Raw genomic sequence first — 53,847 nt, 5'->3', positions numbered from 1 at the left:
ATGAAGGACGCCGGTTCGTGCTGCCGCTGGGACGGACCGAGCTGGCCTTTCGCCACCTCCCAGACCCTGACCGGCCTCGCGAACCTGCTGGACGACCACCCGGGCCGGCTCCCGGTGTCCAAAGAGGACTACGCCGCCGCTTTGGCCACGTACGCCCGGACCCAGACCAGGAACGGCAAGCCCTACGTCGCCGAGGCGCACGACCCGGACCGGGACGCGTGGATCTACGACGGGCAGAACCACAGCGAGGACTACAACCACTCCACCTACACCGACCTGGTCCTGTCCGGGCTGCTCGGCCTGCGCCCGCAGTCCGGCGACACCCTCGAGGTCAAGCCGCTCACCCCGGCCGGCTGGGACCACTTCGCCGCCGAAAACGTGCCCTACCACGGGCACAACGTCACTGTCCTGTGGGACCGCGACGGCAAGCACTACGGCCAGGGCGCCGGGATGCGCCTCTACGTCGACGGAAAGCTCGTCCAGCGCTTCGCGACGCTGCGCGACACCACGATCGACGTCGGGCGCACGGTGGTGCCCCAGCGGGACGACCTCGTCGACGACGCCGCCAACCCGCTGCGCACCGGCTACCCGCGGCCGATCACCTCCTACACCTGGCCGAACGACAACGCGTGGAACGCGCTCGACGGCAAGGTCTTCTACAGCGAGGTGCCCGAGAACACGCGGTGGACCAACTACGGTTCGCCGAACCCGAGCGACTTCTACGGCGTCGACTTCGGTGCACCCACGCCGGTCGGCGACATCCGCTGGAGCGGGTACGACGACGGCGGCGGGGTCAGACCGGCCGCGGCCTACAACCTGCAGTACTGGACCGGCGCGGCCTGGCAGGACGTGCCCGGCCAGGTCCGCGCGCCGGCGAGCCCGGTGGGCAACGGCGTCACCCGCGTCACCTTCCCCACGCTCACCACGAGCAAGGTCCGGCTGGTGTTCACCAACCCGCCGGGCGCGTTCGTCGGCGTCACGGAGCTGGAGTCCTGGACGCCGTCGAGCCCGGACGCGCGGATCGCCGTCGGGCCGGCCAACGCCAACGGCGTCGTCCTCGTCGGCCGGAGCACCCCGCTGACCGTCACGGTGCGCAACACGACGTCGAGCCCGCTGGTCTCGCCGCGGGTGAGCGTCGCCGTGCCGGCCGGCTGGTCGGTCACGCCGGCCGGGCGGCCCGTCGCCGCGATCCCGCCCGGGCAGTCCCGGACCTCGACGTTCACCCTGACGGCACCGCCGGACGCCGAACCGGGCAGTGCGGCGACGCTGACCGCGACCGCGTCCTACCGCGGGCCCGGCGGCCGGACGGAAACCACGCACCAGCGCCAGCACCTGCAGATCCCGCACCCGGCCGGACAGCACGACCCGGTCGGCGCGTGGAGCCTCGACGAGGGCAGCGGCACCGTCGCCCACGACAGCGCCGGCGGCCACGACGCCGCCCTGACCGGCGTGCCCGGGTGGGTCCCCGGCGTGACCGGCACCGCCCTGCGGCTGGACGGCTCGAGCCAGTACGGGCAGACGAGCGGGCCGGTGCTGGACACCACCGGGAACTACTCGGTCAGCGCGTGGGTCCGGCTGGACCGCACGGGTTCGTGGGCCACCGCCGTCAGCCAGGACGGCGACCCGAGCAGCGGTTTCTACCTCCAGTACTCCGCGGCCGACGACCGGCTGGCCTTCTCGACCAGCGCGGGCCGGGCCTTGGCGGACGTCGCCCCGCAGCCGGGCCGCTGGTACCGGCTGGTCGGCGTGCACGACGCCGACGCGGGCACCTACGTGCTCTACGTCGACGGCGTGGCGCAGGCCAAGACCTGGAGCCAGGCGACCGGGGACGCGTCGCCCGGCCCGCTGGCCATCGGCCGCGCCGTCTCCGGCGGGCAGCACAGCGACCTGTGGCCGGGCAGCGTCGACGACGTCGAGGTGTGGAACCGGGTCCTGACCGCGGCCGACGTCACCGGCGGGGCGAGCCTCAGGCGTCCGGCTCCAGCGGGGCCGTGAGTTCGAGCTGGATGCCGTCGGGGTCGGTGATCGACAGCACCGCGATGCCGAACGGCGCCAGCTCGGCGAGTTCGCCGTGCTCGTGCCCGCCGGCGGCGCAGCGGTCGCGGATCTCGGCCAGTTCGGCACGGCCGCCGACCGAGAAGCTGACGTGGTCGAGGCCGACGCGCAGCGGGTCGAACCGGTCGCCGGCCCGGCGGCGCGGGTCGTCGCAGGGCCGGAGCCCGAGCTGCAGCTGCCCGTTGGTCAGCACGATCCCGCCCTGCAGGTTGTGGACCATCAGCCAGTGGTCCGGATCGTCCGGGGGCGGCACGGTGTCCACGGCCACCGAGAAGCCCAGCACGCGGGTGTAGAACTCCCGCGCGCGGGCGACGTCGGTGACGGTCAGCCGGATGTGGTGGACCGCGCCGGCCGCCGCCGTCACGCGGGGCCCCGGCCCAGGAACGCCAGCAGCGCGTCGTTGAACTCCTGGGCGTGGGAGGCGTTGATCGCGTGCGGGCCGCCCTTGATCACGACCAGTTCGCTGTCCGCGAGGGACTCCGCCGAGCGCTTGCCGCTGACCTCGAAGGGCACGATCGCGTCCGTGTCACCGTGGATCACCAGGGTGGGCACGCCGATCTTGGCGATGTCGGCGCGGAAGTCCGTGCGGCCGAACGCCGCGATGCAGTCGAGGGTGCCCTTCGGCGACGCGAACGCCGCGATCTCCTGGGCGTACGCGCGCTGGTCCTCGCTCACCAGCAGCTTGCCACCGGCACTGAAGAAGTCCGTCGTGAACTGCTTCAGGAACGCCAGGCGGTCACCGCGGACGCCGGCTTCGAACTGGCCGATCGTCGCGTCGTCGAGACCGCCGTCCGGGTTGTCGTCGCTCTTGTGGAGGTACGGCGGGACGGCCGCCGCGAGCACGGCCTTGGCGACCCGGCCGGCCCCGTGCGTGGCGAGGTGGCGGACGACCTCGCCGCCGCCCATCGAGAAGCCGACCAGCGTGACCTCACGCAGGTCCAGGTGGGTGAGCAGGGTTTCGAGGTCGGCGGCGAAGGTGTCGTAGTCGTAGCCGCCCCACGGCTGTGAGGACCGGCCGAAACCGCGCCGGTCGTAGGTGATGACGCGATAGCCCGCGTCGACGAGCACCGGCACCTGCGCCTCCCAGGAGCGGCCGCTGAGCGGCCAGCCGTGGATCAGCACGACCGGTTTCCCGGTGCCGTGGTCCTCGTAGTACAGGTTGATCGGCGCGGAGTTCTCGTGGCCGACGGTCACGCTGGGCATCTGTCCTCCCGACGGTAGAAATTACCTCGTCCACAATTCGAGTGCCCGCAATTCATCTGCCGCAAACATCGCGAGCACCGCTGGTCGTTCGGGGCGGGACGCGCACCGGATTGGCGTCAGCAGTCGCTCTTCGCCGTGTCGCGGACGACGAGCAGGCTGGTGAGACCGGTGCCGTGCACCTCGGAGGGCAGGTTGCCCGGCGTGCCTTCCAGCCGGTTCGCCTCGCCGGCGCTCACCTGGTAGGCCTCCAGGTAGAACGGGCCGGTGTCCTCCGGCAGCCCGATGACGAGGTTCAGCGCCGACCACCGGCCGGAGCCGTCGAAGACCACGACCCGCTCGAAGTACCGGTTCTTCGGGTCCTGCGCCTGCCGCACCAGGAGCACGACCTTGTCCGCGCCCGGCGGTGTCCCGTCACCGAAGTAGTTGTGGCAGTGCGGCACGGTCTTCACGGCGTCGAACCCGAACGCGACCGGCGCCTGGGTGGACGGCGTGGGCGGCAGGACCTTCGTGCTCGTGGGCGTGGGTGACGCCGTGGTGCTCGTGGACGTCATGGTCGCGACCCCGTTCGGGGTGCTGGTGCTCACCGCCGGGACGGCCGCCGACGGAGACGGCGTCGACGTCGGTGCCGTGGACGTCGTCGTCGCGGGTGGTGCCGCCACGTCCGATCCGCCGATGCCGAGCAGGGCCGCCGTGGCGACCCCGGCGCCCGCGGCGCAGACCATCAGGACCACCGCCAGCACCAGCGAGATCGCCCGGGCGGGCTTGCGCTGCCGCCACCGTTTCAGCAGCCGCGGCGCCAGGAACCACGCCGCGCCCGCCAGCACCAGGACGGCCAAGGTGAACACCCAGGTCGCCGGGCCCTGCCCGGTGAACGGCTGGAACTGGTCCTGCACGGCGGAGACGAACCCGACCCCGGGGCCGAGCACGGTCACCATGGCACCGAAGACGGTCCGTTCGAGAACGGTGCGCTTGTGGTCCTCGCCGAGCTCCCCCGGCGGCTGCTCGTCGGTCACGCGACCCCACTTCCGACGTCGAAATGATGCCTTCGAGATCGTGGGAACCCGTTGTGCCGTAACCGGATCCGTCGTCGAACACCCGAACGGACGCTGTTGGCCAATCCCCTACCGGGACGCTCGTCCGCCGATCACGAAGACGTCGGACACCGCGGTGAACGGCTCGACGCGGCCGGCCGGGTCCTTGGTGTCGCCGTGGTAACGGATGCGGTGCGGGCCGGTCGTGCCGGGTGGGATGTCCCAGGTGATCCGCACGACCGGGCCGGTGTTTTTGTCACGTGACCAGTGGAACTTCGTGACCCAGTCGCCGTCGTCGGCGATCGTGCGCCACTCTCCGTCCACTTCGGACTCGACCGTCAGGTACGTGCGGCCGCGGCGGAGGTCGTTGTTCGGGTGCGCGGCCACGAAGCTGACGCCGGCCCGCTCGCCGGGGCGGTAGCTCGGCGCGGGCTGGGTCAGGACCCGGCCGGGCGACGGGCCGTCCGCGGTCTCGTCCTCGGCGGGCCGGATCCGGCCGGAGTGGTCGGGTTCCGGCGTGCCCCGGTCCACCGGCGTCCCGTCGCGCAGGGCGACGGCCAGCCGCGCCGCGGTCTGCCGCAGGGCGTCGAGCTGCCAGCGCCCGAACAGCGTGCTGCCACCCTCGTACCGCTGGGCCGCGTACTCCTCCGGCGTGGTCACGTAGTGGAAGTAGCCGTTGCTGTAGCCGGCGACCAGCACGTTCTCGAGCTCGGCGCCCACGAGCTCGGCGACCGTGCGGCGCAACCGCAGGCCGGCCACGATCGTGACCTCGCCGGGAATCCCGATCAGGTACAGCGGGCCGACGCGCAGCAGCTGCACCGGGAACCGGGTGGCGATGAACGGGCGCAGCCGGTTGAGCAGGCGGCCCGGCAGCGTCATTCCCTTGGGCGCCTGGGCATCCCGCAGTCCGGGAGCGAGCCGGTACAGCACCGCGGACAGCGCGTCCCAGAAGGGGTTGCGCTGCTGGCGGAACCCGGCGAAGCCCTTGCCTTCGTCGGTGCCGGCCAGCGCCGCGGCGCCGCCGATCGGGCCGCGGGTCCGGTGGGCGCGCCCGTCGCCGCAGAACTCCGCCGAGACGGCCGTCGCGGACAGGTCGACGTGGGTCAGCCGGTGGTCCACCCCGCCGCGCACCGGGACACCCGGTTCCTCGAGCAGCTTGGCCGCGGCCGCGTACTGGCGCAGGCCGATGATCCGGGTGTTCTCGAACTCGTCGGCGGTCGGGCCGCTGCCGGGCCGGCCGCCGACGTTGGGCGACATGTCCCCGGCGTTGGTCTGCGCGAACGCGGCGACGAAACCCGGCGGCTCCGGCGCGAGGTAGTCGCCGCCCTCGACCTCGCGTTCCCAGTGCAGCGCCGCGTACCCCTTGTTGTCCGAGCTGATCAGCAGGTTCCGGTTGGTCATGCTGGTGCCGTGCGTGGCGAACCAGTTGATCACCCCGACGACCCGGCCGGCCCGCTCGACGCGCAGCACCGTCGTCTGCGGGTCGACGCCGTCGGGGAAGAACTCCCGGTCCGCCCGCGGGTTGCGGTCGAACGCCACCCGCGACCGGTTGGTGCTGGCGTCGCGCAGTTCCCCGTGCGCCAGCGTCAGCTCGGCGGGCGCGAGGTCGGCGTGCGCCCGCTCGACCGCCTCGGTGATGCCGTCGACGATCGCGGCGAACGTCTTGGGGTGGAACCCGTTGGACAGGTTGTAGAGGTGGTGGTGCCCGTAGCCGCCGGGGCCGCAGTGCGTGTGGGTCACGGTGATCATGACGTTGGACTCGGTGTACCGGCCGTCCAGGCGGGCCAGCACCGCGCGGTGCACGCTGGGGAACATCAGCGGCAGGTCGCAGACGATCAGCAGCACCCGGCGCGCGCCGTCGTCGATGACGAAGGCCCGCGCGCGCAGTCGCGTGTGGAGGCCCGCGCTGCGCTGCCAGGACTTGCCGTAGCCCATCAGTTCGCAGCCGGCGGCCTCGCCGGTGATGTCGGCGATCCCGCGGCCGACCAGGAACTCCCTGTCCGTCAACGACTGTCCCCTCCCGGTGGCGGCGCGGTCGCCCGCCTCGCTCCGGACGGTACTGTGCGCTGGTGACCGAGCCAGGACCGGACCGCGCCCTCAAGGGGCTGCGCAAGGAACCCCAGCAGGCCCGCAGCCGCGCGCGGGTGCGGGCGATCGTCGCCGCGGCCGACCGGATCCTGGCCGGCGAAGGCGTCGAGGCACTGACCATCCGCCGGATCGCCGACGGCGCCGGTGTGCCGACCGGCACGGTCTACCAGTTCTTCGAGGACAAGGCCGCGGTGTTGTCGGCGCTGGCGCAGCACTACATGGACAGCTTCGGCGAGACCATGGCCGAGGCGGTCGAAGCGGCGTCCCGCGCGCCGCTGGCGGACCTGGTCGACATCGTCTTCGACCGGTTCGTCGAGCGGTACCGGCAGAACCCGGGTTACGTCGCGATCTGGACGGGCCGCCACCTCAGCCCCGAGCTGCTGCGCGCCGACGACGCGAACAACGACCTGCTGGCCGAGAGCATCCGGCGGATCCTGCTCGCGCGCTCCGACGTCGTCGACGGACCGCCGCTCGCGCTCGCCTGCCGGGCGGCCGTCCGGGTGGCGGACGCCTTGCTGCAGCTGGCGTTCCGGATCGACCCCCACGGCGATCAGGACACTTTGGACGAGGCCAAGCGCCTCGATCGGCTCTACGTCGACGAGATCGTCACCAGCCCCCGCTTCCGCTAGCACTCCGGTCACCGCTCGGGTCCGGCGGCCAGCGCCTGGTGGATCAGGCCGGCCTCGGCCTGCATCCCGGCCAGGACCGGGTGGTAGGCGACGGCTTTGACCAGGTTCGTGTACTGGCCGTTGACCCAGGCGGCGCTGCCCGCGCACGCGTCGTGGCCCAGCGACGGGCCGTAGGTGTCGACGTAGGTCGCGCCGGTCTTCTTCGCGGCCTTGGCCAGGGCGGCGTTGAGGGTGCGCTCGACGCTGTCGAACCAGCGGTAGTCGCCGTCGGCGAAGGGGATCCGGTCCGGGCAGTAGCCGCTCGGCGGGACCAGCCGCGGGTAGCCGACCAGGACGATCTTGGCGCCGGGCGAGAGCGCGCGGGCCCCCTTGACGACCTTCTCCAGGTTCCGTTCGGTACCGGTGATCGCGGCGGTGAGGGTCTCGACGCCGTTGACGGTGAAGTGCTCCCGGCACGGCGAGCCGGTCGGGTCGGCGGCACGCAGGCCGGGGCAGGTGTAGATCATCGACCCGAACACGCTCGCGTCGTTGCCGCCGATCCCGATGGTCACCAGGTCGGTGTCCGGGGTCAGGGCGTCGAACTGCGGGTGTTCGTAGGTGATCGGCGCGTCCTCGCTGGGCACGGTCTGCTGCCTGGTCATGTTCGTGGTGTCCGCCGAGGAGCAGCTCACGTCGGTGAACGCGCCCGGGGTGGTGTAGATGCCGAGCCGGGTGGCCAGCCACGACGGGTAGTTGTTGTTCGACCGGAAGCACCAGCTCGCCGACTGCCACGGGATCAGCGGCCCGGCGGTGTAGGAGTCGCCCAGCGCGACGTAGTGGCGGAACGCCGGAGCCGGCGCGGCGCTCGCCACCCCCGCACCGGCCGTGGTGGCCACCGCCAGCGCGGCGGCGAGGACGATCCGGGACACCTTCACGGGCACCTCGTTACCTCGGAGTCGGAACGAAGGTAACTGTGAATCACGTTCATGTTTTCGTCAAGCCGGTCTGCCCCCGGAATCCCCCGGCGGGATCGACGGTGCCCGGGGAAGATTTCTCCGGGGCCGTGTCGATTCCCGGGTCGCCCGTTCGACCAGGGGGCGTGAGGCCGGCAGGCGGCCTGACCGGAACGAGGAGCACACGATGTCGAAGTACATGCTGATCATGCGGGGCACCGACGAGTCCAACGCGGCCATGATGGCCGACATCGACCGGGAGATGGCCGCGACCCGGGCGTACATCGAAGACCTGCTCAAGGCCGGGGTGCTGCTCGCGGCCGAAGGGCTCGACGACCCGGCCCGCGGTGTCGTGGTCGCCTTCGGCGGCGAGAAGCCCGTGGTCACCGACGGGCCCTACGGGGAGACCAGGGAACTGTTCGGCGGCTACTTCCTGCTCGACGTCTCCTCCCAGGAGGAAGCCGTCGAGTGGGCCACCCGGATGCCGGCCGTGGCCGGGTCGAAGATCGAGGTCCGCCGGGTCGCCGGCGACGACGAGGTCCCGGGTCAGGCCGGGGACGAGAACACCGGCCGCGGCTGATGGGACCGGCCGATGTCGAGGCCGTGTGGCGGATCGAGTCGGCGCGGATCGTGGCCGCGCTGACCCGGTTCACCGGCGACTTCGGGCTCGCCGAGGACGCCGCCCAGGAGGCGGTGGCCGAGGCGCTGGTGTCGTGGCCGCAGGCCGCGCCGGCCAGCCCGGTCGGCTGGCTGATGGCCACGGCCCGGCGGCGGGCCATCGACACGATCCGCCGCCGGGCCGCCCTGCGGGACCGCTACGCCCTGCTCGCGACCGAGGACGAGGTGGCCGAGGTTTCCGAGCACGACCCCGACCCCGACCGGATCGACGACGACGTCCTGAAGCTGATGTTCATCAGCTGCCACCCGGTGCTCTCCCCCGAGGCCCGGGTGGCGCTGACCCTGCGCGTGGTCGGCGGCCTGTCCAGCGAGGAGATCGCCCGCGCGTTCCTGGTGTCCGTGCCGACCGTGCAGGCCCGCATCACCCGCGGCAAGAAGACGATCGCGGCGGCCGGGGTGCCGTTCGAGCTGCCGCCGGCCGGCGAACGCAAGCAGCGGCTGGGCGGCGTGCTCAGCGTCCTCTACGTGATCTTCTCCGAGGGGTCGACGGCCACCTCGGGTGACCGGCTGGTGCGCCCCGACGTCGCGTACGAGGCGATCCGGCTGGCCCGCACACTGGCCGCGCTGCAGCCGGCCGAGCCGGAGGTGCACGGCCTGCTCGCGTTGTTCGAGCTGACGGCCGCGCGCTTCCCGGCCCGGACCGCCCCGGACGGCGCGCCGATCCTGCTCGAGGACCAGGACCGGCGGCGGTGGGACTTCTCGGCGATCCGCCGCGGGCTGGCCGCGCTGGCGCAGGCGTCACCGCGCGGGCTCGGCCCCTACGGCCTGCAGGCCGCGATCGCCGCCGTCCACGCGTCGGCGCCGTCGGTGGCGACGACGGACTGGGACCGGATCGTGCTGCTCTACGAGGCGCTGGGCCGGGTCGCGCCCTCGCCGGTGGTCGAGCTCAACCGGGCCGTCGCCGTGGCCATGGCGTCGGGTCCGGCGGCGGGCCTGGCCATCGTGGACGAGCTGGTCGTCACCGACCGGCTCCCGGGTTCGCACCTGGTCCCGACCGTGCGCGGTGAGCTGCTGACCCGGCTCGGCCGGCGCCCGGAGGCGCGCGCCGAGCTGGAGCTGGCGGCCCGGCTGTGCACCAACGAGCGGGAACGCTCGGTGCTGCTGGGCAAGGCGGCCGCGCTGGGCTGACCCGGGCGAGAAGTTGCGATTCCTCGTGACCGGGCCGCCCCGGCCGGGCCGTGAGCGGCGGATTCACAGAGTTCTCCCAGAAGCACTCAGGAACTCGCCGGACCGGCCGGGCACGCTCGCCGCATGACCACGATCGACGTACGGGGCCTGACCAAGCGGTACGGGCCCGACACCGTGGTGGACGACCTCTCGTTCACCGTCGAACCCGGGCAGGTGACGGGTTTCCTCGGCCCCAACGGCGCCGGCAAGTCCACGACCATGAAGATGATCCTGGGCCTGGCGGCGCCGACCCGGGGCTCGGCCACCATCGGCGGCCGCCGCTACGCCGGCCTCCCCGCGCCGCTCACCGAGGTGGGCGCGCTGCTCGACGCCGGTGCCGTCCACGGCGGCCGGACGGCCCACGACCACCTGCTGGCCCTCGCCGTCAGCAACGGTCTCCCCCGCCGCCGGGTCGGCGAGGTGCTCGCGCGGACCGGGCTGGCGGACGTCGCCGGCAAGCGGGCCGGCGGGTTCTCCCTCGGCATGCGGCAGCGGCTCGGCATCGCCGCGGCCCTGCTCGGCGACCCGCGGGTGCTGATCTTCGACGAGCCGGTGAACGGCCTCGACCCGGAAGGGATCCGCTGGATCCGGGACTTCATGCGGTCGCTGGCCCGCGACGGCCGGGCGGTGCTGGTGTCCAGCCACCTGATGAGCGAGATGGCGCAGACCGCCGACCACCTGGTCGTCATCGGCCGCGGCCGGCTCATCGCCGACACGGGGGTCGGCGAGCTGATGCGCGCGGGCGGCGCGGGGACCGTCCTCGTCCGCACGCCCGATCCGGGTTTCGCGCACCGGCTCACCGCCGCCGGGGCCACCGTGCGGGACGGGCTCGAGTCCTCGCTCGTCGTCTCCGGCCTGACCAGCGCGGAGATCGGCAAGCTCGCCGCCTACCACGGCGCCGCGCTCAGCGAGCTCACCCCGCAGCGCGCCTCGCTGGAGGACGCCTTCATGGAGCTGACCAAGGACAGCGTCGAGTACCAGGGAGTCACCGCATGAGCGCGCTCGCCCACGCCCTCCACAGCGAGTGGGTCAAGCTCCGCAGCCTGCGCTCCACCTGGTTCACGCTGGCGACCCTGTTCGTGGTCGGGCTCGGCATCACCGCCCTCACCGCGAACGCCGCCGGGAAGGAGTACGCGAGCGCGACGCTCGCGGACCAGCAGGCGTGGGACCCGGCCGGGCGCAGCCTGATGTCGTACGTCGTCGCCCAGCTGGTCCTCGGGGTGCTCGGCATCCTGATCGTCACCGCGGAGTTCGCGACCGGGCTGATGCAGACGTCCCTCATCGCCACGCCGCGGCGGCACCGGACGCTGGCGGCCAAGGTCGTGGTGGCCGCGGCCGTCGCCGTGGTGGCCGGGCAGGCGCTGATGTTCGCCGCTTTCTTCGTCGGACAGGCGGTTTTCGCCCTGCAGGACGCGCCGCACGCGAGCCTCGGCGATCCCGGTGTGCTCTCCGCCGTGACGGGCGGCGGCGTCTACCTGACGGCGATCGCGCTGCTCGCGGTCGGTCTCGGCGTGCTCGCGCGGGCCACAGCGGGCGCGTTCGCCACACTGGTGGGCATCGTCTTCCTGATCCCCGGGATCGCCGGGGCGTTCCCCGGCTGGCTCCAAGGTCTCTTCCGCTACTGGCCGACGCTGGGCGCGGCCGAGGTCCTCAAGACGGTGCCCGATCCCGGGTTCCCGCACCCGTGGCTGAACCTGGGCGGCCTGTGCCTCGGCGTCGCCGCCGTGCTGGCCGTCGCGTTCGCGGTCTTCCGGCGCCGGGACGTCTGATGCGCGACGTCCGCCGGGGCCTGGGCGCGGCGGCCGCCGCCCTGCTCGTGATGGCCGGAGTCGCACTGGCCGCGCTGCTGCTGCTCGGCGCCGGCCGGTTCGGCGACCTCACGGCGCTGACGGCGACGGTCGTCGCCCTGGCCGTCGGCGGCTCGGCGGACGTCGTCGCGACCCCGGCCGGCGCGCTGCCGATCGCCGTGCACGGCGCCGTCGACGTCATGCCGCTGGGCATCTCCCTGGCGGGCGCGGTGGTGCTGGGCGCGCTGGTGCTGCGGCACGGCCGGGACGGGCTGGCCGTCCGCGTCACGGCGGCGGCCGTCGCCGTGGTGGCGGGACTGACCGCGATCTCGTTGCTGGCACAGGGAAATCTGGCGCTGCGGCTGCCCGGCGGCTCGGGTGGCGGATCGGCCTGCGGGCCCGGCACGGGAGCCGTCTCGCGGTTGGGCGGCGCGGTCGACGCCGGGTTCTCCGCGGCCTTCCTGCCGACGCTGGCGGCCGCGGCGGTCTGGGCGCTCGTGGTCGCCGGGGCGTGCGCGCTCACCGTGCGGTTCCCGGCCGTCGTGCCGGGATTGCGTTGGGCCGCAACGATCTTCGGGGCGCTCACCGCCTGTGGCGTGCTCGTCGCGGGGGTGTTCGGCGGCGCGGCGGCGGCCGGGGCCGTGCTGCTCATCCTGCCGCAGGTGGTGTCCGGCGCGCTGCTGCTCGGGCTCGGCGTGCCGTGGACCCTGACGTCCGACGGCGTGCTTTCCTGCGCTCTCAGCGGGATCGAGCCCGGTGGCGCGTGGACCTGGGTGCCGGTGGTGGTGCTGACGGTCTGCGCCGTCGCCGTCGCCGCGCGAACCGGCCCTCGTGGCTCGCTACGCCGCGCCGGGGTGTTCGCCGTGGTGACGGGTGGCGTGCCGGCGGTCGTGACGCTGCTGTCCCGGGTGTCCGTCGACCTCGACGTCACGGCGTTCGGGCTGTCGATCCCGGTCCTCGACGCGCGGCTGTCGGCCGATCCCCTGCTCGCCTTGGCGGCCGGCGCGGCGGCGGGGTTCGCGAGCGGCCTGCTCGCCGGCGCGATCTCCGTATCCTCGCGGGCATGGAAGCGATGACGCCCGGGCGGCTGCTCGTGGTCGACGACGAAGCCACCGTCCGCGAGCTGCTCTCCGCCGCGCTGCGGTTCGCCGGTTTCGAGGTGACCTCCGCGGCGACGGCGGGCGAGGCCGTCGCCGCGGCCACCGCGCAGCCGCCGGACCTGGTGCTGCTCGACGTCATGCTGCCGGACATGGACGGCTTCGAGGTCGTCCGGCGGCTGCGCGAGCGGCACGCCCCGGTGCCCGTCCTGTTCCTCACCGCGCGCGACCGCCAGGCCGACAAGGTCACCGGCCTGTCCCTCGGCGCCGACGACTACGTGACGAAACCGTTCGACCTGGCGGAGCTGATCGCGCGGATCCGCGCGATCCTCCGCCGGACCACCGGCCAGCAGGCCGGTGTGCTGACCGTGGGCGCCCTCGCGCTCGACGCCGAAGGGCACCAGCTGACGCGCGACGGGCGGCCTGTCCGCGTCTCCGCCACCGAGTTCCGGCTGCTGCGCTACCTGATGGAGAACGCCGGGCGCGTGGTGTCGAAGGCGCAGATCCTCGACCGGGTGTGGCGCTACGACTTCGGCGGCGACGCCAGCATCGTCGACACCTACATCTCCTACCTGCGAAGGAAAGTCGACACCGAGGAGCCCAAGCTGATCCACACCGTGCACGGCGTGGGCTACGTGCTGCGGGAGCCCCGGCGGTGAAGCGGCTTTCGTTGCGGGCCAGGCTGTTGCTGCTCACCGCGGGCCTGCTGCTGGCCGGGCTCGCGCTGATCGGCGCGGTCGTCTCCGACCACGTCGAGCGCTACCAGCTCGACCGCCTCGACGGCCAGCTGCGGTCGCTGACCGAGCTGATCTCCCGGGTGCCGGCCGCCGGGCCGCCCGCGCTGCAGAACACGAGCGCCCGTCCCGAACTCCTCGATCCGGCGCTCGACCTGTTCGGCACGCCGTACCTGGTCTACCTGAACGCCGACGGCTCGGTGGCGGGCGGCCTCCACTCCTCCCGCCTCGACGCCGCCGCGCTGCCCGCCCCCGGCGCGCTGCGCACCATCCCGGCCGACGGGTCCGCGATGGACCTGCCGGCCGCCGACGGCTCGGGCCGCTGGCGCGCCGTCGCCCGGCCGACGGTCGGCTGGGCCGGGACGGTGCTCGCGGCCGCGCCGCGCACCGAGGCCGACGCCACGATCGCCCAGCTCCGGTCGAGCAGCCTGATCGGCGGGGCCGTGCTGCTCGTCCTGCTGACCGCCGTCGGCTGGTTCGCCCTCGGCCGGGGCCTGCGGCCGCTGCGCCGGATCGAGCACACGGCAGCCGCGATCGCCGAGGGCGACCTCACCCGGCGCGTGCCCGTGCTCGCGTCGCCCGGCACGGAGATCGGGCACCTCGCGGCGTCGCTCAACACCATGCTCGGCCAGCTCGAACGGGCCTTCGCCGACCGGTCGGCGTCCGAGGCCCGGATGCGCGACTTCGTCTCCGACGTCAGCCACGAGCTGCGGACGCCGTTGTTCGGCATCAAGGGATCCACCGAGCTGTACCGGATGGGCGCGCTGCCCGAGCGGGCCGACGTCGACGAGGTGATGCGCCGCATCGACCGCGACGCCACCCGGCTCACCGCCCTCACCGAGGACCTGCTGCTGCTCGCCCAGCTCGACGAGGCGCCCGAAGGGCAGCTCGACCGGGCGCCGATGGACCTGCGCACCCTCGCCGGCGACGCCCGGCACGACCTGCGCACCCTCGACCCGTCCCGGCCGGTCGAGCTCACCGGGCCGGCCGGCGCGGGCTTACCCGGCCCCGCGCCGGTGCACGCCGACGAAGCTCGGCTGCGGCAGGTCGTCACCAACCTCGTCGGCAACGCCGCCGCCCACACCCCGCCGGGCACGCCGGTCCGCATCGGCGTCGGCACGGTCGACGGCCGGGCCGTGCTCGAAGTGGCGGACCGGGGCCCGGGCCTGAGCACCACCCAGGCGGGCCGCGTCTTCGACCGCTTCTACCGCGCCCGGACCCGCTCGGGCGGCGCCGACGCCGGGCTCGGCCTGGCCATCGCGCGCTCCCTGGCCCGGGCCCACGGCGGCGACGTCGAGCTGGAGACCGCGCTGGGCGACGGGGCGTGCTTCCGGCTCACGCTGTCACGGTCCGAGTGACTGCGGCTTCTCCGCCGGCGGCGTGGCCAGGCTCTGGAAGCACGGCCGCAGCAGGTCGACGATCTGCTCGGGTGACGCGTCCGCGAGGTGCGTGAGGCGCAGCAGGTACCGCTCGGCGACCACGCCGTGGACGATCGCGCTGAGCAGGCTCGCGCGCAGGTCGGCGTCCGGCGTCGGGATCGCCTCGGTGAGCTGGTTGAGCTGCGGCTCCCCGGCGGCCCGGTAGCGATCGGCGGCGTCGGCGTTCGTGAGCATCGAGCGCAGGACCGCCAGGGACGCCGTCGGCTCGTCGGTCAGGCGCCGGCCCAGCGACGTGAGCAGCGCTTCGGCCACCTCGTCCGCCGTGCCGCCGGGCAGCTCGTCCGCGGGGATCTCGGAGGCGCGGGCGAAGAGCAGGTCCTTGCTGCCGAAGTAGTGCATGACCAGCCCGCCGTCGACCCCGGCGGCCGCCGCGACGGCCCGGATCGTGGTCCGGTCGTAGCCCAGCTCGGCGAAGATCCTGCGGGCCGCGGCGAGGATCCGCTCCTCGCTCTGGCGGCGTTGCTCCGCCCGGGACGGGCGGGCGCTCGGTTCGGTCACGCGGTCATTCTACGGTCGTTGACCCGGCGGGCCACTTCGTTCTACAGTCGTTCAATCAACGAGCGTTCAACGAAATGGAGCAGTCATGACTGCCACCGCACGCGAAGTCGTCGAGCAGGTCCTGCGCGCGGGCCTCGCGATGGACACCGACACGTTCGTCGGCCTGATCGCCCCGGACGGCCGCATCGAATGGCCGTACCACCCGGCCGGCGTCCCCGACCACCTGGAAGGACGCGAACAGATCCGCGAGTTCCTGACCGCCCAGGCCCGCGGCCTCGTCAGGTTCGAGGAGTACCGCAACACGGTGATCCACGAGACCAAGGACCCGGAGGTGGTGATCGTCGAGTACGACGTCCACGGCACCGTCGTCCCGACCGGCGCACCCCTGCACCAGACCATCATCGCGGTGATCCGGGTCCGGGACGGCCTGGTCGTCTCCTACCGCGACTACCTCAACCCGTTGGTGCTGGCCGAAACCCTGGCGAGCGTGGGCGGCGTCTAGACCTGGTCCGTGGGCCGGATGACGATCTCGGCCACCGCCCGGCGGCGCGGGCCGGTGACGACGTAGGCGACCGCCTCGGCGATGTCGTCCGCGTGCAGCTGTTCGACGTCGGCGAACCGGGCCGTCATGCCCTCGCGGACGGCCGCCTGCTGGTGGCTCTGCAGCTCGGTCTCCACGAGGCCCGGCTCGACGACGGCGAAGCGGACGTTGCGCCGCGCGAACTCCTGCCGCCACGCCTCGGTGGCGGCGGTGACGCCGAACTTCGTCGCGTTGTAGACGGCGGCGTTGGGGATGACGAAGCGGCCGGCGATCGAGCTGATGTTGACGACGTCGGCAACCTGCCGCGGGCTGGTGGCGGCGGCGTCGACGAGGTGCGGCAGCGCGGCCTTCGTGACGTACAGCAGGCCGTTGACGTTGATGTCGACCATCCGCTGCCACTCGTCCAGCGGGGCCCGGAGCGAGTCGCCGGTGAGCATCACGCCCGCCGCGTTGACCAGGGTGTCCAGCCGGCCGAGCCGCTCGACGGCGGTGGCGACGACGCCGGTGGCGGCCTCGGCGTCGGTCAGGTCGGCGGCCAGCGCGACAGCCCGGCCGCCGTCTTCGGCGATCTCCTTGGCCAGGACGTCGATCCGGTCCTGCCGACGCGCGACCAGCACGACGGTGGCGCCCTGGGCCGCGAGCCGGCGGGCGGTGGCCTGGCCGATGCCGCTGCTGGCCCCCGTGACCAGGGCGACCGTCGACATCAAGGGGGTGGACATGGCGATGACCTCCGGAGTGGTGCTGGATGACTGAACTCCACTCTGCGCCCGGCGTCATCCGGGTGCCAGAGTGTGCTTATGGGGGTATCCGCACCACCTGGCACCCGGATTCGCGCGGTGGCAGAGTGGCCCCATGACGACGTCCGTGCCGGCCGACGACCAGGTCCGGCGCCAAGAGCTGACGGCCTTCCTGCGCAGCCGGCGGGAACGCCTCTCCCCGGAGCAGGCCGGCCTGCCGCCCACGGGCCGCCGGCGCACCCCGGGGCTGCGCCGCGAGGAGGTCGCGTACCTCGCGGGCATGGGCGTGACCTGGTACACGTGGCTGGAGCAGGGGCGGGACATCACCGTCTCGGACCAGGTGCTGGCCGCGATCGCGACCACGCTGCGGCTCGACCCGTACGAGCGCGTCCACCTCTACGAGCTGGCCGGTCACCCCGCGCCGCCGATGAGCCGCGACGGCAAGGCCATCCCGGACGCCGTGCTGGTGATGGTGCGGCACCTGGAGCCGATCCCGGCCGCCGTGATCAACGCCCGGTTCGATCTGCTCGCCTACAACCACGCGTACGAGCACTTGGTCGGCGGGCTCGACGACGTGCCGTTCGAAGACCGCAACCTGCTGCTGCTCATGTTCACGTCGCCGCGGTGGCGGGCCCGGGTCCTCGACTGGGAGGACGCCGCGACGCGCCTGGCCGGCCGGTTCCGCGCGGGCATGGCGTCGCACGCCGCCGACTCCAGCCGGAAGACCCTGGTGAAACGGCTGCGGCAGGGCTCCCCGGACTTCGTGCGCCTGTGGGAGCAGCACGACGTACGGGCGCCGGAGAACTTCACGAAGCGCTACCTGCACCCCGAAGTCGGCCTGCTCACGCTGGACTACACGCAGCTGTGGCTCGGCGAGCGATCGGAGCTCAAGCTCACCACCTACACCCCGGCCGACGACGAGACCTGGGCGAAAGTCCGGCTGCTGCGGGAAAGCGGGTCCTGAGCCCGGCATATCGCCGGCGTATCGATTCCCGCATACGTGCCGGCAACAGCGCCGTGCGTTGACTGGCCGCATGACCTACAGCGAACCGGCGCGCACCGCCGGCCGCCGCACCCGGCCGGGGGCGCCGTGGTCGTTCGCCGCCGTGCCGGGCCCGGGGATCACGGTCTACGGGTGCGAGCCCGACGAAGCCGTCCTGTTCCGGGAGCTGGCGGCACGTTTCGGCGTCACCCTGACCGTCACCGAGGACGCCGTCTCCGAAGCCACTGCCGGCCTGGCGTCCGGGAACCGGTGCGTCAGCGTGGGCCACAAATCCCGGATCACCGACGACACCCTGCTCGCACTCAGCCGGGCCGGCGTGCGGTACATCTCCACGAGGAGCATCGGCTGCAACCACCTCGACGGGACCTACGCGGAGAGCGTCGGCATCGCCGTCGAGACCGTCTCCTACTCCCCCGACAGCGTCGCCGACTACACGTTGATGCTGATGTTGATGGCGGTGCGGGGCGCCCGGTCGACCATCCGGCGCGCGGACGTCCACGACTACCGGCTGAACGAAACCCGCGGGAAGGAACTACGCGACCTGACCGTCGGGGTCATCGGCACCGGACGCATCGGCGCGGCGGTGATGGCCCGGCTGCGGGGTTTCGGCAGCCAGGTGCTGGCCTACGACACCCGCCACGAAACGTCGGCCGACTACGTTCCGCTCGACGACTTGGTGCGCCGCAGCGACATCGTCACCCTGCACACCCCGCTCACCGCCGACACGCACCACCTCCTCGGCCGTGAGCGCATCGAGGAGATGAAACGCGGCGCGTACGTCGTCAACACCGGCCGCGGCGCGCTGCTCGACACCGAGGCTCTCGTTTCGGCGCTGGAACGCGGCGGGCTGGGCGGTGCGGCCTTGGACGTCCTCGAAGGCGAAGACGGGATCTTCTACGAAGACCACCGGGGCAAGCCCGTCGAAAGCGGTGTGCTGACGCGGTTGCGGGACCTGCCGAACGTCGTCATCAGCCCGCACACCGCCTACTACACGGACCACGCCCTGCGCGACACCGTCGAAAACTCCTTGGTCAACTGCCTGAACTTCGCCAGCAGAAAGCAGCATTGGATATGAAGATCGGAATCATCTTCGGGGGTATCTCCGAAGAACACCTCGTCTCCGTCAAGTCCGCGCAGGAGGTCGCGAAGCACCTCGACACCACGAAGTACGAACCGTTCTGGATCGGGATCACGAAGGCCGGCGAATGGCGGCTCTGCGACGGCCCGGGCCCGGACTGGGAGGACGGTGACTGCCGCCCGGCCGTGCTGTCGCCGGACCGGAGCGTCGGCGGGCTGGTCGTCCCGGAAGGCGGCCGCCACCGGACGATCGGCCTGGACGTCGTGCTGCCCGTGCTGCACGGGAAGCACGGCGAAGACGGCGCACTGCAGGGTCTGCTGGAGCTGTCCGGCATCCCGTACGTCGGCTGTGACGTCCCCGGTTCCGCGCTGTGCATGGACAAGTCGCTCGCCTACGTCGTCGCCGGCGCCGCTGGCATCGCGACGCCGGGTTTCCGGATCGTCCCGCCGAACGAGCAGCCCGACCCCGGCCGGCTCACCTATCCCGTCTTCGTGAAGCCGGCCCGGTCGGGGTCGTCCTTCGGCGTCGGCAAGGTGTCCGGCCCGGACGACCTGCCCGCCGCGGTGGAGACCGCGCGGCAGTACGACTCGAAGGTGCTGATCGAGGAGGCCGTCGCCGGCAGCGAGGTCGGCTGCGCGGTCCTGGGGAACGACGGCGAGCTGACCGTCGGCGAGGTGGACCGGATCTCGCTGTCCCACGGGTTCTTCCGCATCCACCAGGAGAGCGAGCCGGAAAGTGGTTCCGAGAACTCGACGATCACCGTGCCCGCCGACATCCCGGCGGAAACGCGCGTGCTCGTCCAGGAGACGGCGAAGGCGATCTACCGCGCGCTGGGCTGCAAGGGACTGTCGCGAGTGGACATGTTCCTGACCGGCGACGGAACCGTGGTCCTCAACGAGGTCAACACCCTGCCCGGCCTGACCTCCTACAGCCGGTACCCGAGGATGATGGCGGCGGCCGGGTTGCCGCTCGCCGAGGTGCTCGACCGGGTCGTGTCGCTGGCCCTGACCGGGAAAGACCGATGAACGGCGACTTCGTCTTCGTGGACGAGCACGTACCCGGGATCCGCTGGGACGCCAAGTACGCCACCTGGGACAACTTCACCGGCAAACCCGTGGACGGCTACCTGGCGAACCGGATCGTCGGCACCACGGCGTTGTGCGCCGCGCTGGAGAGCGCGCAGGAGAAGGCCGGGACCCTCGGCTTCGGCCTGCTGCTCTGGGACGGTTACCGCCCGCAACGCGCCGTCGACTGCTTCCGGCGCTGGGCGGCCCAGCCGGAGGACGGCCGGGCGAAGGCGCGTCACCACCCCCACATCGGCCGGGCCGAGATGTTCGAAAAGGGTTACGTGGCCGCCAAGTCGGGCCACAGCCGGGGCAGCACCGTCGACCTGACGCTCTACCACCTGGCCACCGGTGAGCTCGCGGCGATGGGCGGCGGCCACGACCTGATGGACGTGCTCTCGCACCACGACGCGCCGGGCGTCGCACCGGCCGACGCGGCCAACCGCCGCCACCTCCGGTCCATCATGGAGTCCTGCGGGTTCACCGCGTACGAGTCCGAGTGGTGGCACTACACGCTGAAGGACGAACCGCATCCGGACCGGTACTTCGACTTCCCCATCGTCTAGCCGGGTCGTCGGTCACTGGGCGAACGCCCGGCCCGGCGTGGCCAACCGGCCGACGACCCACGTGCTCACCGTCGCGCCGGCGTTGCGGGCGACCGGCGAGGCGTTGGCGTCGCCGCCGACGCCGTCATCCACCGGGTGACGCGGCCGGGACCTGCACCGTGACGCGGAGCCCGCCGCCGGGGCGGGCGGTGAGGGTGAGGCTGCCGTCGTGGGCCTGGGTGATGCTCTTGACGATGGCCAGGCCGAGGCCGACGCCGGTGTGCTCGCCGTGGACGCGGGCGGTGCCGCGCTGGAACGGTTCGGCCAGCGTCAAGAGCACCTGCGGGGTGAGCTGCTCGCCGGTGTTCTCGACGGTGAGCACGACGGTTCCGCGGCGGACCCCGGTCGTCACCGACACGGTGCCCCGGTCCGGCACGTTGTGGACGATCGCGTTGTGCACCAGGTTCGTCGTCAGCTGCAGCAGGAGCGCGTGCGAGCCGGTCGTGCGGGCCAGGTCACCGGAAGTCTCGATGGTGACGCCGTGCTTTTCCGCAAGGGGCAGCAGCGTTTCCGCGGCCTCTTCCGCGGCGAGCGACAGGTCGACGTGCTCCCGGCTGAAGGACCGCCGGTTGGCGCGGCTGAGCATGAGCAGCGCTTCGGTGAGGTCGATCGCCCGGGTGTTGACGAAGTGGAGGCGCTCGACGAGCTCACCGGCGTCGCGGTCCGGGTCCTTGCGCGCCACGTCGAGGAGCGTCTGCGTGATCGCCAGCGGGGTGCGCAGCTCGTGGGACGCGTTGGCCGCGAACCGCTGCTGCTCGGCGTCGTGCGCTTCGAGCCGCGCGAGCATGGTGTCGAAGGCGTCGGCGAGCTCGCGGAACTCGTCTTCCCGGCCTTCCAGCTGGACCCGGTGGGACAGCGAGCCGTTCGTGGCCAGGCGGGTGGCGTTGGTGATGCGGGTCAGCGGCGCGAGCATGCTGCCGGCGAGGAGCCAGCCGCCCAGGAGGCCGAAGACCAGCAGGAACAGCAACGCGACGGCGGCCTTCGGTGCGAACGCGGCCAGCAGGTCCGAGCGGTCGGGTACGGCTATCGAGCCGAGCCGGCCGGGCGGCGCCTCGATCACCTCGGGGACGTACCGCAGCAGGAAAACCCACACGACCGCGAGCAGCAGGGCCCCGGCGAGCAGGATGACCCCGGCGTAGCTGAGGGTGAGCTTGACCCGGACGCTCAGCCCCGGCTGCCTAGCCACGGTCCCCTCCCGCGTCGATGCGGTAGCCGACGCCGGCCACGGTGGTGATGATCCAGGGTTCGCCGAGGCGCTTGCGCAGGGCCGAGACGGTGATGCGGACGGCGTTGGTGAAGGGGTCGGCGTTCTCGTCCCACGCCCGTTCCAGCAGGTCTTCGGCGCTGACGACCCCGCCTTCGGCCGCGACGAGCACCTCGAGCACGGCGAACTGCTTCCGGGTGAGCGCGACGTACCGGTCGTCCCGGTAGACCTCGCGGCGGAAGGGGTCCAGCCGCAGGCCCGCGATCTCACGGACCGGCGGCCGGGCGTGCGCGCGGCGGCGGTCGAGCGCCCGCAGCCGCAGGACGAGCTCGCGCAGGTCGAACGGCTTGGTGAGGTAGTCGTCGGCGCCGAGCTCGAACCCGGACGCCTTGTCGTCGATCCGGTCCGCGGCGGTGAGCATGAGGATCGGCATGCCGCTGCCGGAGGCGACGATGCTCTCGGCGATCTCGTCGCCGGAGGGCCCGGGGATGTCGCGGTCGAGGACGGCGATGTCGTAGGAGTTGACGCCCAGCAGCTCCAGCGCGGTGTCGCCGTCACCGGCGATGTCGGCGGCGATCGCCTCCAGCCGCAGCCCGTCGCGGATGGCCACGGCCATGTAGGGCTCGTCCTCGACGATCAGCACACGCATGAGCCCGATGCTACGAGCCGGCGCCTATCGCCGGCCTATCGAAAACGCCGTACGGGCCGGCAACACCGAAGTGCCTTGGCTGAAGGCATGTCCACCAGCGAACAAGCCCGGGCGCACGGCGCGGTCCCGGCGCCGGTAACGGTCTTCGACGACGACGTCCCGGCCGTGGCCAACCTCGATCCCGCACTGCGCGGAGCCCTGCGCCGAGCCGCGAAGGAAGCGGGCATCGAGTTCGCCGTCAACGGCGGCTGGCGTTCCCCGGAGTACCAGGAACGGCTACGCCGGGAAGCGGTCGCGAAGTACGGCTCGGAGCGGGAAGCCGCCCGCTGGGTAGCCACCCCGTCGACGTCGGCCCACGTCTCGGGAGACGCGGTCGACATCGGCCCCGCGGAAGCCAGGAGGTGGCTGTCCGAGCACGGCGCGAGGTACGGGCTGTGCCAGATCTACCGCAACGAACCCTGGCACTACGAACTACGCCCGGAAGCCGTCGAGGAAGGCTGCCCGCCGATGTACCCCGACCCGTCCCACGACCCGCGGATGCGGTGATGATCAGCACGTGCGCCGTGTCGGTCTTCAGGGCCTGATTGCCTCGTCCCCGTCCCGCAGTAGGGTGCTTCACGGGCACGTTCCGTCATGACGACGGGACCTGGAGTAGGGGGATGGATGTTCGACGCCGTGCTGCGGTCATGACCGCACCACACCACGATCTCCGGTTGATGCAGCAGCAAGCCGCTGAACTGGACGCGCGGCTCGCGGCCGCCCGGCACATCGCGAGGTCGGCCGAGCAGCCCGTGACCGCGGTCGTCACCGGCCAGGGAAAGCTCGTCGACCTGCGGATCGACGACCGGGCGCTGCACGGCGCACACGCGCAGAAGCTGGGCCTCGCCATCGTCGAGGCTGTCCGAAACGCACGAAACGAGGCACGCTCCGCGTCGCTGCCGCAGCTGAACGCGTTGTTCGGCAAGCCATCGGCACCTCCGCCGGCCACCGGGCTCCTGCCGCCGCGGCAACCGGTCGCTCCGGAGCCCGTCCGCCGGCCGGTCGCGCCGGCCGAGGAGGAGAACTTCGAGGAGCTCGACTTCCTGACCGACGAGCCGGACTCGGGAGGTGCGCGCTGGTGAACAGCGAACAGAAGCTCTACAACCTCGCGAAAGAGATCGACGCGCGAGTCGCGGCTGTGGAGCAGGCGGCACAGACCGGGGACAACCTGCCTTTGGTCCTGACCATCGGCGCGGGCCTCGGCAGTGTGACGGTGGACGGATCGGGCGGCCTGGTTTCGGTGGACCTCGCTCGTGACGCGGTCCTCGGGCAGTCCGGCGCCAGTCTGGCGGCGCACGTCCTGCGTGCGATCGACAACGCCGAGTCGGCGGCTTCGGCCCGCCGCAAGGGCATGGTCGACGACGCGGCACGGGAGGCCCGATGAGCACCGGCAACTTCAACCCCCTCGGCAACGCCGCGGCCGGTTCGGGCTTCGAGGTCTACCCCGAAGCCTTGCGGGCGGCGACCGACGACATCTTCGCCGCGCGCGACAAGGTCGTGAAGTTCGGCGACGACGACCTGTCGCAGATGGTCCTTCGCGACGACGACGTCGGGATGCTGGGGGTCCGGGCGAACGTCGTCAGGGCTTTCAACGACGCCCTCGGCGGCATCCGCGACAAGACCGACAAGGGTGCGGTGCAGCTGGGACGGTTCGCGGAAGCGCTGGACAAAGCCGCCGACTACTACGAAACCCAGGACGAAGAGGACTTCAAGCGGTTGCGTGACCAGGAAAAGGGGCTGAACTGACCATGACCACACCGACAGTCGTCCCGCCGAACCCGGCCGCGGCGCCGCAGCCCTATCCGGAAGAAGCCGACGGGAAGGTCCGGCAGATCGCGCAGCTCCTCGGCCGGGTCGACATCCTCGACCTGCTGGCGGACGTCCGGAACAATCTGCTGGGCAACGCGGTCCAGGTCCAGGGCTTGGCCATGGAGTTCGCGAAGAACCACACCCTCGCGGACGCCGGCGACGACATCGACGATGCCGTTCAGGCCGTGAGCGGCACCTGGAGCGGCCGCGGCGCCGCCCAGTTCACCACCTACGCGGGGCGGGTCGGGAAAGCGCTCGAAAGCCAGCAGAACGTGGTCGCGAGCATGTCCGGCGTTCTCTCCGAAATCGCCGGCTGCGTGATCGAGACCTACAGCAAGGCCATCGAGTTCATCGGAACGTGCGCCGTCGAACTGGGCAAGCTGGGTTACAAGACGATCATCGCGATCCTGACCGCGGAGATCCCCATCGTCGACATCTTCACGTCCAAAGAGGTCCTGGACACCGTGGTCGACGCGTTCTCCGCTCTCGTCCAGGGAGTCGTCGGGCTGTTCGCGCAAGCCCAGACCACGTTGGGCGGGTTCACCAAGCAGGCCACCGCATTGGTGCAGGGCAACACCGACTTCCCGGACATCCCCGAGATGCCCGGGAACTCCGGAATGGACAACGAGAAGCAGTGGCGCATCGACCCGACGGCGGTGCCGGCGTGAAGTGCTTGCCGATGCTCGGCATCGCGATCCTCGCCACCGGTCTGCTCAGTGCGTGCGGGCCGGCAAAGCCGGAACGCCTGCTCTCCCAGCCGCCGGCTCCGGCTCGGACCGGTGCGCCGCTGCCGCTCGCCCAGGTCGACCGGCCGGTCGAACTGGCGAAGTTCGACTCGGACCCGTGCGCTCTGCTCACCAAGGACCAAGTCGCCGCCGTGGTGGCCGATCCGCCCGACGACGTCCGCGCGAACCGGCAGACCGTCCCGCCCGCGTTCGGCTGTTCCTGGACGAACCGCGGCGGGGCGCTCATGTCGGCGGCGAAGCCGATCGAGAGCCCGAAGACCCTCGACGAACTGGCGGCCTCGCCCCTGAAGGAGGACGGCAAGCTGGAGCCGTGGACCGAGACGTCCGTCGACGGCCTTCCGGCGGTCGTCTACCACGTGTTCGGGCACACCGATGAGTGCTCCGTTTCCGTGCAGGCCACCGAAGAGCAGATGCTCACCTTCGACATCCAGGGCAAGGATCTACCCGGCAGCTACTGGGACGAGGACCGCTGCGGCGGCGTCGCGAAGATGGCCGAACTCGTGATCGGCAACCTCCGGCAGAGCTGACGCGCCGAGCAGGCCGGAACCCGCCGAAGTCGCGACACAAATTTAGAATGAACGTTCGATCTATGCTAACGTGATCTCACCGGCGCAGGTCGAGCGCCGGTTCCGTGGAGGTCGCTGTGCCGGAGAACGCCACCAAACCCGAGGCGCGCGGGCAAGCGAGGCGTGAGCAGGTGCTGACCGCGGCCGCCGTCCTGTTCGGTGAGCGGGGGTTCCACGGCTCGAGCATGGGTGAGCTGGCTCGGCGGGCCGGGATGAGCGTCGGGCACATCTACCACTACTTCGAGAACAAGGACGCCATCATCGAGGCCCTCGTCGACCGGGAGATGGCGCAGCGGCCCGGCGCTCTGGCCGGGTTGTCGCAACCCGCCGGTGACGAGCAAAGCGTTGTGGCACAGCTCGAGAACGAGGTGCGGCGCGTCCTCGAACGCGAGCGGCTGGCCCTGTGGCTGGAGATCCTGGCCGAGGCCGCGCGCAACCCGCAGATCGCCGCCAAGCTGCACGCCGCCGACGACGTCGCGAGCGAACGGCTGACCGCGGCCGTTTCCGCTCGGCTGCCCGGGTTGAGCCGGCGGGCGGCGGCCGAGCGGGCCGGGGCCGTGGCCGCGCTCTTCCAGGGGCTCATCGTCCGCTCCGTCTACCAGCCCGGCCTCGACCGCGCCGCGGTCGTGCGCGCGACCCGCGATGCCTTGCGCAAGCTGCTCGAAACCCCCACACCGGAAGGTGGCAAGTGATGCCTCAGCCGTCGATCGTCGGACCTGATCAGGGTGAAGTCGTCGTCCTGCGCGGAACCCGGATGCGCATCCTCGAAGACGGCAGCACCACCGAGCACCGGCTCGGGCTGGCGGAGCTGGTCGTCGACCCGCACACCGACGGCCCGGAACAGCACTGGCACGCCCAGCACGACGAGGGCTTCTACATCATTTCGGGCTCGATCCGGTTCACCGTCGGCGAGACCACGCACGACGCGCCGGCCGGGACGCTCGTGATGGTGCCGCCCGGCGTGCCGCACACCTTCGCCAACGTCACCGACGAGCCCGCGGTGCTCATGACGACCTTCTCGCCCGACCTGTACGTCCAGTACTTCCGCGATCTGGCCTAGCTGATCAACTCCGGGCGGCCGACGCCCCGGGCGATGGCGGGCCTCATGGCGAAGTACGCCACGACGCCGGTGTCCGAAGAGGACGCCACCAGGATGCTGGACGGCTCCCGGCCGCGATGACCGGCCACCAGCGGATCGACGTCCACGCGCACTACTTCCCGGACGCGTTCATCGAGATGGCCGCCCGCCTCATCGACGAGGACCGGGCCCGGATGACGCGGTCGCGCGCCCCCGGCGCCGGGTTCTCGGCCGCTGACCTGGTCGCGCAGCTCGACCAGGCCGGGATCGACCTGCAGGTGCTGTCCCCGGCCAACCTCCTGCCGTACGTGGCCGACGCGCGGAACGCCGTCACGGCCGCCCGGGAAACCAACGACATCTACGCCGACCTCGCCCGGCAACACCCCGATCGGTTCGCCGTGTTCGGCAGCGTGCCGCTCCCGCACGTCGACGCCGCGATCGAGGAAACGGGCCGCTGCCTGGGCATCCCCGGGGTGCTGGGCATCGCGCTGGGGTGCTCGGTGGCCGGGCGCCCGCTCGACGATCCGGCGTTCGAACCGTTCTGGGCCGAGCTCGACCGCCGGGCCGCCGTGGTCTTCCTGCACCCCGTCGGCGACACCGGCATGGCGCTGCGGGCCTACAACCTGAACTGGGTGGTCGGCGCCCCGTTCGAAGACACCCTCGCCGCGCTGCGGCTCGTGCTGTCCGGCGTCACCACCCGCTACCCGGCGATCCGGTTCATCGTGCCGCACATGGGCGGCACGATCCCCTTCCTGCTGGCCCGGATCGACCGGGCCACCGGCGTCGTGGCGCGCTCCCCCGACGTCCACCTCGACGGCCCGGTCGGCGACCACCTACGCCGGTTCCACTACGACACGTCGAACCGGAACCCGCACGCGCTGCGGTGCGCCGTCGAGACGCTGGGCGCCGAGACGTTGGTGCTCGGCTCCGACTCGCCCTACTCGCTCGGCGACGAGCTGCGCGAGAACGTCACCTACATCGGTGAAACCGTGCAGGACGCCGACGTCGAGACGGCCATTCTCGGCGGCACCGCGGCCCGGCTGCTCGGCTTACCCGCGTAACGCCGGAGCGGCCGTGAGACTGCGGACGGTGTCGGCCACGGTCTCCTCGACCGGGCGGGGCCGCCAGCCCAGCACGGTCCGGGCCTTCGTGGTGCGAATGACCGGGACCCGGCCCAGGCGGGCCGCCGCTTCCCGCATGGCGGGGTCGGTTTCGGCGGCCGCCCGCACCCGCTCGGCGGTCAGCTCCATAGTGGACAGTCCGGGCCCGCCGACCATGCGGGCCAGGTCCAGGAAGCTGATCGACGCGCCCGCCGTGGCGAGGAACCGCTCGCCCGCGGCCTGAGGGTGGGTCATCGCCCGGACGTGCAGGTCGGCGACGTCGCGGACGTCGACGACCCCGAACGACACCGGCGGCACCACCGGCATCGCGCCGTCCAGCACCGCCCGCACCAGCCCGACCGACGACGACAGGCGCCCGCCGGAGACCGGGCCGAAGATGCCCGTCGGGTTGATCACGGCCAGTTCCGGGCCGCCCGCCGACCGGACCTGGTCCCAGGCCGCGCGTTCGGCGATGACCTTCGACCGGACGTAGGCGCTGTTCGGGTCGGCGGGGTCGGTCCAGTCGGCCTCGGTGTACTCCTCGCGGGGCGCGGCGCTGTAGCCGACCGCGGCGAACGACGACGTCAGCACCACCCGCCGGACGCCGGCCTCCCGGGCGGCGGCGAGGACCCGCACGGCGCCGTCGCGGGCCGGGCGGATCACTTCGTCGTCGTCCTCCGGCGCGCCGGGCGGGAACGGCGACGCCACGTGCAGCACGTAGTCGACGCCGTCGGTCGCCGCGGCCCAGCCGTCGTCGGCACCGAGATCGGCCTGCACCACCTCCGACGCGGCGGAGCCGGCCGCCCGGCCGAGATCACGCACGGTGGTGCGGACGCGGTAGCCGTCGGCCAGCAACCGCGTGATGCTGTGGCCGCCGAGGTGGCCGGTGCCGCCGGTGACCAGCACGAGCGTGTCGGCCGGCCGGATGTCGTCGTTCATTCGGGTGTCCTTCGCAGTGAGGTCAGAATCGTTCGATCAGGCCCACGAGCCGCGGGATCAGGCCCTGCGCCGCGGCGGTGTCGCCCCGGTCGCGGGCGTCCCACAGCCGCGCCTTCAGGCGCAGGTACTCCAGCCGCAGCGTCAGCCGCTCGATCTCGGCTTCCAGCCGGTCGGCGTGGTGGTCGAACAGCTCACGCTGCTCGGCGGCCACCGCGTCCCCGCGGCTCAGCAGGTCCAGGTACCGCCGCAGGTCCTCGACCCGCAGGCCCGCCGAACGCAGGCAGCCCAGCGAGTCGAGGACGTCCATGACCGCCGCGTCGTACCGGCGGTGCCCGCTGCTCGGGTCCCGCGGCACCGGGCCGATCAGCCCGATCTGCTCGTAGTAGCGCAAGGTGGGCTCGCTCAGCCCGCTGCGCCGCGACGCCTCCAGGATCGTCAGCCGGACCTGTTCACCCGCGACTCGTGCTGCCATGGGACCAGCTTGCAGAACCTCAAGTGCTTGAAGTCAAGCGCGGGTCAGATCTGCGATGTCGCCACCCAGTTTCGCCTTGCAGTCGTCCGCGTTCTCCGCGCCGACCAGCTCGGTGATCCCGTTGGTGTCGATCGGCCCCCGGCGAGACGGCGTTGACGCGGATGCCCCGGCCCGCCAGCTCGCGGACCCAGGTCCGCGCGAACGACCGGACGGCGGCCTTGGACGCCGCGTACAGGCCGAACGCCGGGGTGCCGTTGTCGGCGGCGGTGGAGGCGTTCAGGATCACCGACGCGCCGTCGTTGAGCAGCGGCAGCGCACGTGCGCTCCTTCGGCGGCCGGCCGTCTTCTGGGAGCAGGGCTGCGAAGGCGCGAGCCTGGCCGACCTGACCGCCGCCATGGGCATCACGAAAACGAGCAGGTACGCGGCCTTCGGCAACAAAGAAGACCTGTTCCGCAAGGTCCTCGAACGCTACGAGCAAGGCCCGGCCGCGTACGTGGCCCGCGCGTTGCGGCAACCGACCGCCCGGGAGGTGGCCGCGACGTTCCTGGCCGGCTCGGTCGCGACGAGCACCCACCCCGGCTGCCTGAGCGTCCAGGGTTCGCTGGCCGCCGGCGAGGCCGGACGGACGGCTCGCGACCTCCTCACCGCCTGGCGCGACCGGGGCCGCGCGCACCTGCGCGACCGGTTCCGGCGGGCCGTCGACGACGGCGACCTGCCCCCGGACGCCGATCCGGAGCTGCTCGCCCGGTACGTCATGACGGTGGCGAACGGCATCGCCGTCCAGGCCGCGGGCGGCGCCGGCCACGACGAGCTGCAGCAGGTGGCCGACGTCGCCCCGCGGAACTGGCCGCCCGTCTGACCGGCGCCGTTTCCTTCAGCCGGGCTGGAAGAACGCGAGCAGCCGCTCGGCCGCGTCCGGCGACATCAGCAGCTCCTGCATGCCCGCGGACATCCGGGCGGCCGCGCTGGTGCGCTCGTACATCTCGCGTTCGTACTCCCCGATGGCGGCGGGAAAGTCACCCGGGTGCGCGGCCAGCGCGAGGCCCAGCAAAGCGCCGTCGAGCAGCGCCATGTTCGCGCCCTCCCCCACCGGCGGCATCAGGTGCGCGGCGTCGCCGATCAGCGTGACGTCCGGCGCCGGCGGCCAGGTCAGGCCGGCGGGGAGTGTGGTGATCGCGCGCGCCACGACCGTGTCGTCGCAGGCCGCGATCAGCGCGGTGATCCGCGGGTCCCAGCCGGCGAGCAGGTCGATCAGCCGCGCCCGGGCGGCGGCCGGGTCGTCGAACGGGATCCCGCAGGTCGCGATCCAGTCCTCGCCGGTGTTGTAGAAGCTGAGGCCGATGCGGACCCGCCCGTCGCCGTTGCGTTGCGCGGCCAGGGAGAGCCCGTCGCCGAACACCCAGTAGTTGCCGCGTCCGACCATCGTCGCGAGGCCGGGGTGCGTGCGGTCGATGTCGGGGATGCCGACCTCGACGATGTTCTGGCCGATGTGCGCCGGGCGGGCGTCGGTCAGCAGCGCGCGGACCCGCGACTGCGCGCCGTCCGCCCCGACCAGCAGGTCGTACGTCGTACTGCGGCCGTCGGTGAAGCGCAGCACGCCGTTGCCGGCGGACTCGAACGCGTGCCCCCAGCGCACCACGCCTTCCGGGAGGGCGTCCAGGAACAGGTCGCGCAGGTCGGCGCGGTCGACCTCGGGGCGCAGGAGCGGCGCGTCGTCGGGGGTGTCCTCCTGGAGCAGCAGGGTGCCGTCCGGCTGGAGAAGGCGCATGTCCTGGCCTTCACCGCGGGCGATCGCGTGGAACCCGTCGATCAGGCCGGCCTCGTGCAGCGCCCGCTGGCCGGAGTGGATGTCGAGCATGCCGCCCTGGCCGCGCGCGTCGCGTGACGGCTCGCGTTCGTAGACGACGGCGTCGATGCCGTGCACGTGCAGCACCCGGGCGAGAGCCAGGCCACCAAGACCGGCTCCGACGATGGCGATGGTCATCGGCCCCCCTTCGATACAGTGTATTGACAGATACAGCGTATCTCATCATGCGATGTATCGTCTGCGGCATGTTGGTGTGGGAACGGCCGGAACCGCCGGATCGACCGGTGCTCGCCCCGTTGAGCCGGGAGCGGATCGTGCGCGCGGCGATCGGGCTGGCCGACGCGGACGGCCTGGACGCGGTGTCGCTGCGCAAGGTCGCCGCGAAGCTGGACGTCGGCCCGATGCGGCTGTACGGCTACATCGCGAGCAAGGAGGAGCTGCTCGACCTGATGGTCGACGCCGTCTACGCCGAGATCCGGCCGGCCGGCGACGGCTGGCGGGAGGTGCTGCGATCGCACGCCGAAGCCGTGCGCCGCGTCGTCCACGAGCACGAGTGGTTCGCCGACCTGCTGGGCGGCCGGCCGCAGCTCGGGCCGAACGCACTGGCCAACGGCGAGACGGTGGTGGCCGCGCTGGGCGCCGTCGGCCTGGACGCCGTGATGCCGACGGCCGCCGCGGTCAACGCGTACGTGGCCGGCGCGGTGCGCCGCGAGATCGTCGCCCGGCGGGCCGAGCGGGCCACCGGAATGGACGAGAAGCGCTGGCAGGCCGCACTCGGGCCGTACCTGGTCCGCACCTTCGCCGACGGCCGACACCCCACGCTCGCCACGGTGGTGCGCGACGCCGCCCACCTGGACGCCGACGAGACCTTCCGGATGGGCCTCGACTTCCTGCTCGACGGCATCGAGGCCCGCATCGCGAAGTGACGCGGGCGCGGCGTTTCCCTTGTGGACGGACGCGTGCGATCACCGTCCGGTGCCGCGGAATACCCCGCGGCCGGCGAGGGTCCGCCCGGGGCGGCCGGAGCCACGCGCGAGATCGCCGCTTTCCTGGGCAAGCACGTCCAGTGAGCCGCGTCCTGGCTCACGTCCGGACCACATCGACGCCCGCCGACACCGACTTCGGGCCGGCCACCTGAACCACCACCGCACCGGCAAGCAACATGACCGCCCCAGCCACCTGGGCCGGGCCGAGTGCCTGGCCCAGCAGCAGCCACGCCAGCGCGGCGGCGACGAGCGGTTCCACCAGCGCCAGCACGCTCGCGACGGCCGAAGGCAACGCGCGCAAGGACTGCAACCCGGCCAGGTAGGGCAGCACGGTGCCGGCCACGGCCAGCGCCACCAGCGCGAGCCACACCGGCACCCGCAGGCCGCCCAGGTCCGCCGGGGCGGTCAACAGCCCTGCGGGCAGCGTCCACGGCGGGCTGACCGCCATCACCACGACCGCGCCGATCGCCAGGCCGGCCGCCGTCAGTCCGAACGGGTCGTGCCTGCTCGCGCCGTGTTCGCCGAGCAGGAAGTACCCGGCCGAGCAGATCGCCGCGCCGAGTCCGGCCGCGATGCCCAGCAGGTCCAGCCGGGTGCCCGGCCAGATCTGCGCGACCAGCGCCAGCCCGGCCACGGCCAGCCCGATGCCCAGCCACACCGCCCCGGGCAGCCGGGTGCGCCGCACCACCCGCACCCACAGCGCGACCAGCGCGGGCGCCAGGTTGACCAGCACCATCGCCACGCCGACCGGAACCCGCGCCACGGCCACGAAGAAGAACAGCTGCACCCCGGCGACGCCGAGCACGCCGTAGCCGAGCAGCAGCCACAGGTCGCCGCGGCGGAACCGCAGCGCCCGCGGCCGCAGCACACCGACCACCGGCACGAGCAGGACCGCGGCCAGCCCGATCCGCACCGCCGTCACCGCGGCCGGCGACCAGCCCGTCGACAGCACGGCCTTGGCGACCGGGCCGGAGCTCGCGAACAGCACCCACGAGGTCAAGCTCAACCCGGTCGCGCGCGCCCGGCTCGGGGCGAATTCGTCCACTGTGGCCACGTTCGCAGTGTGCCTCCGGAACCCGCGCCCGGGACAATGGTTTACGTGCGCGCCGCGCGAGGATGACGAGCCTACGTCGGGCAACGTACGGCGCGGTTACGCGTCAGCGCGGATGGCAGGACCGCCGGGCGCCGACAGAGTTGTCCGCATGACTGGACTCGACGTGCTCGGCCGCACCACCGCCGCCCGGATCGCCCTGGCGGGGCTCGGTGTCGGCGTCATCGGCCTGGTGATCCAATGGATCGCCGATCCGGGGAGGTTCCCGGCGTTCCCGCCCGGGATCATCATCATCGCCGTCTTCGGCGCCCTCGTCGTGCTGACCGCGAGGTGGTGGTGGAGCCCGCTGCTGGCCACGCTGATCTCGTTGTGGATCGGCGGCGTCGGCGTCGCACTGGTGCTGCGCAACTTCGGCGTGGGCAACCCCGGTCTCGCGGCCGGCACCGCGGTCATGGCCGCAGGCCTGTGGGGCGCCGCGATCGCCGGGATCATCGCCGCCGTGCAGGGGTTCCGGCGCCGGGAGCTCGCTTCCGTCCCGCCGGTCGTGTCGTGACCGTCCGGCCCGCGAGCCACCGCACCGCGAACGTCGCCCGGTGGGCCTGCCGGATCCTCGGTGTCCTCTTTGTCGCGACCAGCCCGATCGTGGTCTTCTCGGCGGATACGCCGAGCCGCTGGCACACGCTCCTGCACTTCGGCACCGGCCTGGTCGCCCTCTACGCCGGATTCCGCGGCGGGGCCAAGGTGTTCTGCCTCGTCTTCGGCGGCGGGTACCTGGTGTTCGGCGCGCTCGGTCTCGCGCTCGGCGATCCCGTGGCCGACCGCATGTGGCACGTCGGGCCGCTGCACCTGATGACGGGCGACCACCTGTTCCACGTCGTCCTCGGCACGGTCGTGCTCGCCGCAGGGGTCGTGACGCGGGGCCGCGCGACCGGGTAGCACCGATCACGATCCGGGCCGATTCCCCGAAGTCGCCTCCTCGCCCGAGCGGAGGTGCTTACGATCACCGCGATCGATCAGGGAACGGAAGGTGCGGGACTCGTGCGGATCCTCTCGGCGGTGTTCGGGGCGCTGTTGTTCGTGGCCGGAATGGCGTTGCTGGTGACCGGCGCGGTCACCGCGTTGAACCTGGCCGACGACCCCACCTCGGGCTCGTCGGACTGGACCTGCTCGGCGCAGAACAGCGAGCAGCGGTGCGACTACAGCGTCGGGTCGCTGCCGGAGACGCAGGCCGAGATCACCGGCGACCTGGCGCTGACCGTCGCCGGCGCCGGGATCGCGATCTGCGGCGCGATCTTCGTCCTGATCGGCAGCCAGCGCGCTCCCCGGCCCGCCGCGCCGGTGCCCGCCTACCCGCCGATGCAGCAGCAGTACCCGCCGCGCTAGCGGGCGGCGACCCACCCGGCGACGGTCGTGACGTCCGCCTGGCCCGGAAACACCTTCTCGGTCAGCACGCGGTGCACCTCGGGGTCGGCGTCGAGGCAGCCGTCGGCCAGCACGGTGAGGCCGAAGTCGAGGTCGGCCGCCTGGCGCAGGGTGGACAGCACGACGCCGCTGGTGGCGATCCCGGTGAGGACCAGGTGGTCGATGCCGCCCGCCCGCAGCACGACGTCCAGGTCGCTGCCGGCGAACGCGCTGACCCGGCGCTTGGTGACGACGACGTCGCCGGCTTCGGGGGCGACGTCCGGGTGCACCTGAGTGAGCTTCTCGTCGAACGGCGCCCCGGAACCCGCGAGCGCGCCGAACATCTTGTTGCGGGAGCTGATTTCCGGGAATCCGGGGCGGAACCCGACGACGACGTAGATCACGGGCGTGCCGCTCGCCCGGGCGGCCTCGATCGCCTCGCGCAGGCGGGGCAGGTAGGCGGGATCGGGGTACCGGTCCACGACGACCGGCTGGACATCCATGACGAGGAGAGCGTGCTTGGCCACCGTCGGCCCCTTCGTGCGTTAAGTCATCAAGTGATTACTTGAAGTCTAGTGGTGCCGCCGCGCGACCACCGGACGGGTCCACCCGCACGGCCGATGGTTTCCCGCTGACCGTCCCAGTCAAACCAGAGCGCATCGACATATTTCGAGTAATGCTTGCGCACTAAAGGTTTCCGGACACGGCGTTGACAGCCGCCCCCGATCGCTGCTTACTATGGTTTCTTGGGGGCAATCGTTTGGGGCTGGTACAGATGCGAGAAATCACGCGTTCCGAAGTGCGGCGGCAGCTCGACGAGGGGTTTCCGCGGCTGCGGCCGCCGCGGTCGGCGGTCGTCGTCGGGGCCGGGCTCGCCGGGCTGGCCGCCGCGCACGAACTGCACCGCGCCGGCTGCGACGTCACGGTGCTGGAGGCATCCGAACGCCCCGGTGGCCGCGCGTTCACGCTGCGGAGCCCGTTCGCCGACGGCCTGCGCGCCGAAGCCGGCGCGATGACGGTGACGCCGCACTGCGACTACGTGACGCACTACCGGAAGCTCCTCGGCGTCGAGCTGGACCGGTCCGACCTGCTGGACCAGGACTTCTCCTACTTCGTCAACGGCGAGTTCGTGCGCGCCGACCCGGATTCACTGGCCGCGGCGGGGCTGCCGCTCGCCGAGCACGAACGCGGCATGAGCGTCACCGACATGATCGAGCGGTACGTCACCGCGGTGGCCGAGGAGCTCGGCCCCGACCTGGCGGCACCGGACTGGGCTCCGCCGGCGGAGCTGGAACACCTCGATCGCGCGTCGGTGCAGGAGGTGCTGCGCGGCCGGGGCGCGTCGCAGGCGGCGATCGACCTGATGGAGCCGCTGTTCCTGGAGATGCGCGGCGGTGACCTGCGCTCGGCGTCGGCGTTGTCGTGGCTGCGGCACGAAAGCGGACACCGGTCACTACTGGGCGAAGTGGACGGCTGGGGCAAGATCGCGGGCGGCACCGACGTGCTGCCACAGTCCTTTGCGGACGGACTGCGCGAGCGGATCCGCTACCGCAGCCCGGTTGTCCGCCTCGAGCAGGACGACGACGCCGTCACGGTCACCTACCTCGACCACGGCCGCCTCGCCACAGTGACCACCGAGCGGGTCGTCGTCACCGTGCCGTTCAGCGCGATGCGCCACGTCGACGTCAGCCACGCCGGGCTGTCCGAGGCGAAGATCGACGTGGTGCGGCGGCTGCGGTACGCGTCGATCGTGCGCGTCTACCTGCAGGTGCGGCGGCAGTTCTGGGAGGGCCGCAACGTGAGCGTGTCCACCGATCTGCCGGTGCGCTGGGTCCGCGACGCGACGGCGAGCCAGCCGGGCCCGCGGCGCATCCTGGAGGTGCTCATGACCGGCTGGCGGTCGAAGGCGGTCGCGGCGATGTCGGAGGAGGAACGGCTGAACTTCGTGCTGGAGCACGTCGAGACGATGTTCCCCGGCACGCGGGAGCACTACGAGCTGGGCGTGTCGGTGGTCTGGGACCACCAGCCGTGGATCGAGGGCTCGTACGTGCTGCCCGAACGCGGCCACGGCAAGCTGATGCCCGCGATCCGCGCCCCCGAGGGCCGCATCCACTTCGCCGGCGAGCACACGAGCTACGAGCCCAACGGCGGTTCGATGAGCTACGCCCTCGAATCCGGCGTACGAGCTTTCGTGGAACTCGCGGCGGCTTGAGCCCGGTCAGCCGATGCCGCGCAGGTCCGCGTCCCCGAATCCCGAGTAGACCAGAGCGGTGCGGTGCGACGGGAAGCCGCAGGCCTCGGCTTCTCACGTGTAACGCGCCACCAGGTGTCGGCCAGGCCGGCGACCTCGGGCACCGGCGCGCAGCCGGTCAGGTCGAGGTCGTCGAGCGCGTCGCCGGTGAGCCGGGTGATCCGGGTGATCCGGGCCGCGGACACCGACGCGTGGTGGGCCAGGGCCAGGGATTCGACCCGGCCTTCGACCGTCTCGTGCAGCGGCGCCCAGCGGTCACCGTCCACCCCGAACTCGCCGGCGGGCCCGATCAGGAAGCCGAAGGGCAGTCGCCCGAGAAGTACCGCGGACCACCGTCGCAGGCCGGCGCGGGTGGCAGGAGCAGGCCGCCCAGCGGTCGTGGAAGGCGACGGCCCGGTCGATCTCCGCCGCCGGAATACCCAGCGGGAGCCACTTCTCCCGGTACGGCTCGATCGACGGCAGGGCGAGCCGGATTCCCTGGGCCTGCACGAAGTACCGTCCCCGGGTGCCGAGGCCGTCGAGCAGGGCGCCGGTCACGGACAAGTCCGCCCCGCGAGCCTACTGGCCGGGCCGCCTGGGAGCCGCGCGCTCCCGGGCGGCCCGGGGCTCAGCTCACCTGCAGGTCGATGCAGGCGTAGAACGCGTTCGCGGTGTCCGCGATGTTCCAGACCGCGAGGACCGTCTGGCGTCCCGTGTGGCCACCCAGATCCACCTGGTGCGAAACGGTGGCCGGTGGCTGCTGGTTGTTGCCCGGGACGCTCGCGATCTTCTCGCTGCCGATGTAGTAGTCGTAGCTCGCCGTGCTGTGGCGGGCCGTGAAGGTCCACGTGAACGTCACCGACCGGCCGACCGGGGCGGCGTTCCAGCCCTTGTTGTCGTCGTTGAGCTCTGCGAACTGCGCGTTGCCGCCGTTGCAGGAGGTCAGCCCCTTCGGGCCTTCGACGCTCTGCGGTTCGTACTTGATCTCCCCGCAGGACACGGTGCCCTGGGCGCACTGCGCCTGCCGGCTGGCCGGAGAGTCGACGTAGCCGTGCGCGCTCGCGATGCCGGCCGGGTTGACCAGCACCAGCACCGGCGCCAGCAGCACACCCGCGGCGGCCGCGACCAGTTTTCGGTTCGCTTTCATACCAGCTCCTTCGGGGACGGGCTCGCCTTCCCGCCGCCGGGCACGGCGAAGCCGCGGTCCGGACCCCGCTGGGAGGCCCGCCCGCACCGGGAAGGTGTTCGAGCGAAGGAAATTTGTGGTCTAGACCATACGATGGAATCGGACATGGGTCAACAGGTGGCAACTCTCAAGTCATGTTGGTAAGGCGCCAACCATTCGGGAATGTTCCACTGAACGGGACTCACCCGATCGTGGCGGACCGGACCGGGCGGCGGCGCGCGCCGCGCCTACCACTAGGATTCCGCCCGTGACCACCTACGACGTCGATCCGTTCGAGCACCTGGACTCCACCGCCCTGCCCGAGCGGCAGCAACGGATCCTGGTGGCGATCCGGGACTGCGTGGTCCACCACGGTTACTCGCCGAGCAGCCGGGAGATCGCGGAGATCGTCGGGCTGCGGTCCTCGTCGTCGGTGTCGAAGCACCTGGCGGCCCTGGAGGACAAGGGCTTCCTGAGCCGCGGCGGCTCGGTCGCGCGCCAGCTCGACGTGCGCGCGTTCCTGCGCGACAGCGGCCCCCGCGAGAACGCCGACTCGGTCGCCGTGCCGGTGGTCGGCGACATCGCGGCCGGCACGCCGATCGCGGCCCAGGAGCACGTCGACGACGTCCTGAACCTCCCCCGCGACCTCACCGGCCGCGGCACCGTCTTCGGCCTGCGCGTGCGCGGCGACTCGATGATCGACGCCGCCATCTGCGACGGCGACATCGTCGTGGTCAAGCAGCAGAGCGAAGCTCACTCGGGTCAGATCGTCGCGGCGATGATCGACGAGGAGGCCACGGTCAAGGTCTTCCGCCGGCGCGACGGCCACGTCTACCTCGAGCCCCGCAACCCGGCCTACGAGGTCATCGACGGCGACCGCGCCGTCATCCTCGGCACGGTGGTCTCGGTGCTGCGCAGCTTCTGACCGCAGCCCCGGGCCGACTTCACCAGGTGACGGGCAGCTCGTACACGCCGTAGACCGACCCGTCGTGCTTGAACGGGACCTTGCCGACCTCGGTGGCCAGCGCGAGCGTCGGGATCCGGCGGTACAGCGTGCTGTAGACGACCTGCAGCTCCAGCCGGGCCAGCGGCTGGCCGAGGCACTGGTGGACGCCGAAGCCGAACGCGATGTGCCGGTGCGCGTCGCGGCTCAGGTCGAGGCGGTCGCCGTCCGGGAAGACGTCCGGGTCGCGGTTGGCGATGTCGTTCGCCATGATCATGCCCTCACCCGCGCGCACGGTCTCGCCGGCGATCTCGATGTCCTCCAGCGCGAGGCGGCGCCGGCCGTTGTGCGTGATGTTCAGGTAGCGCAACAGTTCTTCGACGGCCGAGGCGACCAGCTTCGGGTCGTCGGTCTCCCGCAGCAGCTCCAGCTGGTCCGGGTGCTCCAGCAGGGCCAGCGTGCCGAGCGCGATCATGTTCGCCGTGGTCTCGTGCCCGGCGATGAGCAGCAGGACGCCCATCTGGGCCGCCTCCACCCGGGTCAGCTCCCCCGCGTTGACGCGGGTGGCGAGCCCCGACAGCAGGTCGTCGGCCGGTTCGGCCAGCTTCTGGCCCATCAGCTCGTCGAGGTAGCCGATGAGCGCCCGGTGCCCGGCGGCGCGCTCCTCGGGCTTCGCGTCCCGGCGGATGATGACCTTGCTGTTCTCCTGGAAGAAGCCGTGGTCGGCGTAGGGCACGCCGAGCAGCTCGCAGATCACCAGCGACGGCACCGGCAGCGCGAACGCCTCGACGAGGTCGACCGGGTTGGGGCCGGCCAGCAGGACGTCGAGCTGGTCGTCGACGATCCGCTGCACCGCCGGGCGCAGCTTCTCGGTGCGCCGGATGGTGAACGGCGCCGTGACCATCCGCCGCAGCCGGGCGTGCTCGGGGTTGTCCATCAGGATGAAGCTGATGCCGCTGCCACCCTTCGGCAGCGGCGCGGGGCTCGGGTACCCGGGCCGGGAGATGTCGGCGCTGACCCGCGGGTCGGCCAGCAGTGTGCGCTGCTCGGCGTAGCGGGTCACCAGCCACGGCGTGGAGCCGTCCCACAGCTTCACCCGCTTGAGCGGAGCCTCCTCCTGCAACGCGCGCGCGGCGGGCGGCGGGTCGAACGGGCAGCCCGCGGCGCGGGTCATCGGGAACTCCGGGATCCCGAGCGTGCTGGTCATCCGGTTCCTCCACAGTGGACGCGGGCGCGGGTCTGCTTGGGCGTGTTCCAGCCGAGGACCACCGTGCATCCTCCTCGTGGTGCGCCGTCAGTACGTCAGCAGTCAACCGAAGGCTGCTACGCTAGTCAAGCGGTTGCTTTAAATCGACCCGAACGCCCGATGCGTCCCCGTTGGAGGACCCGCCCGTGTCCAGACCTTCCGCCCCCGCCGGGGAAACCGCGCCGAAGGCGAGCTTCGTCGTCGCGGTCCTCGCGTTCGCCGGCATCGTCGTTTCGCTGATGCAGACGCTCGTGATCCCCCTGATCCCGGCGCTGCCCGGACTGCTGCACGCGTCCGCCTCCGACGCGACCTGGGCCATCACGGCCACCCTGCTCGCGGGCGCGGTCGCGACGCCGACGGTCGGGCGGCTCGGCGACATGTACGGCAAGCGGCGGATGCTGCTGGTCAGCCTCGGCGCCCTGGTCGTCGGCTCGGCGATCGGCGCGCTGTCCGACACCCTGGTGCCGATGGTCGCCGGGCGGACGCTGCAGGGCCTCGCGGCGGGCGTCATCCCGCTCGGGATCAGCATCATGCGCGACGAGCTCCCGGCGGAACGGCTCGGCTCGGCGACGGCGCTGATGAGCGCGTCCCTCGGCGTCGGCGGCGCGCTGGGCCTGCCCGCGGCCGCGCTGCTGGCCGAGCACGCCGACTGGCACGTGCTGTTCTGGACCTCGGCCGGGCTCGGCCTGGTCGTCACCGGGCTCGTCGTCGCGCTGGTGCCCGAGTCACCGGTGCGCACCGGCGGCCGGTTCGACGTGCCGGGCGCGGCCGGGCTGTCGATCGCCCTGGTGTGCCTGCTGCTGGCCATCTCCAAGGGTGCCGACTGGGGCTGGGGCAGCGCGCCGACGCTCGGCCTGTTCGCCGCCGCCGTCGTCATCCTGCTCCTGTGGGGCCGCTGGGAGCTGCGGACCCGGCAGCCGCTGGTCGACCTGCGCACCACCGCGCGGCGGCAGGTGCTGCTGACCAACCTCGCGTCCGCGGTGTTCGGCTTCGCGATGTTCGCGATGTCGCTGGTCCTGCCCCAGCTGCTGCAGCTGCCGGCGGCCACCGGGTACGGCCTCGGCCGGTCGATGCTGGTGGTGGGCCTGGTGATGGCGCCGTCCGGCCTCGTCATGATGGCGCTCGCGCCGGTGTCCGCGCGGATCTCGCGCACCCGCGGCCCGAAGACGACGCTGATGCTCGGCGCGGTGGTCGTCGCGATCGGGTACGCGATCGGCATCGTGCTGATGAGCGAGGTCTGGCACCTGGTCCTGATCTCGTGCGTCATCGGCGGCGGCATCGGCCTCGCCTACGGCGCCATGCCCGGCCTGGTGATGGCGGCGGTCCCGGTGTCGGAAACGGCCGCGGCGAACAGCCTGAACACGCTGATGCGCTCGATCGGCACGTCGATCTCCAGTGCGACAGCGGGTCTGGTGCTGGCGCAGCTGACCGTCCACTTCGGACCGGCGACACTGCCCGCGGCGAGCGGTTTCCGCGTGGTGCTGGCCATGGGCTCCGGCGCTGCCCTCATCGCGCTGACGATCGCCGCGTTCCTGCCCAAGCACACGCCGGCCGCGTCGGCACGAGTGACGCCGGAACCGGTTGCGGCGGCACAAGGCTGACGCGGCTCGGTGCCGCCACCCGAGCGCGGCGGTACCGGTACCGGCCCCGGTGCGGTGCCGCCGCGTCAGTCGGCGCGGTGGTACCGGCCCGGCTCGGCGATGCCGACCGCGTACAGGACCGCGTCTTCCCGCGAGTGGAACCCCGCCTTGGCGAAGAGGTTGTTGATGTGCGTCTTCACCGTGGCTTCGCGCATCACCAACCGCCGGGCGATCTCCTGGTTGCGCAGGCCTTCGCCGATGAGGTCGAGGATCTCGGTCTCGCGACCGGTCATCGTGAACTTCGCTGTGACCCGCCAGCCGTTGCTGATGACCGGGGCTTCCTTCAGACTCACAGAGGCGTCATCGGCGCGGGAAGCCCAGTCGTTACACCAGGTTCCGGATGCCCGCGGCGAAGCTGTCGAATCTGTCGAACACCGTCCACATGGGACTGATCGTCACGGGACGAGGATGAGCCGGATGGGGTTGCCCGTCTTGTCCGCGAGCTGCTTCACCGCCCGGTCCGCCTCCGCCAGCGGAATGTGCGCGCTGATCGACCGGGACAGGTCGAGCCGGCCGTGGCGGGCCAGGGAGACCAGTTCGAGCACGTGCTCGCCCGACGAGCCGAAGTGCCCGAGGATCCGCTGGCCGCGCACGCTCAGCCCGGCGCTGTCCGGGAGGCGCAGCGGCGCGTCCGTGAGCCCGGCGAGCACCATCGCGCCCTGCGCGCCCAGCACCGCGGCCGCCTGCTCGCGCACCGCCGCGTACCCGGCGAAGTCGAACGCGTAGTCCAGCCCACGCCCGCCCGTCAGCGCGCCGATCCGCTCGGCGAAGTCCGCCGCCGCGGGGTCGAGGGCGACATCCGCGCCGAACGACAGGGCCCGCTCCCGGGCCGCCGGCAGCGGATCGATCGCCACGATCGGGGCCGCGCCCGCGAGCCGCAGCACCTGCAGGCCGTGGACGCCGAGGCCGCCCGCGCCCCACACGCCCGCCGAGCGCGCCGGGCGCACCTGCGCGGTCGCGACGACCGCCGCGTACGGCGTCGACACCGCGTCCGGGATGATCGCCGCCTGGTCGAAGGGCAGGTCGTCGGGGATCGGGACGACCGTGTCGGCGCGGGCGAGCGCGTACTCGGCCCAGCCGCCGTCGTAGTGCACACCCCGCACCCGCGAGCGCAGGCACGGCTGCCGGCGCAGGCAGCGGTCGCAGACCTCGCACGACTGCCCGGCCTGCAGCGTGACGCGCAGGCCGACGGTGAGGTGGGCCGGCACGTCCGGGCCGAGCGCCTCGACGGTGCCCGAGACCTCGTGGCCGAGGGTGACCGTGCCGGTGCCGGGCAGGGTGCCGTCGATGAGGTGCAGGTCCGACAGGCAGACGCCGGCCGCGGCGACCGCGATCCGCACCTCCCCCGGCCCGGGCGCCGGAATCGGCACCTCTTCGACCCCGAACTCCCGCTTGTCCAGATCGAGCCGGCCCGCCAGCATCGTGTCGCCCATGCCGTCGATCACACCACAAAGCGCCCTCGCGCGCGGGACGCGCCGGTGAAGTACGTTGCGCCGATGGGCATCCCCGACGAGTACCACGAATTCGCCGTCGCCGTCGCCGGTGCGAGCGGCGCCCTGATCGGCTTGCTGTTCGTGGCCGTCTCGGTGTCCCCGGACCGCGTCCGCCGGACGACGACGCACGCCGAGTACCACACGCGCGCGTCCGCCGCGATGCTGCTGTTCACCAACGCGCTGGTGCTGTCGCTGATGATCCTGGTGCCCGGCAGCTCGCCGGGCGGGTGGGCGGTGGCGTCCGGGGTCGGCATCCTGGTGTTCGACGCGGCGGCGATCCGCTCGATCGTCACGGCGGTGCGGCACCGGCTGGGGCACTGGAGCTCGCTGCGCATGGCGTCGGCCCTGCTGGTGATCGCGGGCTTCGAGATCTACGCCGGCGTCGAGCTCCTCACCGAACCGGGCAACTGGGACCCGCTGCGCACCCTGTACTACGTGCTGATCGGCGACCTGGCCTTCGGCATCGCGCGCGGCTGGCAGCTGATGGACATGCGCCGGGTCAGCGTGTTCTCGTCCCTGCGCACCCTGGCCCACGGCGACGAAGCCGACGACCCGGAGGAGCCGGGCAAGCGCTGAGCGCCGTCGGGTTCAGCTCCTTATGAGCGCGGGAAAACGCTGCCGTCGAACAACTTCCGGGCGGTGCGGAACACTGTCGAGCGTGCGACTCGCGGCGGCGTCGCCGTGGTGTCGAACTCGATCCCGACGCCGAGCGTGCCGCTCGCGTGCTCGATCTCGATCGGCTCGCCGTCGGGCGGGCGGACCAGCAGTTCGTGGCCGACGGCGCCGTCGAGCAGCAGGGCCGTGACGACGCTGACCCCGCCCAGCACGCCGATCGCGGGGTGCGGCCGCACCGGGATGAACGTCCGGGTGGCGATCGCGCCGCCGTCGCGCGGGGCCGCGACGAGCGTGGTCTTGGGGACGGAGCTGCCGCGCACGTCGCCGAGGCCCATCAGCTTGCCCGCCTCGACGCGCAGGGCGTCGATCCGGTCGGCGAGGCCGGTCAGTTCCTCGACCGGTTCGTAGCCGGTGATGCCGAAGTCGGTGGCGCGAGCCACCACGACCGGCATCCCGTTGTCCACACAGGACACTTCGAGGCCGCCGACGTTGTCGCGGATCCGGCCGGTGGGCAGGAGACTGCCGCACACCGAGCCTTCGGTCCCGGTGAAGTCCAGTTCCACGGGCGCGGCCGTGCCGGGCACGCCGGAGATCGCGAGTGATCCCGCGTAGTCGACCTCGCCGCCGGGGGTGGCGAACGTCGAGACCGCGATCGAGCCGGTGTTGACCAGGAGCACCCGCACGGCGGTGCGTTCACCTCCGGCCGGGACCAGGCCGCGTTCGACGGCGAACTGGCCGACCCCGGCGAGCAGGTTGCCGCAGGTCTGGCGGTCGGAGACGGTGGCGTCGACGACGCCGAGCTGCAGGAACAGGTAGTCGACGTCGCGGTCGCGCCCACCGGGCGGCGCGACGACGGCGACCTTGCTGGTGACGGGCTGCGCGCCGCCGAGGCCGTCGATCTGGCGCGGGTCGGGGCTCCCCATGATCCGCAGCAGCAGGTCGTCGCGCTCGGCCGGGTCGGCGGGCAGGTCCTCGGCGAGGAAGTAGGCACCCTTGGAGGTGCCCCCGCGCAGGAGCATGCAGCGCACGCCGGTCATCCCCGCTCCTTCTCGTACTCCTCGGCGGTGAGGTAGCGGACGCCCAGCGCCTCGAGCTTCTCACGCAGGCCGTAGCGGTCGAGACCGAGCTGGCCGGCGGCGAACGCCTCGCGCGCGGCGGCTTCCTTCTCCAGCCGGGCCTGGGACGCCGTCAGGCCCGCTTCGACGTCCTGGCGCCGGACGCGCAGCACGCCGTCGTCGTCGGCCAGGATCGCGTCGCCCGGGTGGACGACCTGGCCGCCGAGCACGACCGGGACGTTGACCGCGCCGGCCGTCGCCTTGACCGTGCCCTGGGCGCTGACCGCGGCCGACCACACGGGGAAGCCCAGCTCGCGCAGCTCGGCGACGTCGCGGACGCCGGCGTTGATGACCAGGCCGCGCACCCCGCGGTGGCGCAGCGCGGTGGCGAAGAGTTCGCCGAAGAGGCCGTCACGCGACGGCGAAGTCGTGGTGACGACCAGGACGTCGCCCTCGCGGCACTGCTCGACCGCCGCGTGGATCATCAGGTTGTCCCCCGGCCAACACAGCGCGGTGACGGCGGTGCCGCCGATCCGCGCGCCGTCCTGGATCGGCCGCAGGTCCGGGCCGAGCAGGCCGCTGCGGCCGAGCGCTTCGTGGACCGTGGCCACGCCGTACCCGGCCAGCCGGGTCACCTGCCCGGCGTCGGCGCGCGGCGGGTTCGTGACGATCACCGGGTTCATGCCGTCGACGCTAGATAGCGTCGACGAAATTGTCAACAATCTTGGCGACTGTTGCTCAGTGCAGGTGGGACACCTCGGCGGCGTCGGCCTCACGCAGGGCTTCGATGACGCTCTGCAGGTGGACCCGCGCGGCTTCGGCGGCCTCGACCGGGTGGTGCGCGCAGACCGCGTCGATGATCGCGAGGTGCTCGGGCAGCGAGACCTGCGGCCGGCCGGGGCGCATGGCCAGCCGGAACTGGTGGCGGACGCTCTGCCCGCGCAGCCGTTCGAGGACCTGCGCGGCGGTGCGCTGCCCGCCGATCTCGCGGACCCGGCGGTGCAGCCGCTGGTTGAGCCCGGAGTAGCCGACGACGTCCCCGCCCGACACGGCGGCGCGCATCGCCTCCCCCAGCTCGCGCAGCTCGGCGATCTCGGCGTCGGTGATGCGCTCGGCGGCCTTCGCCGCGCACAGCGACTCGAGCATCATCCGCACCTCGGAGATCTCGACGGCCTCTTCGAGGGAGACCGCGCGCACCCGCGCGCCGCGGTTCTGCACCCGCTCGACCAGGCCTTCGTTGGTGAGCTCGATGAGCGCGGACCGCACGCTGGCGCGGCTGGCCGCGAACTGGGCGGACAGGTCGGCCTCGACCAGCCGCTGGTTGGGGACGAACTCGCCGCGGACGATGGCGTCGCGGACGGCGGCCACCACGGATCGTTCCCCCGGCCCCTGGTCCGCGGCAGTCTCCGGCATACTTCCACCCCTGTTTGTTGACAATTTTGTCGAGCAGATCGTCTACTCGATCGTAGGTGTCCGGAGAGGATTGTGCTATGCGCGGAACCATCGCGGTACTGGGGCTGGGCGAAGCGGGCAGCGCGCTAGCCCGAGACCTGGCGGCGGCCGGCGCGGTGGTGAGAGGTTACGACCCCGCCGTCCCGGCATCGGTTGGAATCATCACCACCGCCTCCGAGGCGGAGGCAGCAAGGGGCGCGGACGTCGTACTGAGCGTGAACAGCGCATCAGCCGCACACGACGCCCTGTCCGCGGGCCTCTCCGGCCTAGAACCGGACACTCTCTGGGCCGACCTGAACACAGCATCCCCCGGAGCAAAACGCCGCCTGGCTTCGATGGCGGCCTCACACGGCACGGGCTTCGCGGACCTCGCGATCATGGCGCCGGTGCCGGGCCGCGGACTCCGGGTCCCGATGCTCGCAACGGGCCCCGCGGCCGCCGCGGTAGCCGAAACCCTGAACGCGCTGGGCGCGGCGGTGGAGGTCATGCCGGGCGAGGCGGGACTGGCGGCGGAACGAAAACTGCTGCGAAGCGTGTTCTTCAAGGGCATGTCCGCGGCGGTGGTGGAGGCCCTGCACGCGGCGCGGGCAGCGGGCTGCGAGGACTGGCTGCGGCAGCTGATCACCGACGAGCTGACGGCCGCCAACGAGTCCACAGTGGAGCGCTTGGTCACGGGCTCCCACACGCACGCGGTCCGCCGCACAGCGGAAATGGCGGCAGCAGCCGAGATGCTCACCGAACTGGGCGTCCCATCGAACATAGCGGGCGCGGCACGAGACCAGCTGGCGCAACTGGCAAAGAAGCCAAGGTAAGCGGATCGCCCCCTGCCACACCCGGATCGGCCAACTCATCGTCCGGAGTGGCCAACACACCCACCGGAACGGCCAACACGCCGCCAGCCCGGGCCGTGTTGGCCGTTCCGGGCACCGCGTTGGCCGTTCCGGGCGCCGAGTTGGCCGCTCCGGGTGGCTAGTCGGGCGGCGTGAACGAAACGCTGCCCGAGGGTCACCCTCGGGCGGCGAGGCCGTCGAGGTGGACGGCACCGTGGTGCTCGGCGACGAACTCCGGGCCCTTGACGACAAGCCGGGCCACGGCGGTGGCGTGCCCGTGCCCCAGGCCGTGCTCGGTCTTGAGCCACGCGACGATCTCCCCCTGCTTGGTCAGCCCCTGGCCACCGACCAGCTCCAGAAAGCCCCGCGGGGTGATGCCGGTCTGCTTCTCGGCGTTGTCGAGGTAGGCCTGAAAAGACATGTCCGCTCCCAGAAGTCGAGGTCCCGTTACCCACAACACTCTCACCGACAACTTTTCTTGTCAAGCCCCGACCAGCACAAACCCCGACGACAACAGTCACCAAGATCTACAGTGGACAACCACCGGGAAGACACACGATGACCCGAAAGGGGGAAACAACGAAAGGCGAGCCGCCAGCCCAGCGGAACCACACGCGGGGGTCCGGGGGCTTGCCCCCGGCGGGGGCGTGGGGGCTCGGCCCCCACAAGACACAACGAGAAAAGCCCCGGTTTGCGCATTCCGCAAACAGGGGCCACCGCGAATTCTCGTGGGCGATACTGGGATCGAACCAGTGACCTCTTCGGTGTGAACGAAGCGCTCTCCCCCTGAGCTAATCGCCCGCGGTACGAACTCCGGCGGTGAGGGTCGGGGAACCCTGGTGCGCGATACTGGGATTGAACCAGTGACCTCTTCCGTGTCAGGGAAGCGCTCTCCCGCTGAGCTAATCGCGCGCTCCGGAAGTCCGTACTCGCAGAAGCATATCGGACGGTGATGCGGGGGTTGCAGGGGGTTCCCCTTGCGCCGGAGTGACCGGGACCACGGTCTAAACCGCCGTGACACCGGGGCCGCGGGCCAGGCAGACTGGACGGGAGACCAGCGCACTTCCCCCGACCGTCGCCGGCGCGGTGACCAGGAGTTCCCACCTCGATGACCGACACCGTGCACACCGCACCCACCGACGACCGGACGGACGCTCCGGCGGGCTCGGGGCTCCTCATCGGGGTTCTCGTGCTGTCGGCGTTCGTGATGATCCTCAACGAGACGATCCTGAGCGTCGCGTTGCGGGACCTGACCGTCGACCTGCACGTGCCGACGACCACCGTGCAGTGGCTGACCAGTGGTTTCCTGCTGACGATGGCCGTGGTGATCCCGGCGACCGGGTTCCTGCTCGAGCGGTTCACGCCGCGGCAGGTGTTCCTCGTGTCGCTGACGGCGTTCAGCCTGGGCACGTTGATCAGCGCGCTCGCGCCCGGGTTCGGGGTGCTGATGGTCGGGCGCGTGGTGCAGGCGTGCGGCACGGCCGTGATGCTGCCGCTGCTGATGACGACCGTGATGCGGCTGGTGCCGCCGCAGCGGCGGGGCGCGACGATGGGCACGATCACGATCGTCATCGCCGTGGCGCCGGCGATCGGGCCGACGATCGGCGGCGCGGTGCTGTCGGGGCTGGGCTGGCGGTGGATGTTCTGGATCGTGCTGCCGCTGTCGCTGGCGGCGCTGGTGATCGGCCTGCTGCGGCTGCGGTTGCACAGCGAGACGCGCCGGGTGCCGCTGGACGTGCCGTCGGTGCTGCTGTCCGCGATCGGTTTCGGCGGCCTGCTGTACGGGCTGTCCTCGACCGGCGAGGCCGCCGGCGTGGAGCCGCCGGTGCCGGCGTGGGTGCCGATCGTCGTCGGGCTGATCTCGCTGGCGGTGTTCACGTGGCGGCAGGTGCGCCTGCAACGCCGTGACCGCGCGCTGCTGGACCTGCGGCCGTTCACCCACCGCCCGTTCGTGGTGGCGCTGGTGCTGACGGCGTTGCTGTTCGTCTGCCTGATCGGCGCGGCCGCGATCCTGCTGCCGCTCTACCTGCAGACGGTGCTGAAGACGAGCACGTTCGTCAGCGGGCTGGCGGTGCTGCCGGGTGGGCTCGTGCTGGGCCTGCTGGGCCGTCCGGTGGGCGCGTTGTTCGATCGGGTGGGCGCGCGCCCGCTGGTCATCCCCGGCGCGGCGGCCATGGCGCTGTCGCTGTGGCTGTTCACGCTGCTGGGGCCGACGTCGCCGCTGGTCGCGGTGATCGGGATCCACGTGCTGCTGATGGCCGGGCTGGGCCTGATGATGACGCCGCTGATGACGGAGTCGCTCGGCGTGCTGCCCGAGCACCTGTACTCCCACGGCAGTGCGATCCTCTCGACGCTGCAGCAGGTGGCGGGCGCGATGGGCACGGCGCTGTTCGTCAGCGTGGCCACGCTCGGCACCGCGGACGCGACGGCGGGCAGCCCGGACGCCTCAGGGCTGCGGATGGCGTTCGTCGTCGCCGGGTGCATCGGCCTGGTGGCCTTCGCGCTCAGCTGGCTGATCCGGCGTTCCAGCGGCACGTCCACCGAGCCGGCAGTGTCCACTTCGGACGACTGAGTCCCGCTCGGCGAAAGCCTGCGCGGGTCAAGGGAGCATGCGGCCGAGGAGCGTGCCGAGCCGGGTGCGTTCGGCCGGGGTGAGGTCGCGGGTCAGCGGCGCCAGCAGCCCGGCGACCTCCGCCTCCAGCTTCCGGGCGAGGCGGTGCGCCTCTTCGGTCAGGCCGACGCGCACCGCGCGCCCGTCGTCTTCGCTGGCCTCGCGCCGGACCAGGCCACGCTTGACGGCCCGGTCGATCAGGCCGGTCACCGACGAGCGGTCCAGGCCGAGGTAGTCCGCCAGTTCCGCCATCTTCGGCGTGCGGTCGCGCAGGATCGCCAGCGCGCGCAGCTGCGTCAGCGACAGGTCGTGCGCGGCCGCCGCGCGGCTGAGCAGCGCCATCACCGTGAAGGACACCTGGACCAGGTGGTCCAGCACCTCGTCGGGCCCGGGTTCGGTCATGCCGCCACGCTACCTTGAACTAGTTGGTAGTGCCAGCTAATCTACTTGGCACTACCAACTACTTCTCGAGGGGTCACCATGCGCGCAGCGGTCGTCACGTCGTTCGGCACACCGCCCTCCTGCCAGGACTTTCCCGAACCTGCACCCGGAACACCGGACGAGGTGCTCGTCGACGTCCTCGCCGTCGGCCTGCACCCGAGGGTGCGCTCCCAGGCCGACGGTTCGCACTACACCGAGTCCGCCGAGCTGCCGTTCGTGCCGGGCATCGACGGCGTGGGCCGCGCGCCCGACGGCCGCCTGCGCTACTTCGTCCTGCCGGACACGGCGATGGGCGCGCTGGCCGAGCGGACGGTCGTCGACCTGCGCCGCAGCGTCGTGCTGCCCGACGGCGTCGACCCGGTGCTCGTGGCCGCGGGCATGAACCCGGCGATGTCGGCGTGGATCGCGCTGCGGCGGCGGATCGAGTTCACAGCCGGACAGGACGTCCTGGTCCTGGGCGCGACCGGCAACGCGGGCCGGCTGGCCGTCCAGGTGGCCCGGCACCTCGGCGCCGGGCGGGTCGTCGCCGCGGGCCGGGACCCCGGCCGCCTCGCGACACTGCCGGGCCTGGGTGCCGACGTCGCGGTCCCCCTGTCCGACGTCGGCGCGGCGGGCGCGGACGTCGACGTGGTCCTGGACTACGTCTGGGGCGAGCCGACGGCCGAGGCGCTGCGCGAGATCGTCACGCACCGCGGCGACCGGGCCCGCCCGCTGACGTGGATCGAGATCGGCTCGGTCGCGGGCCGGACGGCGTCGCTGCCCTCCGCCGCGTTGCGGGCCGCGCGGTTGCAGCTGGTGGGCAGCGGCCAGGGCTCGGTGCCGACACGGGACATCGTCGCGGAACTGCCCGCCCTCGCGGCGGAAGTCGGCCGCGGCACCTTCCGGATCGACACGCGCACAGTCCCGCTGGAGGACGTCGAGGCGGCCTGGAAGGACGACGGCGACGACCGCCGCGTGGTGATCGTCCCCTGACCGCGGGGGGGCCGTAGTCCGTGAATGCCACATCGAGGGACCAAGTGTCCCTCGATGTGGCATTCACGGACTTCAGGCCGGCGAGCCGCTCACCTTCGGGGTGGCCCGGACTCCGCTGTGCAGGTACCGCTCCCCCGTCGGCAGCTGGTAGAACGTCACCGACTGCCATGAGCGCGTGCCCGCGGGGCGCAGGGCGAACTGGGTCGCGCTGATCGGGATCAGGTCGTCCTCCGTCGTCGGCTCCGGGACCAGCTCGGCGAGCGGGCCCGTGACCGTCTGGCGGATGCGCAGGCCCGCGTCTGTGCTGAGGATCTCCGTCCGCACCGACTCCCGCTCGTACGTCCCGAGGAACTCCGAGACGTCGACCGCAGGCGGTGTGGCCGCGGGCGAAAGCGGTTGCGGCATCGCCACTCCCGCCAGTTCCGCGAAGATCTCGCGGTACAGCTCCTCGTACAGGTCGTGCGTGCCGCCGCCGTTGGCGAGCAGCGTGACCGCGAGGCCTTGGTCCGGCAGGATGCGGAGGAACGCCGCCTGGCCGATCGTGTTGCCGTCGTGGCCGTAGACGCGGTGGCCGTCCCAGTCGAAGCGGATCCAGCCCAGGCCCCACGAATCGCCGAGCGTGTGCTTGTCCGGCATGTCCGCCTGCCACTCGGTCATCGCCGTGGCGGACGCCGCCGAGAGGACGCGCGCGCCGTCCGGGCCGAGGCCGCCCCGCAGGTGCAGGCGGGCGAAGGCCAGGACGTCCGCCGGGGTCGCCGTGATCAGGCCGGCCGGGCCCGCCGAACGCGGCAGGCCCCAGACCGGCGCCGGTTGCGGCTCCTCGTCACCCGCCGCGACGTGGCCCATCGCCGCGCCGAACAGCAGCGCCTCCTCGGGCAGGGTCCCCGTGTGCGTCAGGCCGAGCGGGGTGAACAGCCGCTCCCGCAACGCCGCGTCCCAGGTCTTGCCGGTCAGCTTCTCGATGACCCGGCCGGCCAGGATGAAGCCCGAGTTGCAGTAGGACAGCGTCGCGCCGAGCGGGTGGGTCTGGGCGGCCTGGTCCAGCACGGCGACGTACTTCTCCACGCAGTCGTCACCGCGGCCGGTGTCGGTGAAGACGTCGCCGTCGATGCCGCTGGTGTGGGTCAGCAGGTGCCGCAGCGTCACCTGCTTGGTGACGTCCGGGTCGGCCAGCCGCAGCTCCGGCAGCACGTCGGCGATCGGCGCGTCCAGGTCGAGCAGGCCTTCGTCGACCAGCTGCATGGCGACGGTCGCGGTCCACACCTTGGTGATCGAGCCGATCTGGAACACCGACTCGCCGGTGACGGCGACACCGGTCGCCTTGTTCAGCACGCCGGTGTGCGCGAAGGCCTGCTCGTCGCCGTCGAGGCGCAGGATGCCCAGCGTCGCGCCGGGGACGCGGTACTTGCGCGCGAGCGCGGTCAGCCGCCGCTGCCAGTGCGCGCCGTCGAGCGGCACCCGGCCCGGCGAGCCCGCGTGCTGCTCGACCCAGTCGACGACACGGCGGTTGAAGTCGCTGCGGTGCGAGGGTTTTCCCTCCAGGATGAACAGGTGCGACGCGCCGGGGTAGAGCACCAGCCGGGTCGGCACGCCCTGTTCGCGCAACGCCGTGAACCACTGCTCGGCCTGCCCGACCGGGCAGCGGTCGTCGTCGGCGCCGTGCACCACGAGCGTCGGCGTGCGGACCTGCCCGACCCGGGCCAGCGGCGACGACGCCCCGAAGTGCGCTTCGTCCACAGAGGACGCTCCGCCCAGTTCGGCGACGCCGAGGTAGTGCCCGCTGTCGGACGTGCCGGCCATGCTGACCGCGTCGCTGACGACGCCGCCGGCGACGGCCGCGGCGAACCGGTCGTCGTGGCTGGTCAGGTAGCACGTCATGAAGCCGCCGTAGCTGTAGCCGGAGACGGCGAGCCGCTGCGCGTCCGCGACCCCTTCGGCGACGAGCGCGTCCAGCGGCTCGAGGAAGTCGTTGGCGTCGGCGACACCCCAGGCGCCGACGGCCGCGGTGTAGAACGCTTCGCCGTAGCCGTCGCTGCCGCGCGGGTTGAGCAGCAGCACCGCCCAGCCGCGCGCGGCCAGCTGCTGATGGTAGGTGTGGACGGCGTCGGCGGTGCCGCTCCACGCGTTGTGCGGGCCGCCGTGGATGTCCAGCAGCAGCGGCTGCGGGCCGGTGCGGGCGGGGTCGCGCACCAGCCAGCCGTGCACGACCGTGCCGTCCGAGATGGTGAACTCGCGCTCCTCGCGGGTGAACAGCTCGACGTCGTTGTTGCTATGCGTAGTGAGTACTTCGGGTTCTCCGCCGGCGACGGCGACCGTCGCGATCTCGCCGTACGACGTCGGCGTGGTCAGCACGACCGCCGCGGTGTCCCCGGCGACGGACACGTCCGACAGGGTGTTCCCGGTGCCCCCGGCCACCAGCCGCGGTTCGCCGCCGTCGACGCCGACCGCGTAGACGTGGGTGTACCCGCGGTCGCGAACGCAGAACAGCACGGTCGCGCCGTCCCCGCTCAGCACCGGGACCGCGCCGGGGTAGCCCGGCCCGCCCGGCATCACGTTCCGGTCCAGCGGCGCGGCCAGGTCGGCGGTTTCCCCGCCGTCCACCGGAATCCGCAGCAGGCCGAGGTGGCCGGGCGCGGTGTCGCGGCGGCCGGCGACGAGCAGCGCGGTGCCGTCGGCGGTCCACGTGACCGTGCCGCACATGCCGTCGCCGGAGCCGACCGGGTGCGGCTCGGCGAGGCGGTTGCCGGCTTCGAGGACGTAGGCGCCGGAACGGAACGTCAGGTCGGCGTCGGCCTCCGGGCCGGCCGGGAAGGCCAGCAGCGCGCCGTCCGGTGACCACGCGGGATCGCCCGCGTGCCAGTCCCCCGCCGTCACCTGCCGGACGTCGCCCGAGGCGACGTCGAGGACGTGGACGTGCTTGCGCAGGGTCCGCAGCAGCCC

The 53,847-nt window shown here is 72.3% G+C and carries 61 protein-coding genes and 2 tRNA genes (2 of these 63 running past the window's edge); 35 read left to right on the top strand and 28 right to left on the bottom strand.

The window, feature by feature from the left end:
* Positions 1 to 1,995: the 3' portion of a LamG-like jellyroll fold domain-containing protein gene (locus MUY22_RS34815; RefSeq protein WP_247051419.1), read on the top strand. 1,107 nt of this gene lie to the left of the window's left edge; 1,995 of the gene's 3,102 nt are visible here — the last part of the coding sequence; the start codon falls outside the window, past its left edge; it ends in the stop codon at positions 1,993 to 1,995.
* Here the strand turns inward: MUY22_RS34815 and MUY22_RS34810 are convergent.
* The 4 genes from MUY22_RS34810 to MUY22_RS34795 all read right to left on the bottom strand — a co-directional run bounded on the left by MUY22_RS34810 (position 1,967) and on the right by MUY22_RS34795 (position 6,296).
* On the bottom strand, positions 1,967 to 2,419 hold the full coding sequence (locus MUY22_RS34810; RefSeq protein ID WP_247051418.1) for a VOC family protein: 453 nt from the start codon (positions 2,417 to 2,419) through the stop codon (positions 1,967 to 1,969). The two genes, MUY22_RS34815 and MUY22_RS34810, sit on opposite strands and share 29 nt — an antisense overlap.
* Positions 2,416 to 3,258 (bottom strand): alpha/beta fold hydrolase, encoded by an 843-nt coding sequence (locus MUY22_RS34805; protein ID WP_247051417.1) that lies wholly within the window; start codon positions 3,256 to 3,258, stop codon positions 2,416 to 2,418. Before MUY22_RS34805 ends, MUY22_RS34810 begins: the two co-directional genes overlap by 4 nt.
* A gap of 116 nt (positions 3,259 to 3,374) precedes the next feature.
* Positions 3,375 to 4,271 (bottom strand): hypothetical protein, encoded by an 897-nt coding sequence (locus MUY22_RS34800; RefSeq protein WP_247051416.1) that lies wholly within the window; start codon positions 4,269 to 4,271, stop codon positions 3,375 to 3,377.
* 108 nt (positions 4,272 to 4,379) lie between these two features.
* On the bottom strand, positions 4,380 to 6,296 hold the full coding sequence (locus MUY22_RS34795; protein ID WP_247051415.1) for a neutral/alkaline non-lysosomal ceramidase N-terminal domain-containing protein: 1,917 nt from the start codon (positions 6,294 to 6,296) through the stop codon (positions 4,380 to 4,382).
* 62 nt (positions 6,297 to 6,358) lie between these two features.
* Here MUY22_RS34795 and MUY22_RS34790 point away from each other — a divergent pair, with 62 nt between their 5' ends.
* Positions 6,359 to 7,006: a TetR/AcrR family transcriptional regulator gene (locus MUY22_RS34790; RefSeq protein ID WP_247051414.1), complete on the top strand. Its 648-nt coding sequence runs from the start codon at positions 6,359 to 6,361 to the stop codon at positions 7,004 to 7,006.
* Between the two features lie 8 nt (positions 7,007 to 7,014).
* Here the strand turns inward: MUY22_RS34790 and MUY22_RS34785 are convergent, their stop codons facing one another.
* Complete coding sequence (locus MUY22_RS34785) at positions 7,015 to 7,920, bottom strand: SGNH/GDSL hydrolase family protein (RefSeq protein ID WP_247064256.1); 906 nt, start codon at positions 7,918 to 7,920, stop codon at positions 7,015 to 7,017.
* A 205-nt stretch (positions 7,921 to 8,125) separates the two neighbouring features.
* On the opposite strand from MUY22_RS34785, the gene MUY22_RS34780 reads away from it, so the two are divergent.
* The 7 genes from MUY22_RS34780 (at position 8,126) to MUY22_RS34750 (ending at position 14,759) form a co-directional block, all read left to right on the top strand.
* Entirely contained in the window at positions 8,126 to 8,518 is a 393-nt protein-coding gene (locus tag MUY22_RS34780) for a YciI family protein (protein ID WP_247051413.1), read from the top strand.
* Complete coding sequence (locus MUY22_RS34775; protein WP_247051412.1) at positions 8,518 to 9,744, top strand: RNA polymerase sigma factor; 1,227 nt, start codon at positions 8,518 to 8,520, stop codon at positions 9,742 to 9,744. Before MUY22_RS34780 ends, MUY22_RS34775 begins: the two co-directional genes overlap by 1 nt.
* A gap of 123 nt (positions 9,745 to 9,867) precedes the next feature.
* Entirely contained in the window at positions 9,868 to 10,779 is a 912-nt protein-coding gene (locus tag MUY22_RS34770; RefSeq protein ID WP_247051411.1) for an ABC transporter ATP-binding protein, read from the top strand.
* Entirely contained in the window at positions 10,776 to 11,552 is a 777-nt protein-coding gene (locus tag MUY22_RS34765) for an ABC transporter permease (protein WP_247051410.1), read from the top strand. Before MUY22_RS34770 ends, MUY22_RS34765 begins: the two co-directional genes overlap by 4 nt.
* A complete protein-coding gene (locus MUY22_RS34760; protein WP_247051409.1) occupies positions 11,552 to 12,646 on the top strand; it encodes a streptophobe family protein in 1,095 nt (364 codons plus the stop codon). Before MUY22_RS34765 ends, MUY22_RS34760 begins: the two co-directional genes overlap by 1 nt.
* Positions 12,643 to 13,326, top strand: coding sequence for a response regulator transcription factor (locus MUY22_RS34755; RefSeq protein WP_247064254.1), 684 nt, complete (start codon positions 12,643 to 12,645; stop codon positions 13,324 to 13,326). The genes MUY22_RS34760 and MUY22_RS34755 overlap by 4 nt, the downstream gene beginning before the upstream one ends.
* Positions 13,323 to 14,759, top strand: a complete 1,437-nt coding sequence (locus MUY22_RS34750) for a cell wall metabolism sensor histidine kinase WalK (RefSeq protein WP_247051408.1) — start codon at positions 13,323 to 13,325, stop codon at positions 14,757 to 14,759. The genes MUY22_RS34755 and MUY22_RS34750 overlap by 4 nt, the downstream gene beginning before the upstream one ends.
* Here MUY22_RS34750 and MUY22_RS34745 read toward each other — a convergent pair.
* Complete coding sequence (locus MUY22_RS34745; RefSeq protein ID WP_247051407.1) at positions 14,745 to 15,338, bottom strand: TetR/AcrR family transcriptional regulator; 594 nt, start codon at positions 15,336 to 15,338, stop codon at positions 14,745 to 14,747. The two genes, MUY22_RS34750 and MUY22_RS34745, sit on opposite strands and share 15 nt — an antisense overlap.
* 85 nt (positions 15,339 to 15,423) lie before the next feature.
* Here MUY22_RS34745 and MUY22_RS34740 point away from each other — a divergent pair, with 85 nt between their 5' ends.
* A complete protein-coding gene (locus MUY22_RS34740) occupies positions 15,424 to 15,840 on the top strand; it encodes a nuclear transport factor 2 family protein (protein WP_247051406.1) in 417 nt (138 codons plus the stop codon).
* Here MUY22_RS34740 and MUY22_RS34735 read toward each other — a convergent pair.
* Positions 15,837 to 16,598, bottom strand: a complete 762-nt coding sequence (locus MUY22_RS34735; protein ID WP_247051405.1) for an SDR family NAD(P)-dependent oxidoreductase — start codon at positions 16,596 to 16,598, stop codon at positions 15,837 to 15,839. The genes MUY22_RS34740 and MUY22_RS34735 overlap by 4 nt on opposite strands.
* Positions 16,599 to 16,731: 133 nt before the next feature.
* Here MUY22_RS34735 and MUY22_RS34730 point away from each other — a divergent pair, with 133 nt between their 5' ends.
* From MUY22_RS34730 to vanX, 4 genes are all read left to right on the top strand, one after another.
* The gene (locus MUY22_RS34730) at positions 16,732 to 17,580 is read left to right on the top strand and encodes a helix-turn-helix transcriptional regulator (RefSeq protein ID WP_247051404.1); all 849 of its coding nucleotides are present in this window, start codon (positions 16,732 to 16,734) and stop codon (positions 17,578 to 17,580) included.
* Positions 17,581 to 17,722: 142 nt separating this feature from the next.
* Complete coding sequence (locus MUY22_RS34725) at positions 17,723 to 18,694, top strand: D-isomer specific 2-hydroxyacid dehydrogenase family protein (protein WP_305879384.1); 972 nt, start codon at positions 17,723 to 17,725, stop codon at positions 18,692 to 18,694.
* Entirely contained in the window at positions 18,691 to 19,722 is a 1,032-nt protein-coding gene (vanA, locus tag MUY22_RS34720; RefSeq protein ID WP_247051402.1) for a D-alanine--(R)-lactate ligase, read from the top strand. Before MUY22_RS34725 ends, vanA begins: the two co-directional genes overlap by 4 nt.
* Positions 19,719 to 20,327, top strand: a complete 609-nt coding sequence (vanX, locus tag MUY22_RS34715; protein ID WP_247051401.1) for a D-Ala-D-Ala dipeptidase VanX — start codon at positions 19,719 to 19,721, stop codon at positions 20,325 to 20,327. Before vanA ends, vanX begins: the two co-directional genes overlap by 4 nt.
* Before the next feature lie 124 nt (positions 20,328 to 20,451).
* On the opposite strand, the gene MUY22_RS34710 is transcribed toward vanX, so the two are convergent.
* Together MUY22_RS34710 and MUY22_RS34705 are read right to left on the bottom strand one after the other, a co-directional pair.
* Positions 20,452 to 21,552 carry a HAMP domain-containing sensor histidine kinase gene (locus MUY22_RS34710; protein WP_247051400.1) on the bottom strand — a complete coding sequence of 367 codons (1,101 nt, stop codon included), beginning with the start codon at positions 21,550 to 21,552 and terminating at the stop codon, positions 20,452 to 20,454.
* Positions 21,545 to 22,219 (bottom strand): response regulator transcription factor, encoded by a 675-nt coding sequence (locus MUY22_RS34705; protein WP_247051399.1) that lies wholly within the window; start codon positions 22,217 to 22,219, stop codon positions 21,545 to 21,547. Before MUY22_RS34705 ends, MUY22_RS34710 begins: the two co-directional genes overlap by 8 nt.
* 87 nt (positions 22,220 to 22,306) lie before the next feature.
* On the opposite strand from MUY22_RS34705, the gene MUY22_RS34700 reads away from it, so the two are divergent.
* The 9 genes from MUY22_RS34700 to MUY22_RS34660 all read left to right on the top strand — a co-directional run bounded on the left by MUY22_RS34700 (position 22,307) and on the right by MUY22_RS34660 (position 27,518).
* Positions 22,307 to 22,765 carry a M15 family metallopeptidase gene (locus MUY22_RS34700; RefSeq protein WP_247051398.1) on the top strand — a complete coding sequence of 153 codons (459 nt, stop codon included), beginning with the start codon at positions 22,307 to 22,309 and terminating at the stop codon, positions 22,763 to 22,765.
* Between the two features lie 140 nt (positions 22,766 to 22,905).
* Positions 22,906 to 23,340 carry a YbaB/EbfC family nucleoid-associated protein gene (locus MUY22_RS34695; protein WP_247051397.1) on the top strand — a complete coding sequence of 145 codons (435 nt, stop codon included), beginning with the start codon at positions 22,906 to 22,908 and terminating at the stop codon, positions 23,338 to 23,340.
* Positions 23,337 to 23,642, top strand: a complete 306-nt coding sequence (locus MUY22_RS34690) for a hypothetical protein (RefSeq protein WP_247051396.1) — start codon at positions 23,337 to 23,339, stop codon at positions 23,640 to 23,642. The genes MUY22_RS34695 and MUY22_RS34690 overlap by 4 nt, the downstream gene beginning before the upstream one ends.
* Entirely contained in the window at positions 23,639 to 24,004 is a 366-nt protein-coding gene (locus MUY22_RS34685) for a hypothetical protein (RefSeq protein ID WP_247051395.1), read from the top strand. The genes MUY22_RS34690 and MUY22_RS34685 overlap by 4 nt, the downstream gene beginning before the upstream one ends.
* Before the next feature lie 2 nt (positions 24,005 to 24,006).
* Positions 24,007 to 24,735 carry a hypothetical protein gene (locus MUY22_RS34680; RefSeq protein ID WP_247051394.1) on the top strand — a complete coding sequence of 243 codons (729 nt, stop codon included), beginning with the start codon at positions 24,007 to 24,009 and terminating at the stop codon, positions 24,733 to 24,735.
* Positions 24,732 to 25,340, top strand: a complete 609-nt coding sequence (locus MUY22_RS34675) for a DUF3558 domain-containing protein (RefSeq protein ID WP_247051393.1) — start codon at positions 24,732 to 24,734, stop codon at positions 25,338 to 25,340. The genes MUY22_RS34680 and MUY22_RS34675 overlap by 4 nt, the downstream gene beginning before the upstream one ends.
* A 116-nt stretch (positions 25,341 to 25,456) precedes the next feature.
* Positions 25,457 to 26,071 (top strand): TetR/AcrR family transcriptional regulator, encoded by a 615-nt coding sequence (locus MUY22_RS34670; protein WP_247051392.1) that lies wholly within the window; start codon positions 25,457 to 25,459, stop codon positions 26,069 to 26,071.
* Positions 26,071 to 26,439 (top strand): cupin domain-containing protein, encoded by a 369-nt coding sequence (locus tag MUY22_RS34665; protein WP_247051391.1) that lies wholly within the window; start codon positions 26,071 to 26,073, stop codon positions 26,437 to 26,439. Before MUY22_RS34670 ends, MUY22_RS34665 begins: the two co-directional genes overlap by 1 nt.
* Before the next feature lie 116 nt (positions 26,440 to 26,555).
* Positions 26,556 to 27,518 carry an amidohydrolase family protein gene (locus MUY22_RS34660; RefSeq protein ID WP_247051390.1) on the top strand — a complete coding sequence of 321 codons (963 nt, stop codon included), beginning with the start codon at positions 26,556 to 26,558 and terminating at the stop codon, positions 27,516 to 27,518.
* On the opposite strand, the gene MUY22_RS34655 is transcribed toward MUY22_RS34660, so the two are convergent.
* Genes MUY22_RS34655 through MUY22_RS34645 form a run of 3 tightly spaced genes read right to left on the bottom strand, consistent with a single transcriptional unit; the run spans position 27,507 to position 29,248 of the window.
* Entirely contained in the window at positions 27,507 to 28,496 is a 990-nt protein-coding gene (locus MUY22_RS34655) for an NAD-dependent epimerase/dehydratase family protein (protein ID WP_247051389.1), read from the bottom strand. The genes MUY22_RS34660 and MUY22_RS34655 overlap by 12 nt on opposite strands.
* 22 nt (positions 28,497 to 28,518) lie before the next feature.
* A complete protein-coding gene (locus MUY22_RS34650) occupies positions 28,519 to 28,968 on the bottom strand; it encodes a MerR family transcriptional regulator (RefSeq protein ID WP_247051388.1) in 450 nt (149 codons plus the stop codon).
* Between the two features lie 19 nt (positions 28,969 to 28,987).
* A complete protein-coding gene (locus MUY22_RS34645) occupies positions 28,988 to 29,248 on the bottom strand; it encodes an SDR family oxidoreductase (protein WP_247064252.1) in 261 nt (86 codons plus the stop codon).
* Here MUY22_RS34645 and MUY22_RS34640 point away from each other — a divergent pair.
* Positions 29,130 to 29,828 (top strand): TetR/AcrR family transcriptional regulator, encoded by a 699-nt coding sequence (locus MUY22_RS34640; RefSeq protein WP_247051387.1) that lies wholly within the window; start codon positions 29,130 to 29,132, stop codon positions 29,826 to 29,828. The two genes, MUY22_RS34645 and MUY22_RS34640, sit on opposite strands and share 119 nt — an antisense overlap.
* 15 nt (positions 29,829 to 29,843) lie before the next feature.
* On the opposite strand, the gene MUY22_RS34635 is transcribed toward MUY22_RS34640, so the two are convergent.
* Positions 29,844 to 30,953: an NAD(P)/FAD-dependent oxidoreductase gene (locus MUY22_RS34635; protein ID WP_247051386.1), complete on the bottom strand. Its 1,110-nt coding sequence runs from the start codon at positions 30,951 to 30,953 to the stop codon at positions 29,844 to 29,846.
* Positions 30,954 to 31,021: 68 nt separating this feature from the next.
* Between MUY22_RS34635 and MUY22_RS34630 the strand changes: the two genes are divergently transcribed.
* Entirely contained in the window at positions 31,022 to 31,702 is a 681-nt protein-coding gene (locus tag MUY22_RS34630) for a TetR/AcrR family transcriptional regulator (RefSeq protein WP_247051385.1), read from the top strand.
* A gap of 157 nt (positions 31,703 to 31,859) precedes the next feature.
* On the opposite strand, the gene MUY22_RS34625 is transcribed toward MUY22_RS34630, so the two are convergent.
* Positions 31,860 to 32,816 carry a DMT family transporter gene (locus MUY22_RS34625; RefSeq protein ID WP_247051384.1) on the bottom strand — a complete coding sequence of 319 codons (957 nt, stop codon included), beginning with the start codon at positions 32,814 to 32,816 and terminating at the stop codon, positions 31,860 to 31,862.
* A 148-nt stretch (positions 32,817 to 32,964) separates the two neighbouring features.
* Here MUY22_RS34625 and MUY22_RS34620 point away from each other — a divergent pair, with 148 nt between their 5' ends.
* From MUY22_RS34620 to MUY22_RS34610, 3 genes are all read left to right on the top strand, one after another.
* Positions 32,965 to 33,366 (top strand): hypothetical protein, encoded by a 402-nt coding sequence (locus tag MUY22_RS34620; RefSeq protein WP_247051383.1) that lies wholly within the window; start codon positions 32,965 to 32,967, stop codon positions 33,364 to 33,366.
* Positions 33,363 to 33,749, top strand: a complete 387-nt coding sequence (locus tag MUY22_RS34615; RefSeq protein ID WP_247051382.1) for a DUF4383 domain-containing protein — start codon at positions 33,363 to 33,365, stop codon at positions 33,747 to 33,749. Before MUY22_RS34620 ends, MUY22_RS34615 begins: the two co-directional genes overlap by 4 nt.
* A gap of 102 nt (positions 33,750 to 33,851) precedes the next feature.
* A complete protein-coding gene (locus tag MUY22_RS34610; RefSeq protein ID WP_247051381.1) occupies positions 33,852 to 34,196 on the top strand; it encodes a hypothetical protein in 345 nt (114 codons plus the stop codon).
* Here the strand turns inward: MUY22_RS34610 and MUY22_RS34605 are convergent.
* Positions 34,193 to 34,741 (bottom strand): cysteine hydrolase family protein, encoded by a 549-nt coding sequence (locus MUY22_RS34605; protein ID WP_247051380.1) that lies wholly within the window; start codon positions 34,739 to 34,741, stop codon positions 34,193 to 34,195. The two genes, MUY22_RS34610 and MUY22_RS34605, sit on opposite strands and share 4 nt — an antisense overlap.
* Before the next feature lie 248 nt (positions 34,742 to 34,989).
* Here MUY22_RS34605 and MUY22_RS34600 point away from each other — a divergent pair, with 248 nt between their 5' ends.
* On the top strand, positions 34,990 to 36,426 hold the full coding sequence (locus tag MUY22_RS34600) for an NAD(P)/FAD-dependent oxidoreductase (protein WP_247051379.1): 1,437 nt from the start codon (positions 34,990 to 34,992) through the stop codon (positions 36,424 to 36,426).
* On the opposite strand, the gene MUY22_RS34595 is transcribed toward MUY22_RS34600, so the two are convergent.
* On the bottom strand, positions 36,375 to 36,731 hold the full coding sequence (locus tag MUY22_RS34595; RefSeq protein ID WP_247051378.1) for a hypothetical protein: 357 nt from the start codon (positions 36,729 to 36,731) through the stop codon (positions 36,375 to 36,377). The genes MUY22_RS34600 and MUY22_RS34595 overlap by 52 nt on opposite strands.
* 341 nt (positions 36,732 to 37,072) lie before the next feature.
* Positions 37,073 to 37,591, bottom strand: coding sequence for a lytic polysaccharide monooxygenase auxiliary activity family 9 protein (locus MUY22_RS34590; RefSeq protein WP_247051377.1), 519 nt, complete (start codon positions 37,589 to 37,591; stop codon positions 37,073 to 37,075).
* A 286-nt stretch (positions 37,592 to 37,877) separates the two neighbouring features.
* On the opposite strand from MUY22_RS34590, the gene lexA reads away from it, so the two are divergent.
* Positions 37,878 to 38,534: a transcriptional repressor LexA gene (gene lexA / locus MUY22_RS34585; protein ID WP_247051376.1), complete on the top strand. Its 657-nt coding sequence runs from the start codon at positions 37,878 to 37,880 to the stop codon at positions 38,532 to 38,534.
* Between the two features lie 19 nt (positions 38,535 to 38,553).
* On the opposite strand, the gene MUY22_RS34580 is transcribed toward lexA, so the two are convergent.
* Entirely contained in the window at positions 38,554 to 39,759 is a 1,206-nt protein-coding gene (locus MUY22_RS34580) for a cytochrome P450 (RefSeq protein WP_247051375.1), read from the bottom strand.
* A gap of 185 nt (positions 39,760 to 39,944) precedes the next feature.
* Between MUY22_RS34580 and MUY22_RS34575 the strand changes: the two genes are divergently transcribed.
* Complete coding sequence (locus MUY22_RS34575; protein WP_247051374.1) at positions 39,945 to 41,399, top strand: MFS transporter; 1,455 nt, start codon at positions 39,945 to 39,947, stop codon at positions 41,397 to 41,399.
* Between the two features lie 65 nt (positions 41,400 to 41,464).
* Here the strand turns inward: MUY22_RS34575 and MUY22_RS34570 are convergent, their stop codons facing one another.
* Positions 41,465 to 41,731 (bottom strand): response regulator transcription factor, encoded by a 267-nt coding sequence (locus MUY22_RS34570; protein WP_371827520.1) that lies wholly within the window; start codon positions 41,729 to 41,731, stop codon positions 41,465 to 41,467.
* 102 nt (positions 41,732 to 41,833) lie between these two features.
* Entirely contained in the window at positions 41,834 to 42,871 is a 1,038-nt protein-coding gene (locus tag MUY22_RS34565; protein WP_247051373.1) for a zinc-binding dehydrogenase, read from the bottom strand.
* Positions 42,872 to 42,934: 63 nt separating this feature from the next.
* On the opposite strand from MUY22_RS34565, the gene MUY22_RS34560 reads away from it, so the two are divergent.
* The gene (locus MUY22_RS34560) at positions 42,935 to 43,507 is read left to right on the top strand and encodes a hypothetical protein (protein ID WP_247051372.1); all 573 of its coding nucleotides are present in this window, start codon (positions 42,935 to 42,937) and stop codon (positions 43,505 to 43,507) included.
* 20 nt (positions 43,508 to 43,527) lie between these two features.
* On the opposite strand, the gene MUY22_RS34555 is transcribed toward MUY22_RS34560, so the two are convergent.
* From MUY22_RS34555 to MUY22_RS34545, 3 genes are read right to left on the bottom strand one after another with little or no spacing between them, the layout of a single operon-like run.
* On the bottom strand, positions 43,528 to 44,583 hold the full coding sequence (locus MUY22_RS34555; RefSeq protein WP_247051371.1) for a 4-oxalomesaconate tautomerase: 1,056 nt from the start codon (positions 44,581 to 44,583) through the stop codon (positions 43,528 to 43,530).
* On the bottom strand, positions 44,580 to 45,284 hold the full coding sequence (locus tag MUY22_RS34550; protein WP_247051370.1) for a 4-carboxy-4-hydroxy-2-oxoadipate aldolase/oxaloacetate decarboxylase: 705 nt from the start codon (positions 45,282 to 45,284) through the stop codon (positions 44,580 to 44,582). The genes MUY22_RS34555 and MUY22_RS34550 overlap by 4 nt, the downstream gene beginning before the upstream one ends.
* Positions 45,285 to 45,339: 55 nt before the next feature.
* Positions 45,340 to 46,014, bottom strand: coding sequence for a GntR family transcriptional regulator (locus tag MUY22_RS34545; protein WP_247051369.1), 675 nt, complete (start codon positions 46,012 to 46,014; stop codon positions 45,340 to 45,342).
* A gap of 77 nt (positions 46,015 to 46,091) precedes the next feature.
* Between MUY22_RS34545 and MUY22_RS34540 the strand changes: the two genes are divergently transcribed.
* Positions 46,092 to 46,865: an NAD(P)-dependent oxidoreductase gene (locus tag MUY22_RS34540; RefSeq protein ID WP_247051368.1), complete on the top strand. Its 774-nt coding sequence runs from the start codon at positions 46,092 to 46,094 to the stop codon at positions 46,863 to 46,865.
* A 193-nt stretch (positions 46,866 to 47,058) separates the two neighbouring features.
* Here MUY22_RS34540 and MUY22_RS34535 read toward each other — a convergent pair whose 3' ends face one another.
* From MUY22_RS34535 to MUY22_RS34525, 3 genes are all read right to left on the bottom strand, one after another.
* Positions 47,059 to 47,304 (bottom strand): DUF4287 domain-containing protein, encoded by a 246-nt coding sequence (locus MUY22_RS34535; protein ID WP_247051367.1) that lies wholly within the window; start codon positions 47,302 to 47,304, stop codon positions 47,059 to 47,061.
* Between the two features lie 308 nt (positions 47,305 to 47,612).
* Positions 47,613 to 47,684 (bottom strand) — tRNA-Val (locus MUY22_RS34530).
* A gap of 36 nt (positions 47,685 to 47,720) precedes the next feature.
* Positions 47,721 to 47,795 (bottom strand) — tRNA-Val (locus tag MUY22_RS34525).
* Positions 47,796 to 47,991: 196 nt separating this feature from the next.
* On the opposite strand from MUY22_RS34525, the gene MUY22_RS34520 reads away from it, so the two are divergent.
* Complete coding sequence (locus tag MUY22_RS34520) at positions 47,992 to 49,455, top strand: DHA2 family efflux MFS transporter permease subunit (protein ID WP_247051366.1); 1,464 nt, start codon at positions 47,992 to 47,994, stop codon at positions 49,453 to 49,455.
* Between the two features lie 27 nt (positions 49,456 to 49,482).
* Here MUY22_RS34520 and MUY22_RS34515 read toward each other — a convergent pair whose 3' ends face one another.
* On the bottom strand, positions 49,483 to 49,896 hold the full coding sequence (locus tag MUY22_RS34515) for a MarR family winged helix-turn-helix transcriptional regulator (RefSeq protein WP_247051365.1): 414 nt from the start codon (positions 49,894 to 49,896) through the stop codon (positions 49,483 to 49,485).
* 78 nt (positions 49,897 to 49,974) lie between these two features.
* Here MUY22_RS34515 and MUY22_RS34510 point away from each other — a divergent pair, with 78 nt between their 5' ends.
* A complete protein-coding gene (locus MUY22_RS34510) occupies positions 49,975 to 50,907 on the top strand; it encodes a zinc-binding alcohol dehydrogenase family protein (RefSeq protein ID WP_247051364.1) in 933 nt (310 codons plus the stop codon).
* A 72-nt stretch (positions 50,908 to 50,979) separates the two neighbouring features.
* On the opposite strand, the gene MUY22_RS34505 is transcribed toward MUY22_RS34510, so the two are convergent.
* Positions 50,980 to 53,847, bottom strand: the 3' portion of a protein-coding gene (locus MUY22_RS34505; RefSeq protein ID WP_247051363.1) for a serine hydrolase. The gene runs 480 nt beyond the window's last position; the window shows 2,868 of its 3,348 coding nt (coding positions 481-3,348); its start codon lies beyond the right edge, outside the window; the stop codon is at positions 50,980 to 50,982.

This window comes from Amycolatopsis sp. WQ 127309 (assembly GCF_023023025.1).
Taxonomy (GTDB): domain Bacteria; phylum Actinomycetota; class Actinomycetes; order Mycobacteriales; family Pseudonocardiaceae; genus Amycolatopsis.
Note: the sequence above shows the minus strand (reverse complement) of the source record. Positions and strands in the feature narration are given on the sequence as shown.

Bases quoted from the DNA above. Each gene is read 5' to 3' on its own strand.
- MUY22_RS34805 (WP_247051417.1), bottom strand. From the start codon at position 3,258: ATGCCCAGCGTGACCGTCGGCCACGAGAACTCCGCGCCGATCAACCTG.
- MUY22_RS34780 (WP_247051413.1), top strand. From the start codon at position 8,126: ATGTCGAAGTACATGCTGATCATGCGGGGCACCGACGAGTCCAACGCG.
- MUY22_RS34775 (WP_247051412.1), top strand. From the start codon at position 8,518: ATGGGACCGGCCGATGTCGAGGCCGTGTGGCGGATCGAGTCGGCGCGG.
- MUY22_RS34770 (WP_247051411.1), top strand. From the start codon at position 9,868: ATGACCACGATCGACGTACGGGGCCTGACCAAGCGGTACGGGCCCGAC.
- MUY22_RS34765 (WP_247051410.1), top strand. From the start codon at position 10,776: ATGAGCGCGCTCGCCCACGCCCTCCACAGCGAGTGGGTCAAGCTCCGC.
- MUY22_RS34760 (WP_247051409.1), top strand. From the start codon at position 11,552: ATGCGCGACGTCCGCCGGGGCCTGGGCGCGGCGGCCGCCGCCCTGCTC.
- MUY22_RS34755 (WP_247064254.1), top strand. From the start codon at position 12,643: ATGACGCCCGGGCGGCTGCTCGTGGTCGACGACGAAGCCACCGTCCGC.
- MUY22_RS34740 (WP_247051406.1), top strand. From the start codon at position 15,424: ATGACTGCCACCGCACGCGAAGTCGTCGAGCAGGTCCTGCGCGCGGGC.
- MUY22_RS34735 (WP_247051405.1), bottom strand. From the start codon at position 16,598: ATGTCCACCCCCTTGATGTCGACGGTCGCCCTGGTCACGGGGGCCAGC.
- MUY22_RS34730 (WP_247051404.1), top strand. From the start codon at position 16,732: ATGACGACGTCCGTGCCGGCCGACGACCAGGTCCGGCGCCAAGAGCTG.
- vanA (WP_247051402.1), top strand. From the start codon at position 18,691: ATGAAGATCGGAATCATCTTCGGGGGTATCTCCGAAGAACACCTCGTC.
- vanX (WP_247051401.1), top strand. From the start codon at position 19,719: ATGAACGGCGACTTCGTCTTCGTGGACGAGCACGTACCCGGGATCCGC.
- MUY22_RS34705 (WP_247051399.1), bottom strand. From the start codon at position 22,219: ATGCGTGTGCTGATCGTCGAGGACGAGCCCTACATGGCCGTGGCCATC.
- MUY22_RS34700 (WP_247051398.1), top strand. From the start codon at position 22,307: ATGTCCACCAGCGAACAAGCCCGGGCGCACGGCGCGGTCCCGGCGCCG.
- MUY22_RS34695 (WP_247051397.1), top strand. From the start codon at position 22,906: ATGACCGCACCACACCACGATCTCCGGTTGATGCAGCAGCAAGCCGCT.
- MUY22_RS34685 (WP_247051395.1), top strand. From the start codon at position 23,639: ATGAGCACCGGCAACTTCAACCCCCTCGGCAACGCCGCGGCCGGTTCG.
- MUY22_RS34680 (WP_247051394.1), top strand. From the start codon at position 24,007: ATGACCACACCGACAGTCGTCCCGCCGAACCCGGCCGCGGCGCCGCAG.
- MUY22_RS34665 (WP_247051391.1), top strand. From the start codon at position 26,071: ATGCCTCAGCCGTCGATCGTCGGACCTGATCAGGGTGAAGTCGTCGTC.
- MUY22_RS34660 (WP_247051390.1), top strand. From the start codon at position 26,556: ATGACCGGCCACCAGCGGATCGACGTCCACGCGCACTACTTCCCGGAC.
- MUY22_RS34655 (WP_247051389.1), bottom strand. From the start codon at position 28,496: ATGAACGACGACATCCGGCCGGCCGACACGCTCGTGCTGGTCACCGGC.
- MUY22_RS34650 (WP_247051388.1), bottom strand. From the start codon at position 28,968: ATGGCAGCACGAGTCGCGGGTGAACAGGTCCGGCTGACGATCCTGGAG.
- MUY22_RS34640 (WP_247051387.1), top strand. From the start codon at position 29,130: ATGCCCCGGCCCGCCAGCTCGCGGACCCAGGTCCGCGCGAACGACCGG.
- MUY22_RS34635 (WP_247051386.1), bottom strand. From the start codon at position 30,953: ATGACCATCGCCATCGTCGGAGCCGGTCTTGGTGGCCTGGCTCTCGCC.
- MUY22_RS34630 (WP_247051385.1), top strand. From the start codon at position 31,022: ATGTTGGTGTGGGAACGGCCGGAACCGCCGGATCGACCGGTGCTCGCC.
- MUY22_RS34620 (WP_247051383.1), top strand. From the start codon at position 32,965: ATGACTGGACTCGACGTGCTCGGCCGCACCACCGCCGCCCGGATCGCC.
- MUY22_RS34600 (WP_247051379.1), top strand. From the start codon at position 34,990: ATGCGAGAAATCACGCGTTCCGAAGTGCGGCGGCAGCTCGACGAGGGG.
- MUY22_RS34590 (WP_247051377.1), bottom strand. From the start codon at position 37,591: ATGAAAGCGAACCGAAAACTGGTCGCGGCCGCCGCGGGTGTGCTGCTG.
- MUY22_RS34580 (WP_247051375.1), bottom strand. From the start codon at position 39,759: ATGACCAGCACGCTCGGGATCCCGGAGTTCCCGATGACCCGCGCCGCG.
- MUY22_RS34565 (WP_247051373.1), bottom strand. From the start codon at position 42,871: ATGGGCGACACGATGCTGGCGGGCCGGCTCGATCTGGACAAGCGGGAG.
- MUY22_RS34560 (WP_247051372.1), top strand. From the start codon at position 42,935: ATGGGCATCCCCGACGAGTACCACGAATTCGCCGTCGCCGTCGCCGGT.
- MUY22_RS34555 (WP_247051371.1), bottom strand. From the start codon at position 44,583: ATGACCGGCGTGCGCTGCATGCTCCTGCGCGGGGGCACCTCCAAGGGT.
- MUY22_RS34550 (WP_247051370.1), bottom strand. From the start codon at position 45,284: ATGAACCCGGTGATCGTCACGAACCCGCCGCGCGCCGACGCCGGGCAG.
- MUY22_RS34545 (WP_247051369.1), bottom strand. From the start codon at position 46,014: ATGCCGGAGACTGCCGCGGACCAGGGGCCGGGGGAACGATCCGTGGTG.
- MUY22_RS34540 (WP_247051368.1), top strand. From the start codon at position 46,092: ATGCGCGGAACCATCGCGGTACTGGGGCTGGGCGAAGCGGGCAGCGCG.
- MUY22_RS34535 (WP_247051367.1), bottom strand. From the start codon at position 47,304: ATGTCTTTTCAGGCCTACCTCGACAACGCCGAGAAGCAGACCGGCATC.
- MUY22_RS34520 (WP_247051366.1), top strand. From the start codon at position 47,992: ATGACCGACACCGTGCACACCGCACCCACCGACGACCGGACGGACGCT.
- MUY22_RS34515 (WP_247051365.1), bottom strand. From the start codon at position 49,896: ATGACCGAACCCGGGCCCGACGAGGTGCTGGACCACCTGGTCCAGGTG.
- MUY22_RS34510 (WP_247051364.1), top strand. From the start codon at position 49,975: ATGCGCGCAGCGGTCGTCACGTCGTTCGGCACACCGCCCTCCTGCCAG.